The organism is Trueperella abortisuis (assembly GCF_030811095.1).
Classification (GTDB): domain Bacteria; phylum Actinomycetota; class Actinomycetes; order Actinomycetales; family Actinomycetaceae; genus Trueperella; species Trueperella abortisuis.
Map to the genome: position 1 here is coordinate 2004165 of NZ_JAUSQL010000001.1, position 57082 is coordinate 2061246.

53 protein-coding genes (1 of these 53 running past the window's edge) are annotated in these 57082 nt (G+C 67.5%); 22 read left to right on the forward strand and 31 right to left on the reverse strand.

Annotated elements, in window-relative coordinates; translation table 11 throughout:
• Positions 1–486: the 5' portion of a CPBP family intramembrane glutamic endopeptidase gene (locus J2S45_RS09045; RefSeq protein WP_307635177.1), read on the reverse strand. Its footprint begins 390 nt before the window's first position; only the first 486 of its 876 coding nucleotides appear in the window; the start codon lies at positions 484–486; its stop codon lies off the left edge, out of view.
• A gap of 384 nt (positions 487–870) precedes the next feature.
• Here J2S45_RS09045 and J2S45_RS09050 point away from each other — a divergent pair, with 384 nt between their 5' ends.
• The 4 genes from J2S45_RS09050 to J2S45_RS09065 all read left to right on the forward strand — a co-directional run bounded on the left by J2S45_RS09050 (position 871) and on the right by J2S45_RS09065 (position 4219).
• The gene (locus J2S45_RS09050; RefSeq protein WP_307635178.1) at positions 871–1500 is read left to right on the forward strand and encodes an SLAC1 family transporter; all 630 of its coding nucleotides are present in this window, start codon (positions 871–873) and stop codon (positions 1498–1500) included.
• 90 nt (positions 1501–1590) lie between these two features.
• Entirely contained in the window at positions 1591–2850 is a 1260-nt protein-coding gene (locus J2S45_RS09055; RefSeq protein WP_307635179.1) for an AMP-binding protein, read from the forward strand.
• A gap of 28 nt (positions 2851–2878) precedes the next feature.
• The gene (locus J2S45_RS09060; protein WP_307635180.1) at positions 2879–3751 is read left to right on the forward strand and encodes a 1,4-dihydroxy-2-naphthoate polyprenyltransferase; all 873 of its coding nucleotides are present in this window, start codon (positions 2879–2881) and stop codon (positions 3749–3751) included.
• A 39-nt stretch (positions 3752–3790) separates the two neighbouring features.
• Positions 3791–4219, forward strand: coding sequence for a PLD nuclease N-terminal domain-containing protein (locus J2S45_RS09065; RefSeq protein ID WP_270975570.1), 429 nt, complete (start codon positions 3791–3793; stop codon positions 4217–4219).
• A 49-nt stretch (positions 4220–4268) separates the two neighbouring features.
• Here J2S45_RS09065 and J2S45_RS09070 read toward each other — a convergent pair whose 3' ends face one another.
• From J2S45_RS09070 to J2S45_RS09085, 4 genes are all read right to left on the reverse strand, one after another.
• Positions 4269–4931: a histidine phosphatase family protein gene (locus tag J2S45_RS09070; protein WP_270975572.1), complete on the reverse strand. Its 663-nt coding sequence runs from the start codon at positions 4929–4931 to the stop codon at positions 4269–4271.
• Positions 4932–4936: 5 nt separating this feature from the next.
• Positions 4937–5395, reverse strand: coding sequence for a MarR family winged helix-turn-helix transcriptional regulator (locus J2S45_RS09075; RefSeq protein ID WP_296929170.1), 459 nt, complete (start codon positions 5393–5395; stop codon positions 4937–4939).
• Positions 5396–5641: 246 nt separating this feature from the next.
• Complete coding sequence (locus tag J2S45_RS09080; RefSeq protein ID WP_005504750.1) at positions 5642–5740, reverse strand: 30S ribosomal protein bS22; 99 nt, start codon at positions 5738–5740, stop codon at positions 5642–5644.
• 75 nt (positions 5741–5815) lie between these two features.
• Entirely contained in the window at positions 5816–6025 is a 210-nt protein-coding gene (locus J2S45_RS09085; protein ID WP_270975596.1) for a helix-turn-helix domain-containing protein, read from the reverse strand.
• 212 nt (positions 6026–6237) lie between these two features.
• Between J2S45_RS09085 and J2S45_RS09090 the strand changes: the two genes are divergently transcribed.
• Genes J2S45_RS09090 through radA form a run of 3 tightly spaced genes read left to right on the forward strand, consistent with a single transcriptional unit; the run spans position 6238 to position 9691 of the window.
• Positions 6238–7617 carry a TrkH family potassium uptake protein gene (locus tag J2S45_RS09090; protein WP_307635181.1) on the forward strand — a complete coding sequence of 460 codons (1380 nt, stop codon included), beginning with the start codon at positions 6238–6240 and terminating at the stop codon, positions 7615–7617.
• 19 nt (positions 7618–7636) lie between these two features.
• Positions 7637–8311 carry a potassium channel family protein gene (locus J2S45_RS09095; RefSeq protein WP_296929165.1) on the forward strand — a complete coding sequence of 225 codons (675 nt, stop codon included), beginning with the start codon at positions 7637–7639 and terminating at the stop codon, positions 8309–8311.
• Positions 8312–8320: 9 nt separating this feature from the next.
• A complete protein-coding gene (gene radA, locus J2S45_RS09100) occupies positions 8321–9691 on the forward strand; it encodes a DNA repair protein RadA (protein WP_307635182.1) in 1371 nt (456 codons plus the stop codon).
• A gap of 188 nt (positions 9692–9879) precedes the next feature.
• Here the strand turns inward: radA and J2S45_RS09105 are convergent, their stop codons facing one another.
• On the reverse strand, positions 9880–10977 hold the full coding sequence (locus J2S45_RS09105; RefSeq protein WP_307635183.1) for a hypothetical protein: 1098 nt from the start codon (positions 10975–10977) through the stop codon (positions 9880–9882).
• A gap of 68 nt (positions 10978–11045) precedes the next feature.
• Here J2S45_RS09105 and J2S45_RS09110 point away from each other — a divergent pair, with 68 nt between their 5' ends.
• Both J2S45_RS09110 and J2S45_RS09115 read left to right on the forward strand, forming a co-directional pair.
• Complete coding sequence (locus J2S45_RS09110; RefSeq protein WP_307635184.1) at positions 11046–11921, forward strand: HhH-GPD family protein; 876 nt, start codon at positions 11046–11048, stop codon at positions 11919–11921.
• Positions 11918–12301 (forward strand): hypothetical protein, encoded by a 384-nt coding sequence (locus J2S45_RS09115; RefSeq protein ID WP_296931304.1) that lies wholly within the window; start codon positions 11918–11920, stop codon positions 12299–12301. Before J2S45_RS09110 ends, J2S45_RS09115 begins: the two co-directional genes overlap by 4 nt.
• A gap of 58 nt (positions 12302–12359) precedes the next feature.
• Here the strand turns inward: J2S45_RS09115 and J2S45_RS09120 are convergent, their stop codons facing one another.
• Both J2S45_RS09120 and J2S45_RS09125 read right to left on the reverse strand, forming a co-directional pair.
• The gene (locus J2S45_RS09120; protein ID WP_296931303.1) at positions 12360–12848 is read right to left on the reverse strand and encodes an amino-acid N-acetyltransferase; all 489 of its coding nucleotides are present in this window, start codon (positions 12846–12848) and stop codon (positions 12360–12362) included.
• The gene (locus tag J2S45_RS09125; protein ID WP_307635185.1) at positions 12845–13828 is read right to left on the reverse strand and encodes a sugar-binding transcriptional regulator; all 984 of its coding nucleotides are present in this window, start codon (positions 13826–13828) and stop codon (positions 12845–12847) included. The genes J2S45_RS09120 and J2S45_RS09125 overlap by 4 nt, the downstream gene beginning before the upstream one ends.
• Positions 13829–14009: 181 nt before the next feature.
• Between J2S45_RS09125 and glpA the strand changes: the two genes are divergently transcribed.
• The 7 genes from glpA (at position 14010) to glpK (ending at position 22629) form a co-directional block, all read left to right on the forward strand.
• Positions 14010–15665: an anaerobic glycerol-3-phosphate dehydrogenase subunit GlpA gene (glpA, locus tag J2S45_RS09130; RefSeq protein ID WP_270975609.1), complete on the forward strand. Its 1656-nt coding sequence runs from the start codon at positions 14010–14012 to the stop codon at positions 15663–15665.
• Entirely contained in the window at positions 15665–16927 is a 1263-nt protein-coding gene (gene glpB / locus J2S45_RS09135) for a glycerol-3-phosphate dehydrogenase subunit GlpB (RefSeq protein ID WP_307635186.1), read from the forward strand. The genes glpA and glpB overlap by 1 nt, the downstream gene beginning before the upstream one ends.
• 2 nt (positions 16928–16929) lie before the next feature.
• Positions 16930–18174: an anaerobic glycerol-3-phosphate dehydrogenase subunit C gene (locus J2S45_RS09140; protein ID WP_270975612.1), complete on the forward strand. Its 1245-nt coding sequence runs from the start codon at positions 16930–16932 to the stop codon at positions 18172–18174.
• A gap of 176 nt (positions 18175–18350) precedes the next feature.
• Positions 18351–19190: an SMP-30/gluconolactonase/LRE family protein gene (locus J2S45_RS09145; RefSeq protein ID WP_307635187.1), complete on the forward strand. Its 840-nt coding sequence runs from the start codon at positions 18351–18353 to the stop codon at positions 19188–19190.
• An 83-nt stretch (positions 19191–19273) separates the two neighbouring features.
• Complete coding sequence (locus tag J2S45_RS09150) at positions 19274–19930, forward strand: uridine kinase family protein (protein ID WP_296931259.1); 657 nt, start codon at positions 19274–19276, stop codon at positions 19928–19930.
• 256 nt (positions 19931–20186) lie between these two features.
• The gene (locus J2S45_RS09155) at positions 20187–20933 is read left to right on the forward strand and encodes an MIP/aquaporin family protein (protein ID WP_307635188.1); all 747 of its coding nucleotides are present in this window, start codon (positions 20187–20189) and stop codon (positions 20931–20933) included.
• 169 nt (positions 20934–21102) lie between these two features.
• The gene (gene glpK / locus J2S45_RS09160) at positions 21103–22629 is read left to right on the forward strand and encodes a glycerol kinase GlpK (RefSeq protein WP_296931263.1); all 1527 of its coding nucleotides are present in this window, start codon (positions 21103–21105) and stop codon (positions 22627–22629) included.
• 88 nt (positions 22630–22717) lie between these two features.
• On the opposite strand, the gene lysS is transcribed toward glpK, so the two are convergent.
• From lysS to J2S45_RS09185, 5 genes are read right to left on the reverse strand one after another with little or no spacing between them, the layout of a single operon-like run.
• Positions 22718–24310: a lysine--tRNA ligase gene (gene lysS / locus J2S45_RS09165; RefSeq protein WP_307635189.1), complete on the reverse strand. Its 1593-nt coding sequence runs from the start codon at positions 24308–24310 to the stop codon at positions 22718–22720.
• A 56-nt stretch (positions 24311–24366) separates the two neighbouring features.
• On the reverse strand, positions 24367–25365 hold the full coding sequence (locus J2S45_RS09170) for an HAD-IIA family hydrolase (RefSeq protein WP_296931267.1): 999 nt from the start codon (positions 25363–25365) through the stop codon (positions 24367–24369).
• Between the two features lie 9 nt (positions 25366–25374).
• Positions 25375–25803, reverse strand: coding sequence for an aspartate 1-decarboxylase (gene panD / locus J2S45_RS09175; protein WP_270975622.1), 429 nt, complete (start codon positions 25801–25803; stop codon positions 25375–25377).
• A complete protein-coding gene (panC, locus tag J2S45_RS09180) occupies positions 25800–26639 on the reverse strand; it encodes a pantoate--beta-alanine ligase (protein WP_307635190.1) in 840 nt (279 codons plus the stop codon). The genes panD and panC overlap by 4 nt, the downstream gene beginning before the upstream one ends.
• Positions 26640–26649: 10 nt before the next feature.
• Positions 26650–27657, reverse strand: a complete 1008-nt coding sequence (locus J2S45_RS09185; protein WP_296931271.1) for an NAD(P)-binding domain-containing protein — start codon at positions 27655–27657, stop codon at positions 26650–26652.
• Between the two features lie 239 nt (positions 27658–27896).
• On the opposite strand from J2S45_RS09185, the gene dhaK reads away from it, so the two are divergent.
• The 3 genes from dhaK to dhaM are packed head-to-tail and all read left to right on the forward strand — an operon-like array spanning position 27897 to position 31853.
• Positions 27897–28892, forward strand: a complete 996-nt coding sequence (dhaK, locus tag J2S45_RS09190; protein WP_300048600.1) for a dihydroxyacetone kinase subunit DhaK — start codon at positions 27897–27899, stop codon at positions 28890–28892.
• The gene (dhaL, locus tag J2S45_RS09195; RefSeq protein WP_296931275.1) at positions 28892–29506 is read left to right on the forward strand and encodes a dihydroxyacetone kinase subunit DhaL; all 615 of its coding nucleotides are present in this window, start codon (positions 28892–28894) and stop codon (positions 29504–29506) included. Before dhaK ends, dhaL begins: the two co-directional genes overlap by 1 nt.
• The gene (gene dhaM / locus J2S45_RS09200; RefSeq protein ID WP_307635191.1) at positions 29499–31853 is read left to right on the forward strand and encodes a dihydroxyacetone kinase phosphoryl donor subunit DhaM; all 2355 of its coding nucleotides are present in this window, start codon (positions 29499–29501) and stop codon (positions 31851–31853) included. The genes dhaL and dhaM overlap by 8 nt, the downstream gene beginning before the upstream one ends.
• 163 nt (positions 31854–32016) lie before the next feature.
• Here dhaM and J2S45_RS09205 read toward each other — a convergent pair whose 3' ends face one another.
• The 11 genes from J2S45_RS09205 to dacB all read right to left on the reverse strand — a co-directional run bounded on the left by J2S45_RS09205 (position 32017) and on the right by dacB (position 43039).
• On the reverse strand, positions 32017–33669 hold the full coding sequence (locus J2S45_RS09205) for a PH domain-containing protein (protein WP_307635192.1): 1653 nt from the start codon (positions 33667–33669) through the stop codon (positions 32017–32019).
• A complete protein-coding gene (locus tag J2S45_RS09210; RefSeq protein ID WP_296931281.1) occupies positions 33666–34163 on the reverse strand; it encodes a PH domain-containing protein in 498 nt (165 codons plus the stop codon). Before J2S45_RS09210 ends, J2S45_RS09205 begins: the two co-directional genes overlap by 4 nt.
• Positions 34164–34278: 115 nt before the next feature.
• Positions 34279–34764 carry a DUF3180 domain-containing protein gene (locus J2S45_RS09215; RefSeq protein ID WP_296931283.1) on the reverse strand — a complete coding sequence of 162 codons (486 nt, stop codon included), beginning with the start codon at positions 34762–34764 and terminating at the stop codon, positions 34279–34281.
• Between the two features lie 2 nt (positions 34765–34766).
• Positions 34767–35645, reverse strand: coding sequence for a 2-amino-4-hydroxy-6-hydroxymethyldihydropteridine diphosphokinase (gene folK / locus J2S45_RS09220; protein ID WP_296931285.1), 879 nt, complete (start codon positions 35643–35645; stop codon positions 34767–34769).
• Positions 35645–36418: a dihydropteroate synthase gene (gene folP / locus J2S45_RS09225; RefSeq protein ID WP_296931287.1), complete on the reverse strand. Its 774-nt coding sequence runs from the start codon at positions 36416–36418 to the stop codon at positions 35645–35647. Before folP ends, folK begins: the two co-directional genes overlap by 1 nt.
• Before the next feature lie 2 nt (positions 36419–36420).
• Positions 36421–36981, reverse strand: coding sequence for a GTP cyclohydrolase I FolE (folE, locus tag J2S45_RS09230; protein ID WP_296931289.1), 561 nt, complete (start codon positions 36979–36981; stop codon positions 36421–36423).
• The gene (ftsH, locus tag J2S45_RS09235; RefSeq protein ID WP_307635193.1) at positions 36978–39077 is read right to left on the reverse strand and encodes an ATP-dependent zinc metalloprotease FtsH; all 2100 of its coding nucleotides are present in this window, start codon (positions 39075–39077) and stop codon (positions 36978–36980) included. Before ftsH ends, folE begins: the two co-directional genes overlap by 4 nt.
• Positions 39078–39635 (reverse strand): hypoxanthine phosphoribosyltransferase, encoded by a 558-nt coding sequence (gene hpt / locus J2S45_RS09240; RefSeq protein WP_296931292.1) that lies wholly within the window; start codon positions 39633–39635, stop codon positions 39078–39080.
• The gene (gene tilS, locus J2S45_RS09245) at positions 39632–40672 is read right to left on the reverse strand and encodes a tRNA lysidine(34) synthetase TilS (RefSeq protein ID WP_307635194.1); all 1041 of its coding nucleotides are present in this window, start codon (positions 40670–40672) and stop codon (positions 39632–39634) included. The genes hpt and tilS overlap by 4 nt, the downstream gene beginning before the upstream one ends.
• On the reverse strand, positions 40672–41550 hold the full coding sequence (locus J2S45_RS09250) for a zinc-dependent metalloprotease (protein ID WP_307635195.1): 879 nt from the start codon (positions 41548–41550) through the stop codon (positions 40672–40674). The genes tilS and J2S45_RS09250 overlap by 1 nt, the downstream gene beginning before the upstream one ends.
• 130 nt (positions 41551–41680) lie before the next feature.
• Positions 41681–43039 carry a D-alanyl-D-alanine carboxypeptidase/D-alanyl-D-alanine endopeptidase gene (dacB, locus tag J2S45_RS09255; RefSeq protein ID WP_307635196.1) on the reverse strand — a complete coding sequence of 453 codons (1359 nt, stop codon included), beginning with the start codon at positions 43037–43039 and terminating at the stop codon, positions 41681–41683.
• Positions 43040–43165: 126 nt separating this feature from the next.
• Between dacB and J2S45_RS09260 the strand changes: the two genes are divergently transcribed.
• Positions 43166–43693 (forward strand): inorganic diphosphatase, encoded by a 528-nt coding sequence (locus J2S45_RS09260; protein ID WP_270975639.1) that lies wholly within the window; start codon positions 43166–43168, stop codon positions 43691–43693.
• A gap of 75 nt (positions 43694–43768) precedes the next feature.
• On the opposite strand, the gene J2S45_RS09265 is transcribed toward J2S45_RS09260, so the two are convergent.
• Complete coding sequence (locus J2S45_RS09265; RefSeq protein WP_307635197.1) at positions 43769–45373, reverse strand: C40 family peptidase; 1605 nt, start codon at positions 45371–45373, stop codon at positions 43769–43771.
• Positions 45374–45771: 398 nt separating this feature from the next.
• Here J2S45_RS09265 and metX point away from each other — a divergent pair, with 398 nt between their 5' ends.
• Together metX and J2S45_RS09275 are read left to right on the forward strand one after the other, a co-directional pair.
• Complete coding sequence (metX, locus tag J2S45_RS09270) at positions 45772–47037, forward strand: homoserine O-acetyltransferase MetX (protein WP_296931297.1); 1266 nt, start codon at positions 45772–45774, stop codon at positions 47035–47037.
• Positions 47038–47045: 8 nt separating this feature from the next.
• Positions 47046–48050 carry an alpha/beta hydrolase gene (locus J2S45_RS09275; RefSeq protein WP_307635198.1) on the forward strand — a complete coding sequence of 335 codons (1005 nt, stop codon included), beginning with the start codon at positions 47046–47048 and terminating at the stop codon, positions 48048–48050.
• 113 nt (positions 48051–48163) lie between these two features.
• Here the strand turns inward: J2S45_RS09275 and J2S45_RS09280 are convergent, their stop codons facing one another.
• From J2S45_RS09280 to J2S45_RS09305, 6 genes are all read right to left on the reverse strand, one after another.
• Positions 48164–49606, reverse strand: coding sequence for a hypothetical protein (locus J2S45_RS09280; RefSeq protein WP_307635199.1), 1443 nt, complete (start codon positions 49604–49606; stop codon positions 48164–48166).
• A 113-nt stretch (positions 49607–49719) separates the two neighbouring features.
• A complete protein-coding gene (locus J2S45_RS09285; RefSeq protein ID WP_307635200.1) occupies positions 49720–52659 on the reverse strand; it encodes an FAD-binding and (Fe-S)-binding domain-containing protein in 2940 nt (979 codons plus the stop codon).
• A 30-nt stretch (positions 52660–52689) separates the two neighbouring features.
• Entirely contained in the window at positions 52690–52980 is a 291-nt protein-coding gene (locus J2S45_RS09290) for a hypothetical protein (protein WP_307635201.1), read from the reverse strand.
• Complete coding sequence (feoB, locus tag J2S45_RS09295) at positions 52977–55307, reverse strand: ferrous iron transporter B (RefSeq protein ID WP_307635202.1); 2331 nt, start codon at positions 55305–55307, stop codon at positions 52977–52979. Before feoB ends, J2S45_RS09290 begins: the two co-directional genes overlap by 4 nt.
• On the reverse strand, positions 55304–55528 hold the full coding sequence (locus J2S45_RS09300; RefSeq protein ID WP_270975647.1) for a FeoA family protein: 225 nt from the start codon (positions 55526–55528) through the stop codon (positions 55304–55306). The genes feoB and J2S45_RS09300 overlap by 4 nt, the downstream gene beginning before the upstream one ends.
• 156 nt (positions 55529–55684) lie before the next feature.
• Entirely contained in the window at positions 55685–57025 is a 1341-nt protein-coding gene (locus J2S45_RS09305) for an ROK family protein (RefSeq protein ID WP_307635203.1), read from the reverse strand.
• Between the last annotated feature and the right edge of the window lie 57 nt (positions 57026–57082).

A 57082-nucleotide genomic window follows, 5' to 3' on the forward strand; every position in this document is an offset into this window, starting at 1 on the left:
CGCGCCGCCCACGATGATTGGGCTAAGGAAAGCGAGCGTGGGGTTATAGCCTGCATAGTTCCCAACGCTCGAGCCCTCGCCCGTTTGCTCGCCATTGATCAGCGCGTCGATCCCCAGGCGTTGGAAGAGCGGGGCAAGGTCCCGCTCCAAGATACTGTAGGCGGCCAGCAGGGTGAAGGCCGCGAGCGCGCCGACCAGCCACAAGTAGGCACGACGACGCGCGGGTGCCTGATTCGCCCTGCTCTCGAATCCCCAGCCCTCCCGGCGCATCGCGAGGTAGACTGCCGCTCCGACGAGGAACCAGAGGACGTGAGCAACGATCGCGACCGGCGTGCCGGTCACCAGAGCGTTTGATATGAGCCACGGCGTCTCATTGCCGGCCCGCGGCGAGACGTAATAGACGACATTGTCAACGGCGAGTGCCAACGTGGGAAGAAGCACGACCACCGCGGCAGCCAGCACACTTCGGGAGCTATCTGATGCCATTATTTCAAAGCTTTCAAAGCCAAAAGACTGGCCAATCCGGACGTGGGCTGTTAACAACGCTGGGAATTGCAACTGCCTGGCCAGCGGAAGACAATCCGCTCATTCTAACTAAGCTCACGGATTCGCTCATTCGCAAACGTGCACACCCATGTGGTGCCCACGGGAATGCACGGGTAACAAATGTATTTCACGCCACCTTTCCACTTGATTATGCCCCCATGCTTCGTGGGGTAGCCGATATCCGCATAACGGACGCAACGTGATGGATTTGCATTACTCTTGTTGGCGTCGGCAGGCGTCCCTTGGCGGGACGATTTGAGCCGTATCTTCACATATACCAAGATACGGCCGAAATCGTCCCGCCAAGGGGCCGCGTCCCGCGTTGTGAGCACCCCGACCACGGTGTGGGGCCTGGCTGTCGTCGGGCCGATGGTGACGGCGACGACGGGCTCCGGCCTCGTCCCCCACGTTTCGGAGGTCTCCCAATTCTGGCTGTTGACGATGTCGGCGGCCTCCTTCTTCCTCTCCCTCTTCCTTGGCGTGGCCGTGTTCGCCTCCGCTTATCACCACCACTGGCGGGTCGAGCCGTTGCCGCTGGCCGCGAGCGCGAGCGCCTGGATCCCGCTTGGCATGGTGGGCCAGTCGACGGCGGCGGCACAGGCGATTGGCGCGCAAGCGAAATACATGCTGCTGCCCGATTACGCGGACAGCGCGCAGGGGGTGGCCAACGCCTACGGCTGGTTCATGCTGGTGGCCGGAATCCCGCTGGTGGGGTGGGCCACGGCGATGACGTTGCGCGGCTTTATTCGGCGCATGCCGTTCGCGCCGGGCTGGTGGGCGTTGACGTTCCCCATCGGCACACTCGCCCTCGGCGCGACGCTGCTCGCCAACGGAACCGGGATCGGCGCCCTCCTGGGGCTGGGTGCTTTTGGCACGCTCGTGCTCGTGGGCACCGTGACGCTGTGCCTGGTCGCATCCGTCCTGTCGATCGCCCGACGCGGCATGGCCTGGTGAACGCGGTGGCCGGCCGCTCTCAGCCCGCGCCTCGGCCTGTCCGGGCGCGCGCAATTTGAAGTGGGGCGCCCGCAAAGCGACGATAGAGGGATGAAGATTATCGACGGTGGGCGCGGCAGGCCGGCGCTGGAGCGCGTCCACGACGCCGTCATGGCCGCCCTTCGCACGTGGCTGGCCGGGGGCGACCCCGAACCGCTGTTCGTGGTCGCCCCCGGAACCGACCGGCGGGCCGTGGCCGATGAGATCGCCGGTTTTCAGGCGGAAGGCTTTCCCGTCCCCGCGGGCACGGGCCTGCTCATGCGCACCTCCGGCTCAACCACCGGGCAGGGCAAGATCGTTGCCCTGTCATGGCAGTCCCTCACAGCCTCCGCCCACGCGACCCACGCCGCCTTCGGCGGGCCTGGCCGCTGGGTGTGCCAGCTTCCCCTCGACCACATCGCCGGATTCCAGACCGTCGCCCGCGCTTGCCTCGCCGAGCTCGAAGCTCTCGCCGCCGGGGCCACCCCGCAGCGCGCGGCGGCGCTGCGCCCGGCCTACATCAACCTCGCCGAGCCGGCTGCCATTCGCGGCGCGTTGCGCCCGGCCGGCTCCGCCCCGGATGGCGCCGAGCCAGTGCCTACCTACCTCTCCGTGGTCCCCACCCAGTTGCGCCGCATCCTCGCTAACCCTGAATTGACGGGGGCCCTTCGTGGGGCGACCGTGCTGGTCGGGGGCGCGGCGGCGGACACGGTTGTGCTGGACGCCGCCCGCGCCGCCGGCCTGACGGTCCACACTTCCTACGGCATGACCGAGACCTGCGGGGGTTGCGTCTACGACGGGCGCCCCATCGGCGACACCGAGATCCTAATCGACGACGGGCGGATCGCCCTGCGCGGCACCGTCGTCGCCACCTGCTATCTCGGCACTGATGAGGGGTTCGACCCGCCGGCGCGCCTGCGCGCTCCCGGCTCCCCCGCCACACACCTCACCCGCGACGCCGGCCGCATCAGCGGCGGCGCGCTCGAGGTCCTAGGCCGGATCGACGACGCCATCACCACCGGCGGGCTCACCGTCATGCCCAGCCTCATCGAGGAGTCCCTGGCGAAGACCGGCCACCGCGCCGTCGTCGTCGGAGTCCCGCACCCGGAATGGGGGGAGGCGGTGGTCGCCGTCGTCGACGACGCGGTCAACGCCGCACAGAGTTGCGACATCACGGTGATGCGCAGCTGGGTCAAGCTCGAGCTGGGCGAGGGCTGGGCGCCCACCTACGTCGTCGGCGTGAGCGACATTGGGGGCCTGCCGATGACGGACTCCGGCAAGGTCAACCGGCGGGCGCTCGCCGAGACCGTCGAAGGCTACCTCGGGTTGTAGAATAGCGAAGGCTGAAAGGCAGGAACACATGGCGACCCTCAACGACTGGCTCGAAGGCGCGCGGATCCGCACGCTCCCCGCGGCGGTTTCCCCGGTCGTGGCGGGATGTGCCGTAGCCGTCTACGAGGGCGGCTTCTCTCTGCCCCGCACCCTGCTCGCCGCGGCGGTCGCACTCTTTTTCCAGATCGGGGTCAACTTCGCCAACGACTACTCCGACGGGGTGCGCGGCACCGACGACGTCCGCAGTGGCCCGCCCCGCCTCACCGGCGGCGGCAAGGCCTCCCCGCAGGTGGTTAAGGCCGCCGCCTTCGTCTGCTTCGCGTTCGGCGCCGCGGCCGGCCTCACTCTCGTGGCACTGTCCGGCCAATGGTGGCTCATCGCCGCAGGCGGGTTGGCGATCCTCGCCGCCTGGTACTACACGGGAGGCAAGCACCCCTACGGTTATATGGGCCTGGGCGAGGTGTTCGTCATGATCTTCTTCGGCTACATGGCAACCGTCGCCACCACCTACACGCAGACTGGCACCGCGCCCTGGATGTCCTGGGTCGCGGGCACGGGCGTGGGGCTGATCGCCTGCGCGCTGCTCATGGTCAACAACATCCGTGACATCCCCACCGACGCCGTCACCGGCAAGCGCACGCTCGCCGTCCGCCTCGGCGACGCACGCGCTCGCTGGGCCTACGTGGCCATGCTCGTCGGCGCGCTAGCCAGCGCCGTCGTGATCGGGATCGGCCACTGGCAGGCCCTCATGGGTTCGATTGCTATCGCCCTCGGCCCGCTCCTCCTGATCCCACCCGTACTCAAAGGCGCCACGGGCCGCGACCTCATTGCCGTGCTTCGCAACACCGGGCTGTTCGAACTGTACTACGCCGTCATCTTGCTCATCTCGCTGTCGGCGTGAGCGCTACAGTTCCGCGAGAAAGTGAACTAGGGTGAAACCGTGCTCAGAGTATTGCCTATCATTTTCGCGGTCGCGCTGATCATCTACACGTTCATCGACTGTGCGCGCACCGACTCCTCCGCCATGCCCGCGAAGATCTCGAAGCCGCTGTGGCTCATCCTCATCGCGCTGGTGCCCGTACTCGGCGCCCTGATCTGGCTCTACTTTAAGTACCAGCACATCTTCACCTCCGACTACCCCTCCCCCTCCTTCGGTGGGCAGAACCCGTTCTCGCGGCCCCAGCCGCCCAAGGGGCCCGTCGCTCCCGACGACGACCCGGAGTTCCTCGCCCGGCTTGAAGCGCGCAACCGGCGTCGGGCCTACGAGGAGCGCATGCGCGAAGAGGGCCGCCTACCCGAGGAGGACGAGCGCCTCGACGACAAGCACGACGAGGATCGCGACGAGGGTGGCCTGTACGGCAACCGCTGAGCGCGGCTAGGAGCTTCTAAGAGTTTGACGCAGGTTGGACTGCCGGAAGCTAGGCGAGCTCCGTAGCCTCGGACGTGCCCGGGACCATGTCGGCTGCGCCGCGCAAGAGGTGCCCCACCGGCTCCCAGTAGTCCAGGGACAGCAGCTGCTTGCCGGCAAACGTGAGCGAGGTGACCGAGCACAGCGAACACTCCCGCTTGCGCGGATCGGAGGCGATGGTCTTGCGCTCCACAAAGCGGCGCATCGTCCAGATCGGCAGCTGATGGGACACGAGCACAGCCTCCCCGCCGCGGGCCTCGTCGATGCCGCGGGCGATCGCCTGCGACATGCGCTCAATCACCTCCGGGTAGGGTTCCCCCCAAGAGGGCTCAAAGGGGTTGACGTACCACGACCAGTAGCGCGGGTGGGCCAGGATCCAGCGATTCTTGTTGACGGCAACGCCCTCGAACTTGTTGTCTGCCTCGATCAGGCGCCGGTCCGTCTCCACGGTCAGGTCAAACAACTCGGCCGTCGGCGTCGCCGTCTCCACCGCACGCTCGAGCGGGGATGCGATGACGGCGCGCACATCGTGTCCAACGAAGGCGAGGGCAAGTTCGTCCGCCATTTCCCGGCCTAGCTCGGACAGGTGGTAGCCGGGGCGACGGCCGTAGAGAACGGCCTCGGGGTTATGAACTTCGCCGTGGCGAACCAGGTGAACCGTCGTAATATCCATGGGCACTATTGTGCCACGGGCTCCTCGGTGCAGCCGACCTTGGCAAAGAGCTTGCCAAGCTCTAGGAACTCCTCAGTGGTGAAATGATCCACGAGGTGCTTGCGTACCGAGTCAACGTGCATCGGGGCCGCGTGTTCGAGCTTGGAAAAGCCCTCCTCCGTCAGGCAACAGATGATGCCACGCCGATCCTCCGGACATCGCGTGCGGCACACGTATCCCACCTCTTCTAGACGCTTGACCGTGTGGGTCAGACGTGAACGAGAGTGGACGAGGTTCTCCGCGAGGTTCGACATGCGCAGCCGGTGATCCGGGGACTCCGAGAGACGCACTAGCACCTCGTATTCGTTAAGAGTGAGGCCGGAATCGTTGACCATATCCTGATTAATCGCCTCCAGCACCCGCGCCTGGCCGGTGAGAAATGCTCGCCACGCCTTCTGCTCCGACTGGTTGAGCCAGTTAGCCATCGTCCTCCACCTCTCGTTGAATCTTAAACGATCCTAACACGGTTGGCGCACTTCCTCCAGAATGCGCATCCTACCCGGGTCGTAAGATATGCACCAACCGGTCCGTTATCCAGGAGTGTCACACCAACAGGGCCCGCGTAGCCCGGCGGGCGTGCTCGGCGGGATCCGGCGCCAAGCGCGGGCGTAGACGCAGTAGATACAAGAGAACCGGCCCTGAGGCCGGCTCACGTCATCGGGAAACCCGACTCACTTCTTGTTACGACGCTGGTGACGCGTCTTGCGAAGCAGCTTGCGATGCTTCTTCTTCGACATGCGCTTACGACGCTTCTTAATAACGGAACCCATAGGTTACCTCCGATCGTTGGCCCGCCAGATACAACTTTGAAAGTCTACAACAGACGGGCAGAACACAAAAATGGCTTAAGCGCCGCGGGACTGTGCTTGATCCATGCCACCCGAAAGGAGCGCGTCAACCGCGGACTTCGGAACCCGGTAGGAGCCCCCAACCCGGACAGCCGGAAGCTCACCGGAATGAATCATCCGGTAGACCGTCATGCGCGAAACCCGCGCCAGATCGGCAACTTCGGCCACAGTCACAAACTGCGGCTCCGAGGGCGGAAATTGCGCCATCCTAGACCGTCCTTGCATCGCCCGAAGGCTCTTATCGAGTGTGTGTATGGGCACGTTGACCCCAGAACTTCGATTTACACCATACCCGATTTTTTCCCAACGAACACCTTCAATCCGCAATTTGAAGGGAAATACTCGCGCTGCGTGCGGCAATTTGATCACACGCCGGCGTAGTGTGGCACGATTGTCGCAGGGATGAAAGAGGAGGTGACATGAGCGCGATCCAAACCGCGACGAGGCGACACCTTGCCTCACGCTTCCGCGAGCGCGCCGATCACCTTGCCCGCCACTCGCCGGCCCGCCTGGCCATGCTCGTCTTCGCCTTCATCATCCTTTTCATCACCTCCCTGCTCCTCCTGCCGTTCGCTACGGCCAACCCCGGCACGGCCACCTTCATTGAGGCGCTTTTCACAGCCACGTCCGCAGTATGCGTGACGGGCCTGACCGTCGTCGACATGGCTTCCCACTGGACGGTCTTCGGGCAGATCGTCGTCGTCATCGGCGTCCAGATCGGCGGCTGGGGCGTCATGACGCTCGCCTCCATCCTCGCCCGCGCGGTTTCCCGTCACATCGGCCTCACCCAGCGCATCCTTGCGGCCTCGGAGCGAAAGTCCCGACTGGGCGACGTCGGCGCGCTGCTGCAGTCCGTCGTCATCACCTCCCTGACGGTGGAGGGCCTGCTCGTACTCGTCATGTTCCCCTCGATCATGGAGGTGGAGGGTACGTTCCTCGGGGCGCTGGGCCACTCGATCTTCATGGCGGTCTCTACGTTCAACAACGCCGGATTCGTCATCATCGGCCCGGACCTGACCCCGTTCGTCGGCAACTGGGCGATCAGCCTGCCCATCATTCTGGGCACGGTGGCCGGCGCGATCGGCTTCCCCGTCATCTACAACATTTCGAGTAACCTGCGCTCCCCCAAGCGCTGGTCGCTACACACGAAGATCACGGTTGTCACTTACGCGGTGCTGTGGCTGGCCGGCATCCTCATGGTCGCGGCGTTCGAATGGAACGGCGCTTTTGCTGACTTCACGACGAACGAGAAGGTGCTCGCGTCCTTCTTCCAGGGAACGACGCCGCGCTCGTCGGGGATGGCGACCGTGGACATCGGCTCGATGTCGGAGGCGACGTGGTTCGTCATGGACGTACTCATGTTCATAGGTGCGGGCTCGGCCTCCACGGGCGGCGGCATCAAGGTCACGACCTTCGCCGTCTTGCTCCTCGCGATTATCGCCGAGGCCCGCGGCGATCGCGACACGGAGGCATTCGGCAAACGCATCCCGCCCGACGTCATTCGACTCGCCATTTCGGCAACCTTCCTCGGCGCCTTCCTCGTCGGGACCTCCACGCTCATCATTCTGCACGAATCCAACTTCCCGCTCTCGCGTGTCCTGTTCGACGTGATCTCGGCGTTCGCCACCTGCGGCCTATCCACCGGGATCACGGCCGACCTGCCCGACTCGGCCAAGCTCATCCTCATCCTTCTCATGTACCTGGGGCGTCTGGGAACGATGACTTTCGCAGCGGCGCTCGCGCTTCGCACACGCCGTCGCGTCATCCGACTCCCCGAAGACCGCCCCATCATCGGCTAAGCGGTAGAAAGAGAACACCATGCCAAACACTTACGCGGACAACGCCACGCTCGTCATCGGGCTGGGCCGCTTCGGCTCGGCCATCGCCGTCACGCTCGACAAGCTGGACAAGGAGATCCTCGCCGTCGAGACGAATCCCGACTTGGCTCAGCAGTGGAGCCACCGTTTCAACGTCGTCGAGGCGGACGCACGCTCGGCGGAGGCCCTCCACCAGCTGGGCGCTGAGGACTTCGACGTCGCCGTCGTTGGGGTCGGCGCCCTGGAGGCCTCGGTTCTCATCACCGCGAACCTGGTCGACATGGGGATCCCGGACATCTGGGCGAAGGCCACCTCGCGTGAACACGGCACCATCCTCAAGCGTATCGGCGCCCATCACGTCGTCTACCCCGAGTACGACGCCGGTCAGCGCGTGGCCCACATGCTCTCCGGGCGCATGCTGGACTACATCGAGATGGAGGATCAGTTCACGATCGTGAAGATGATCCCGCCGCGGGATTTGGTGGGCTTTTCGCTAGCGGAGTCAAACGTGCGCCAGCGCTTCGGCGTGACGGTGATCGGTGTCAAGTCCCCCGGCCAGCCCTTCGAGTACGCCTCGCCGGAGACGACAATCGGCAACGGAGACGTCCTCATCGTCTCGGGCGAGCCCTCCCTGTTGGAGGCCTTCGCGAACAGATTTGTCGGACGGCGTCGATAGCCTTGGGGCATGGCAAAGAATCAGACGTTTAGATGTAGCGAGTGCGGGTGGACCACCGTCAAGTGGGTAGGCCGGTGCGCGCAGTGCCAGGCGTGGGGCACGATCGAGGAGGGCACACCTCCCGCAGGCGCGAAGATCTCCGCCCTTACACCGCGCTCTCCGGCGACGCCGATCACGGAGGTCTCTCAGCAGGCTTCGATCAAGGAGCCCACGGGCGTGCCCGAACTGGACCGGGTGCTCGGGGGTGGGATCGTACCCGGTGTCGTCATCCTGTTGGCGGGTGAGCCCGGAGTCGGCAAGTCTACGTTGCTGCTGGACGTGGCAGCGAAGGCGGCCGAACAGGCCGTGCAGGCGGGGCGCAACCCGGTGCTTTACGTGACGGGTGAGGAGTCGGCCTCGCAGGTGCGCTCGCGCGCCGAACGCATCGGCGCCCTGCACCCACATCTGTTGCTCACGGCGGAGGCGGATCTGGCGAAGATTTTGGGGCACATCGCCGATTCGCGTCCGTCGCTGCTCATCGTTGACTCGGTGCAAACGATCATGGATCCGCATGTGGAGGGTTCCGCGGGCGGGGTGGCGCAGGTGCGCTCGGTGACGTCCACGCTGGTCAACACGGCAAAGTCCTCCGACCTGCCGGTGTTGCTGGTCGGGCACGTGACGAAGGATGGCTCGATTGCCGGCCCGCGTGTGCTCGAGCACCTGGTGGATGTCGTGTGCCAGTTCGAGGGCGATCGCCACTCGCGGTTGCGGCTCGTGCGCGCGGTGAAGAACCGCTACGGTGCTACCGACGAGGTGGGGTGCTTCGAGCTGGTCGACTCGGGGATCGTAGGACTCGCCGATCCGTCGGGGCTCTTCCTCTCGGCCCGGAACCTCACCGTTGCGGGCACGTGCGTTACGGTCACACTCGAGGGGCGTCGGCCTATGCCGGTTGAAGTGCAGGCACTGTCGGTGCCTGCGGCCGGTCCGCCGCGGCGGACCACCTCCGGGGTGGATAGCTCGCGTGTGGCGATGATGCTGGCCGTGCTCCAGTCGCGCCTCGGGGTCCACTTCGAGCGCAACGACGTGTTCGTCTCCACCGTGGGCGGGGCCAAGGCGCTTGAGCCGAGCGTAGACGTGGCGATCGCGCTGGCACTGGCGTCCGCAGCTTCTAATCTTCCCCTGGCCCCGGGCGTGATCGCGGTGGGCGAAGTGTCGCTGACCGGTGAGCTACGTCCGGTGGTTGGGCTTCAGCGGCGCCTAAATGAGGCCGCTCGCCTGGGCTTCCACACGGCTATTCTGCCCCGGACCTCGGAGAAGATCACCGCGCCCGCGGGAATGCGCCTGCGGGCGGTGGACGACGTGGCCGCGGCTGCGCGGGCGGTACTGCCGCTGGACGCGTAGCGTGAAGCAACGGCTTCCGACATCGTGCATGTAAGCCGCCGACTCTCGCCGGGAGTACTATCCCACCGAGTCCAATATTTTGGCAGCACTATGTCTTCAGTGGTTGCGCCGGTCCGCGCTGCTTCCACAAGCGACAACGCCGTCGAGCTCGACTTCGAAGACGACGTGGTGGCCAACGCGAGCTGGGCTCACCTCGGGGCGTCTGAAGATTCGCCGGAATTACTGGATCGCTCGCCGTCGCCGGCAACGCCGTCCGTAGTGTCGGAGCCGTCCGTTGCGCCGGTCACCGCTTTCCCGTCGGTGGAGCCCGCCTCGGGGCCCGCACTGCCGGTCGAGTCGCCTGCGCTCTCGCCCTCATTCGTGACGCTACGCCCGCCCGTCGCCACGCCCGAGCCGCTCAGTTCGAAAACGTAGCCGGACTGAAGGAGCGGGTCGGAACCTAGCAAGATCCGGGCCACGTAGGTTCCAGCGCCCGCGATCGACTTCCCCTGGCAGTTCGCGCCCGCGTTGACGCCGTTCCAGGAAAGGGCCTGCGTGGTGGTCATGCCGGCGTCGAGAAGAAGGATCTTGCTCGCCGGCCCTGAGGAACACACCTGACTGTCATAGACGGTCTGGTCGCCCGAGGTGAGCTGAAGGCGGAGGTCGGCGGCGTCAAAGTAGCAGGGGGCCTCGCCCTTGTTCGTGATCGAAGCGCTCAGCGTGACCTGCTGGCCCGCAGCGCCGCCCGCGCTGTTGACCGCCGTGCTGAGCGAGCCCGAGCTACACGCCACGGGTTCAAACTGCTCGACCGGGTTGACCGGCACGGTGTGCTTCTCAATCTTCGACAGCGCGTACTTGACGGCCACGAACGTGGCTCCGACCGCGAGCAGGATGACGAGGAGGACGGTCAGCAGACGACGCCGGAACGCTGCCCGCGCCGGATCCTTCTGCTTGCGCGGTGACGGGCGGGCGGACACCGGTCGCTTCGCCGACTGCCTGCCGTGACCCGTTCGCCCCGGAGCCGGGCGGCCGCCGCGCACCCCACGCGCCGAAGTGGCCGCGCCACCTCGGGTACGGCGCTTGCCGTCTTCCCGAACCGGGCGCTCGCCGCGGGCCCGCCGCTCGCTACCGGGGACCGCGCGTTCTCCGCGCGCCGCACTCCCGCGCCTCGCGCGCTCGTCGCGGCCTGATCCTTCTCCGCGCGTCGGGCGATCGGCACCACGCCCGCGGCCTGCCTGGGCGCGCCCGCCCGCCGGGCGCGGTGCACCACGACCCGCCTGCTTGCCGCGCTTCGGAGTTTCGTTCACGTCCCTACCGTAGCGGCAATCCCGCGCCGCGGGAGCGATGCGCGCCGGGCGCCGCTATAGTGAGGCCCGTGGCACCCGAACCAGAACTCGCCTACGCGGCCCTGACCCGCTGGTACGCTCAGCATGCGCGCCCGCTACCGTGGCGCGAGACGACGGACCCGTGGGCGATCCTCGTATGTGAGGTGATGAGCCAGCAAACCCCGGTCGCCCGCGTGGAGCCGGTGTGGCGGGCGTGGCTGGAGCGCTGGCCCACCCCCGCCGACCTCGCGGCGGCCTCCCCCGCCGAGGTTCTCATCGCCTGGGATCGCATGGGCTACCCGCGCCGCGCGTTGCGCCTCCAGGAGGCCGCGATCGCCATCGTGGAGCGCGGCTCCTTCCCCACTACCTACGACGACCTTCTCGATTTGCCGGGGGTCGGCCCTTACACGGCGGCCGCCGTCGTTGCCTTCGCCTTCCGTGGCTACAGCATCGTGCTCGACACCAACATCCGCCGCGTGCTCGCCCGCTGGCACGGCCAGGCTCTGCCCGCACCTTCGCAGACGAAGGCCGAGCTCGCCCGCGCGCAAGCCTTCGTCCCCTCAGGCGAACGCGCCTGGCGCTGGAACGCCGCCATCATGGAGTTCGGCGCGCTAGCCTGCACCGCCCGCGCGCCCGCGTGTGAGGGGTGCCCGCTGGCCGCGCGCTGCGAGTGGAACCTCGCCGGTCACCCTGGCGACAGCCACGCCCACCGTCGCCGCACGCAGGCGTGGGAGGGGACGAACCGGCAGGCTCGCGGGAAAATCATGGCCGCCCTGCGCGCCGGCCCGCACGGCTACGAGGACCTCCTGACCGCGACCGCGCTGCCGCCCGAGCGCCTCGGCCCGGCCCTCGACGGCGTCCTCTGCGACGGCCTCGCCGAGCAGGTTTCGGGCCAATTCCGCCTTCCGCTAGCATCGAAGCCATGAACGAACTCAAGCTCGCCCGCGCAGGGGGCGTGCTCGGCGTGCTCGCGCTGAGCATCTTCGCCATCGGTCTGCTCATCCAGATCTCCGGCAAACACGACGCGCTCGTCGCCCTCACCCCGGCGGGCGCGGGCACGGTACTCGTGGTGGTGGGCGCCTACCTGATCGCGCTATCACGACGAGCGGACGCCGACGTCGTCGCCGCAGCTCGCCTCACCCGCACGGCGGCGCTCGTCGCCACCGCTGTCGTGGTTGTCGGCGTGGCAGCAACGGCCACAAGGACGGGAATCATGACGACGATTATCCTCACCCTCGTCGGCCTCCAAGCCCCAATCGGGCTACGGATGGCGGCGAACTTCCTCGCCGGATCCCAGAGCCGCTGAGCTAGGCCGGACCCGCTTCACGAGCCAGCCTGGCCCGCCAGTCGCGCCTCGTCGGGCCCTAAAGTTCCTTGAGCATGCGCGAGTTGCCAAGAGTGTTGGGTTTGACCCGGGCGAGGTCGAGGAACTCGGCGGTGCCGTCGTCGTGGGAGAGGAGTAGTTCGCGGAGGGCATCGGGGCTGACGGGCGCCTCGTCGATACCGCAGTAGCCGAGCCTCGCGAAGAAGTCGACCTCGAAGGTGAGGCAGAACAGGCGACTGATTCTCAGGGTGCGGGCGCGCCCCTCAAGCTCGTTGACGATCGCCTTGCCCACACCGCGCCCGCGAAACTCCTCACGAACGGCGAGCGTGCGGATCTCGGCGATGTCCTCCCAAAAGACGTGGAGGGCGCCGCAACCGACCACCTCGCCGTCGACCTCCGCCACCACGAACTCCTGTAGGTGCTCGAAGTAGTCGATGAGGTCTTTAGCCACGAGGATGCGCCGGTGCGCATAGGGGCTGACGATCTCGTAGATGGCCCGCACATCCCTGGCCGTTGCTGGCCGAATCACCGCTTCGCCCCCTGCGTGGAGCGAACCGCGTACTCGTAGAGGAGGTCGGCGGAGTCCTCGTCGATGATGAGATCCGTGATGAGGCCGGCACGCAGGGCCGCGACGGTGGCGACCACCTTGTCCGAGCCGGAGACGACGCCGATGCGCCGCGGGATTTTGCGCAGATCCGTCGGGGTGGGCCCCGAGGCGCGCGAGTTGATCTCCAGGTCCTCCCAGGAGCCGTCGGCGCGAAGTAGCACCGTGCAGATGTCGCCGACCACGCCCTCCCGGCGTAGCGCGTCAAGTTCCTCCTCGCTCAAGTAGCCACCCGAGTAGACCATGGAGAGGTTCTTCGAGGTGGGAGATCCGATGCCGAACAGGGCGATGTCGGCCCGTTGCTGGATCTCGCGAACCGCGGCGATCGAGCGCTCGCGCCAGAGTGCCTCTCGGGTGGCGGCGAAGTCAAAGAAGGCGGGGACCGCGAAGTAGTGGGCGGAGGCGCCGAAGGCCCGCCCGAAGGCCTCCATGAGTGAGCCGGCGTAGGGCACGCCGCTGGTGGATGCGTTGGCGGCGCCGTTGAGTTGGACCGCGATCGAGCCGCGTGCGGGGCGCGGAACCAGGTGGTCGACGACGGCGGCCACAGTGTTTCCCCACGCCACCCCGATGATGGTTTCGGGCTTCATGAGGTCGGAGACCATGATCCCGGCCACCTGGGCCACGGCGTTGAGTCGGCGCGCCTCGTTGACGCCGAAGGGGACGGGCACGACCTTGGCCCGCACCCCAAACATCTGCGACAGGCGCACCTGCATCTCGCTGGCGGCCTCCTGGGGCGGGTGGATCGTGATTTGGATGAGGCCCTCCTCCTTGGCCTCGGCGATGAGGCGGGAGACGGTGGAGCGTGATACGGACAGTCGGCGGGCGATTGACTCCATCGTCTCGCCCTGGATGAAGTGCATGACGGCCGCCTCATAGGCGGCTAGAGATCGATCTTCTCGGTTCATGTCAGGCCTTTCTTCGGCGTATGTCAGGCACATTCTACATGCGTAATGCAAGTGTTTTCAGATCTTATGCACGGTCGTGCACACTTGGCCAATTTCGCTCTCCAAATCAGTTTTCGCACCACAAGCTGGGAAAAAGGCCGTAGATTGGAAAATAAGTTTCCGCGTAGAAATCGGAAGAACCATGAAAACCATAAACACCGATGTTGTTGTTATAGGTGGTGGAGCAACAGGCGCTGGCGCCCTGCGCGACCTTGCCATGCGCGGCTTCGCTGCCGTCCTTGTCGAGCGTGCCGACCTGGCACAGGGAACCTCCGGGCGTTTCCACGGCCTCCTCCATTCCGGCGGCCGCTACGTCATCTCGGATCCCCACTCGGCCACGGAGTGCGCCGAGGAGAATGAGATTCTGCGTCGCATCCACCCCGATTCGGTGGAGGAGACCGGCGGCCTGTTCGTCGTCGGCCCGCATGACGACCCGGAGTTCTCCACCCGCTTCCTACCCGCCGCACGGGAGACCCACGTGCCGGCCGAGGAGCTCGACGTCGCTGAGGCGTTGCGTATCGAGCCGCGCCTCAACCCTGGCATCCAGCGCGCCTTCCGCGTCCGCGACGGCTCGATTGACGGTTGGGGCATGGTCTGGGGGGCGGTTGAGTCAGCCAAGGCCTACGGCGCCCAGTGCCTGACCTACCACCGGGTCACGAAGATCGAAAACGACGACGGCCAGGTTTCCCAGGTGATCTGCACGAACGAGAAGACCGGCGAAGAGGTGCGCATCAACTGCCGCGCCGCCATCAACTGCGGCGGCCCTTGGGCGGGTCAGATCGCGAAGATGGCCGGGTGCCACGGCGTCGACGTCGTACCCGGACGCGGCATCATGATCGCGATGAATCACCGCCTCGTTAACCACGTGGTCAACCGTTGCATCCACCCCGCCGACGGCGACATCATCGTCCCGGCACACACCGTCTCCATCATCGGCACCACCGACCAGAAGGAAGACAATCCTGACTTCCTCGTGATCCGCAACTCCGAGGTTCAGCAGATGCTCGACTCGGGTGAGGATCTGGTGCCGGGCTTCCGCAAGGCGCGCGCGGTTCACGCGTGGGCCGGCGCCCGCCCGCTGGTCAAGGACTCGCGCGTGGACGCCTCCGATACCCGCCACATGTCGCGCGGCATGTCGATCATCGACCATTCCACGCGCGACGGTGTCAAGGGCTTCTTCACCATCGCCGGCGGCAAACTCACCACCTACCGTCTCATGGCGAAGAACATCGTCGACGCCCTCTTGGAGCAGCTCGACGAGTTCGTCGAGTGTACCACTGACACCGAGGCGGTTCCCTCGAAAGCAGTCCAGACTCACAAGGTCACGGACCGGCTCAAGGAGGCCGAAGCCGACCGCTTCGAGGATCCGATCATTTGCGAGTGTGAGCTGTTGCCGCGCTCCACGATCGAAGAGGAGCTCGCCAAGCAGCCGGAGGCCAACCTCGATGACATCCGCCGCCGCACCCGCCTCGGTATGGGCCCGTGCCAGGGCACATTCTGCGGCATGCGTGCCGCGGGCATCATGCATGAGACCCTCGCCGGCCGGCTCGGCCGCGAGGAGAACGCGGACCGCACGTCGTCGATGCTTCGACTCTTCGTCAAGAACCGCTACTCGGGCCTTGAGTCCCTCATGTACGGCGAGCAGTTGCGCGAGGCCACGCTGAACAAGTGGATCCTCGCCGGCAACCTCGACATCGACCACCTGCCGGCACCGGCCGAGAAGGCCGTGCGTGCCACGGGCGATCTCGAACTCATCCATGGCCGTCCCGCTATGGCACAGGTGAAGGAGAACGAATAATGCGCATCATTGTTATTGGTTCGGGCCTTGCGGGCCTCACGGCGGCGCTCAGGCTTCGCGACGCCGGACATCACGTTGACATCGTCACCAAGGGGTGGGGCGGCCTGCTCCTGTCCTCCGGCACGCTCGATGTCTACGGCTGGGGCAAGGACGGGCACCCGGTCTTAGACCCGTACGCCGCCATCGGTGACCTCGTCGCCGAGGATCCGGGCCACCCGTACGCCGCCATCGGGGTCGACGCCGTGCGCGAGGGCATCGATTGGCTGTGCTCGACCACCGGCCTGTTCGCCAAGGCGGGCAACAACGTGCTCATCCCCACCGCGATCGGAGCGGTTCGCCCCACGGCCGCGGTGCAGAACACCATGGTTCCTTCCCTGATGGAAGACGGGAAGAAGTTCCTGGTGGTCGGCATCCGACAGTTCCGCGACTTCCCCGCGGCCTTCATCGCCGACAACCTCGCCCGCTCCCCGTTGGCGAAGGTCGAGACGCGGGCCGTGACGATCTCCCTCGCACCGCGCAAGCCCGAGGCCGACTCCACGGGCACCACCTTTGCCCGGGCCTTCGATGGCACCGCCGGGCTGGACGGCCCGTCCACCCGCGACGCGCTCATCCACGAGCTACGCGCCCACGTCCGCGACGGCGAGACGGTCCTGCTGCCCGCGATCCTCGGATTCGCTCCCGACGCCTACCAGGAGATCTCCGCCGAGCTAGGCGTGCCGGTGGGCGAAGTGCCGGTTCCGCCGCCCTCGATCCCCGGCCGTCGCATCAACGACGTGCTCATCCAGCTCTGTCGCGACAAGCGGATCGACATATCGCTCAACGCTGAGGTCATCGGCTTCGAGGCGAGCGGCGGTCACGTCACCGCACTTCAGGTTCAGCGTGCCGGCCGCGTCACGACCAACAAGGTCGACGCCGTCGTCTACGCCGGTGGCGGCCTCGAGTCGGGTAGCATTCAGCGCAACTCGTACGGAGAGATCCGCGAGCGAGTCTTCGACCTACCGCTGACGTTCCTCGACGCCGAGGATCCGGAGACGACGGGCGTGACCGGTTCCGTCGTCGTCAACGGCAAGGACATCTTCGGAACCGGGGTCTGCGTCAATGCGGACATGCTCGCGCTCGACGGTGACGCGCCGGCCTACGACAACCTCTACTGCGCGGGCTCGATCATCGGCGGCGCCCGCCCGTGGAGCGAGAAGTCCGGCGAGGGCATCGCGCTTGGCAGCGCCGTTGCCGCCACCCGTGCAATCCTCAGGAGGGACTAATCATGACCACCGTTGTTAACCCACTCGAGCATGCCAGGGCCTCCCTGGCCCGCGCTTCCCTCGACGCGTGCGTCAAGTGCACGATCTGCGAGTCGCAGTGCCCGGTTGTGCGCTCGACCCCGCTGTTCTCGGGTCCGAAGTTCGTGGGCCCGCAGGCCGAACGCTTCCGCAACGGGGCCAGCGTGGACAAGTCCCTCGACTACTGCTCCGGGTGCTCGATCTGCACTACGACCTGCCCGCAGGGCGTGAAGATCGCCGAGATCAACGCCCAGGCCCGGGCCGTCATGAAGGCCGACCACATGCCGCTACGCGACCGGATCATCCCCGAGACCGAGCTCGAGGGGAAGCTGATGACGCCGTTCGCCCCGATCGCGAACGCCGCGCTGGCCAACAGGCCGGTGCGTACGATCGTGGAGAAGGTCATCGGCATCCACCGCGATGCACCTGTCCCGAAGGCCCAGACGTCGACGTTCATGAGCTGGTTCAAGAAGCACGAAAAGGAGCGCACCGGTCCCTTCCCCAAGGGCCCGATCGTCTTCTTCCACGGCTGTGCGGGCGGCTACTTCGAGATTTCGACCTCGAAAGCCGCCGTGGAGGTGCTGGAGAAGCTCGGCTACGAGGTGCTCGTGCCCAAGCAGGGTTGCTGCGGGCTGGCCCACCAGTCCAACGGCCTGTTTGGGCGAGCCTCGAAGAAGGTTCGCCAGCTGTGCGACCAGCTCAACGCCGCGGGCAAGGACCTGACTATCGTCTCGGCGTCGGGATCGTGCGCCGGCATGTTGCGCCACGAAGCGCACGAGATCATGGGCCTCGACGATCCGACGCTGCTCGATGTCGGATCGCGCACCGTTGAAATCTCGGAGTTCATCCTTGAGCTCATCGACGAAGGGGAGTTCCCGGTCGAGGAGCTCAAGCGTTGGGATATCACGATCCCCTACCATCAGCCGTGCCAGGTCAAGAGCCAGGGCATCGGCAAGCCGGCCATCCGCATGATGGAGACCGTGCCGGGTGTGAAGGTGATCGAGTCTGGCGAAGCCTGCTGCGGCATCGCCGGCACGTACGGTCTGAAGAAAGAGAAGTACGAGATCGCCCAGGCGGTGGGCAAGCCGCTGTTCGACATGGTCAAGCGCACCAACCCCAAGCTCGCCGCGTGCGAGACGGAGACCTGCCGGTGGCAGATCCGCAAGGGCACTGGGGCGACGGTCATCCACCCGATCGAGGTGATCCACCGGGCGCTCGGGCTGGCGTAGCTGGCTCACTAGCTGGGTGAGCCCGGCGGGCTCGCTGGCGTAGCCGCGAGCCCGCCGAGCCCGAGACGCGGACGCTGACTGACTTGCCCGGCAGCCGCCACGGTCGGCGCAGTTCGCGCGGTCAGCCATGTATGTCCGCCGCACAGGTTGCGGGTGGGATCTGCGATACTTGGACTATGTTTGAACAGATCACCGCCCCCGTCGCCTACCACGGCGAGGGGCCGTGCTGGTCCGAAGAGTGGGGCGGCCTGCGCTGGGTGGACATGCTCGCCGGCGACCTCCTCACCCTTCTGCCCGACGGCTCAATCCACCGTCTGCACACCGGCTCGCCCGTGGCGGCCTTCGTGCGGCCGCGCGCGAACGGCGGGTTCGTGGTCGGGCTTGAGCGCGGGCTCGGCCTAGCCGACGATCCCTTCGGCGTCGTGCGCCCACTCCCACACCTATGGGACAACGCGGACCTGCGCATGAACGAAGGTGGCACCGACCCGTGGGGCAACCTCTACGCCGGCTCGATGTCCTATTCGCGCATTGCCGGCGCTGGCACGCTATACAAGATCACCCCGGACCTCGCAGCTTGCGTGGTGCTCCCCAGCGTCACCACCTCCAATGGCATCGCCTTCAGCCCCGACGGCACGCGGGCCTACTACCATGACACGGCGACCCGGCGCACCGACGTGTTCGACGTCGTGGACCGGGAGCTAACGGGCCGGCGCGAGTTCCACGAGGCTACGGGCACGAGCCCCGACGGCTTGGCCGTCGACAGCGCGGGCAACGTGTGGGTGGCGCTCAACCGCGTGGGCAAGGTCCGCCTGTACTCCCCCGACGCTCAGATCCTGGACGAGTGGGATCTGCCGGTTCGGCTGGTCACAGCGGTCACGCTCGGCGGGCAGGACGGTCGCGACGTGTTCGTGACCACATCGCGGGAGAATCTGGAGGACCCGGAGCCGGAGGCGGGCGCGGTCTTCCGGGCCCGCGCCGAGGTCCCCGGACTCCCCGTCACTCCCTTCGCCGGGTAGCTCGCCGCCGACCCCGCGGCACGTGAGGCGGTCAACGCCTCTCCGTCGCCGGGCCGGATGGTCCGCCGCGTTAGACTTGAGCCATGTCCACTCCCCTGTCGAATGATGGCCTGTTTGACCTGCCCGAATCCGCGCGCCAGCCCAACGCGCGCGTCATTTTGGTGATGGGCGCATCCGGCAGCGGCAAGACGCGTTTCACCACCCGCACGGGACTTCCGGTAGTCTCGCTCGACGACTTTTACTACGACGGCGACCGCCCGGGTATGCCCATGCGCCACGGCATGGTCGACTGGGATTCGCCCTCCACGTGGGACCGCCAGCGGGCGGTGGATGCGCTCGTGGATCTGTGTACCACCGGCTCGGCCACCGTGCCGGTCTACGACATCCCCACCTCCACGCGAGTGGGCGAACGCAGGCTGGACATGGAGGGCCGCCGCTACGTGCTGGCCGAAGGAATCTTCGCGCCCGAAATCATCGACGACCTCAAACGCGAGGGCATTCTCGCCGACGCGCTGTGCATCAAGCGACCCCGCCTGCAGACCTTCTGGTTCCGCCTCATGCGCGACCTCGACGAAGCCCGCAAGCCCCTGCCGAACCTGCTGCGCCGCGGCGTTGCCCACTTCCTGGCCGAACCCGCCATGTACCGCGAGGTCGAAGCGAAGGGCGCCCGGCCCGTGTCCTACACCGAGGCCCAGGAGACGCTCACCCAGATGCTCGCCGCCCTGCGCTGGAACGATTAGCCCGACGTCGGCGCCCGGCCCGACTCGGCCCCGATTTTTTCACACCGCAGCACACGGGCCGTATCCCCGGATCGGCGCGGAAAACCCAGCCGCGCACAATTTCCCAATACTGATCTACCTGACGTGCAATCTTTTTCAATTCAGGCTGTCACCAGCGCTTTTGCTCACAAAAGAGCAACAATAGGGACAGGCTTGCGTGAATTTGAGCCGTCCGGCAATGTCGCCGGAGAAAGTCGCACAACTGAAAGAGGCAGATATGTCGCTTGGAGAGATCTTTGTTTCCGAGTTCATCGGAACAATGTTGCTCATTGTCCTAGGTGTTGGCGTCGTTGCCAACAACCTCCTCACGAAGAATAAGGGCCGGGGAACCGGCTGGTTGATGATCAACTTCGGGTGGGGTCTTGCAGTCTTCGTCGGCGTTTACGCCGCATACAAGACGGGCGGTCACCTGAACCCGGCCGTGACCCTCGGCGTCCTCGCGTCGGGCGCTGAGGAGTACGTGCCCGGCGTCGCCGTCAACTTCGCGAACACCATGGCCTACATCGTCGCTCAGTTCCTCGGCGCCTTCGTCGGCGCTATCATCGCGTGGCTGGCTTACAAGCAGCATTACGACGAGCACGAGAACCAGGCCGAGATCCTGGGCACCTTCGCCACCGGCCCGGAGATCCGCAACCCGCTGTGGAACACCCTCACGGAGGTCATCGGCACCTTCGTCCTGGTCGCCTGGGTCCTGTTCAACGGCGGTAGCCCGACGACGGTCGGCCCGCTCGCCGTCGCCCTCGTGATCGTTGCCATCGGCGCCTCCCTTGGTGGCCCGACCGGTTACGCTATCAACCCGGCCCGTGACCTCGGCCCGCGTGTTGCTCACGCCGTGCTCCCGATCAAGGGCAAGGGCGGCAGCGACTGGGGCTACTCCTGGGTGCCGATCGTCGGCCCGATCATCGGTGGCGTGCTCGCGGGCCTCATCTTCGGTACCGGCGCGCTCAACGTCCTCGGAATGTGATTGGTGGCGCCGCCCGGTCGATAGCCCTGCGAGCAGGGCCGGGCGGCGTCAGGTTCGCAGGGATTTTTCTCAACTACATCCACGGTGTTGGCCATTCGTGAAAACTGTGATCAGCGCCCCAGAGCATCGATATCATTTCAATTAACCGTTCAACGACGAAGGGAACTCAATGACTGAGAAGAAGTACGTATTGGCAATCGATCAGGGCACAACCTCCTCCCGTGCGATTATCTTCGATCACTCCGGAAGCATCGTCTCCGTGGGCCAGAAGGAGCACGAGCAGATTCTGCCGAAGGCCGGTTGGGTCGAGCACAATCCGATCGAGATTCGCGACAACGTCCGTGAGGTCATCGGCCAGGCCCTGTCCAAGGCCAACATCAACCGGCACGAGATCGCGGCCGTGGGCGTGACCAACCAGCGAGAGACCGCGGTGGTGTGGGACAAGAACACCGGCGAGCCTGTTTACAACGCGATCGTCTGGCAGGACACCCGCACCGATAAGATCATCCGCGAGCTTGCTGGCGACGAGGGGCCGGACAAGTACAAGGAGATCTGCGGGCTTGGCTTGGCCACCTACTTTTCGGGCCCGAAGGTCAAGTGGATCCTCGACAACGTCGAGGGTGCGCGTGAGCGCGCCGAGGCGGGAGACCTCCTCTTCGGCAACACCGACAGCTGGGTGATCTGGAACCTGACGGGTGGCCCCAACGGCGGCGTCCACGTCACCGACGTGACCAACGCGTCGCGCACCATGCTGATGGATGTGCGTGAGCTGCGTTGGCGTGAGGACATCTGCGCAGACATGGGCATCCCGATGTCGATGCTCCCGGAGATCAAGTCCTCCTCCGAGGTCTACGGCTACGGCTCGAAGAACTCCCTCATCATCGACACCCCGATCGCGGGCGACCTCGGCGACCAGCAGGCCGCTACCTTCGGCCAGGCCTGTTTCGAGAAGGGCATGGCCAAGAACACCTACGGCACGGGTTGCTTCATGCTCATCAACACGGGCAACGAGGCCATCACGTCGAAGAACGGCCTGCTGACCACGGTGTGCTACAAGATCGGCGACCAGGCTCCGGTCTACGCGCTCGAGGGTTCGATCGCTGTGACGGGTTCGCTCGTGCAGTGGTTGCGCGACCAGATTGGCCTCATTTCCTCCGCCCCGGAGATCGAGGCCCTGGCTGACACCGTTGAGGACAACGGCGGCGTCTACATCGTCCCGGCGTTCTCTGGCCTGTTTGCCCCGTACTGGAAGGACGACGCCCGCGGAGCGATCGTCGGACTGACCCGCTACAACAACAAGGGCCATCTGGCTCGCGCGGTCCTCGAAGCCACCGCGTTCCAGACGGCTGAGGTTCTCGAGGCCATGAACGCCGACTCGGGCGTGGACCTCGGCGAGCTTCGTGTCGACGGCGGCATGACGGCGAACAACGCACTCATGCAGTTCCAGGCTGACATCCTCGGCGTGGAGGTCGTCAAGCCGGTCGTTGCGGAGACCACCGCGCTCGGTGCCGCCTACGCGGCTGGCATCGCGGTCGGCTTCTGGAACGGCGAGCAGGACGTCACTGACAACTGGCAGGAGGACAAGCGCTGGAAGCCGGCGATGGAGGCCGACGAGCGTGCCCGCCAGATGCGTCTGTGGAAGAAGGCCGTCACCCGCACGTTTGACTGGGTTGACGACGACGTTCGCGCTGAGTAAAGCTGGCCACGGCCTAGCACGAGGTGGGCGGATCCTCCCGGATCCGCCCACCTTCACGTCTGCGCTAGAGTGCTCCCGGTGCCCTGAGCTAACTCTCGGCACCGGCGTCGCGGCCGGCGTCGGCCTTCGTGCGGGCGGCCGGCTTGACGAACGGGAACAGGATGGTCTCACGGATGCCAAGGCCGGTGAGCACCATGAGCATGCGGTCGATGCCCATGCCCATGCCGCCCGACGGCGGGAATCCCTGCTCCATCGCCTCGATGAAGGATTCATCCAGCTGCATGGCTTCCGGGTCGCCCGCGGCGGCCTCGAGTGACTGTTGGGTGAGGCGCTCGCGCTGGATGACCGGGTCAGCGAGTTCGGTGTAGGCGGTGGCCACCTCCACGCCGCGCACGTACAGGTCCCACTTCTCGGTCAGCCCGGGCTTGGAGCGGTGGTTGCGGGTGAGTGGCGACGTGTCCTCCGGGAAGTCAAAGACGAAGGTCGGCTCCCACAGTTTCGAGCCGACGAGCTCCTCCCAGATGTCCTCGGCGATCTTGCCCGCCACGGCGTACTCTTTGACGCCGACGCCGAACTTCTCGGCGATCTGCACGAGGCGCTCGCGCGGGGTTTGGACGCTCACGTCCTCCCCCACGGCCTCGGACAACGAGGTGTACAGGTCCAGGCGGCTCCATTCGCCGCCGACGTCGTATTCGGTGCCGTCGGCAAGGGTGACGGTGGTGGTGCCGAAGAGGTCCCGCGCCGCGTTCTGGATCAGATCGCGGGTGAGGACGGCCATCTCCTCGTAGGTGGCAAAGGCCTGGTAGGCCTCCATCGCGGAGAATTCTGGCGAGTGCGTGGAGTCCGCGCCCTCGTTGCGGAAGTTCTTGCCGATCTCGAAGACGCGTTCGATGCCGCCGACCACTGCCTTCTTCAGGTACAGCTCGGTTGCGATGCGCAGGTAAAGATCCTGATCGTAGGCGTTGATGTGGGTCTCGAACGGGCGGGCCGCGGCGCCGCCGTGGAGCGGCTGCAGGATCGGGGTCTCCACCTCGATGTAGCCGCGCTCATCGAATGTCTTACGGATGGACTTCATCATGCCGGCGCGCAGGCGCACGGTCTTGCGGGCGGTGTCGCGCGTAATGAGGTCGAGGTGCCGGTTGCGCACGCGCGTCTCCTCGCTCAGCGCCATTTCGGTGCCGTCCTCCGCCGTGAACATCTTCGGCAGCGGGCGGATCGCCTTGGAGGCGAGCTGCCAGGATGTAGCGAAGATGGACAGCTCACCGCGCTTGGAGGCGCCAACGTAGCCGTCCACCCACACGAAGTCGCCCAGGTCGACGTCGGCCTTGAGCGCGTCCAACGCCTCCTTGCCCACGTTGGCCAGCGAGAAGATCACCTGGATGCGCTGCCCATCCCCCGCCTGCAGCTGAATGAAGGCGATCTTGCCCGACGGGCGGAACAGCATGACGCGCCCCGCGAGTTCCACGCGTTCCCCGGTCAGCTCGTCGCCCGGCTGAAGCACGACGTCGGCGCTCACCTTCTCACCTTCACGCTCGACGGCGTACTTGGCCCTCACATCGGCGATGGTGTGCGTGATCTCGAGCTGAGGCGGGTACGGGTCGCGTCCTGCGGCGAGCAGGCGAACCCGCTTCTCCTTGCGGACAGCGAGTTGATCGGAGGTGTCGTCGTAGTTTGGCTGCATGGGTGTCCTATTCTTCTCACTGAGCTCTTTCGCGATGTTGGCTAGAGCCCTGCCGCTTAGAGCTGGTCCTTGATGTAGCGCGGCAGGATGTCCGCGATCGTGGTTAGCACGTAGTTCGGCTGATCCTTGCGCTTGAGGCCGCGAGCGGCGTCAACCGTGGTGTCGCCGGTGAGCACGAGCGCGGTGGGCACGCCGAAACGCTTGGCCATGCGGATGTCGGCACCAAGGGAGTCGGTGACGAACAGCGCCTCCTCGGGGCGGACCTGAATCTCGTCGAAAATCAGTTCTAGCAGGTCGGTCTCGGGGCTACCGAGGTTCTTGGTCAGGCGCTTGCGGGTGGCGGTCTCCAGCGCGGTGACGATCGGCAACGTGCCAGGCTCACACGTGCCGTCGGGCATTCGGCGGATTCGACGCAGCGAGGTGCTCAGCAGATCGGCCCCGTTGTCCGCGATCGCGTGGTAGGCGGTGGAGAACATGCGCATATCGAAGTCGGATGTGAAGCTGACGATCACCAGGTTGGTCTCCGCGGCGTCCGAGGTGACCTCGATACCGTTGGCGGCAAGCTCGTCACGGAAGTGCGCCCCGCCAGCCACGAACACCTTCGCCCCCGGGTAGGAGTTCTTCAGGTAGCGCGAGGCAAGCGTGGCGGGGGTGATGACCTGGTCGGCGGTGATCTCGATCCCCTCCTCGCTCATCATCTCCACGAGCCGGGCCGGCGTGACGTCGGAGAGCCATGACATGAAGCGGACGGGCCGGTTCAGGTGAATGAGCGCGTCGACGACCGTCTTGAGCTGGGGCATGAGGTTCGTGCCCGCGTACAGACCCGCATCGATGTTGATGAGGTAGGCGTCGAACACGCGCCCGGGCGCCTCCTCCACCATCACCTCGAGGTTGGTGATGCGCGAGGAGATTTCATCCTCGCCGCTCGAGTACTCGGAGGCCGAGGTCACGGCCTCGGTGTTGGCGGGCTCCGGCTTTGCGATCATTGCGCGTAGCTTGTCGACGTCGGGGACGAGCGCCTTGGGATGAATCTTGGGGATCTTCGGCAAACGCATTCTGCTCTCCTATCGTGCGTGGTCGAAGGGGATGCCGGACGGGGAAAGGCCGTGGCCGGCGGGCACCTGACCCGGATCGGTTCCGGCCTCACGGATGCGGTTTTCGGAGTCGACGTAGATAACCTTCGGCTGGTAGGTGTGCGCCGAAGCGTCGTCCATCTGGCTGTAGCACATGATGATGACGAGGTCGCCCACGTCGACGAGGCGGGCGGCAGCACCGTTGAGCTTGACCTCGCCGGCGCCGCGCTCGCCCGGGATGGCGTAGGTAGTCAGGCGGGCACCGTTGGTCACGTCCACGATGTCGACCTGTTGGCCCGGCAGGATGTCCGCCGCCTCGAGCAGGTCCAGGTCTACCGTGATGGAGCCGACGTAGTGCAGATCCGCCCCGGTCACGGTGGCGCGGTGGATCTTGCCGGTCAGCATTGTGCGCAGTCTCATGCGAGATCTACCTCCATGTTGTCGATGAGGCGGGTGGGGCCCACGTAGGCGGCGGCGACGAGAAGGCCGGGGCCGTGCGCGTCGTCCTCAAGAAAAGCGAAGGTGGACGGATCCACGAGGTGAAGGTAGTCCACGCGGATGCTCGGCGCAGCGTGTAGCTCGGCGCGCACGCTGTCTCGTACCTCGCCCGCGCTGACGCCGGATGCCGCCAGCTGAACGCCGTGGCGCAGCGCGGCGGATAGGGCCAGGGCTTGGGTGCGCTCGGTGTCCGACAGATAGGAGTTGCGCGAGGACAGCGCCAAGCCGGACTGATCGCGCTTGATCGGCACCGCGCGCACGTCGACGCCCATGTTGAGATCCGCCACCATCGTGCGCACGAGCGCCAACTGCTGGGCATCCTTCTGACCGAAGAAGGACATGTCCGGGCGGACCAGGTTGAACACCTTGTGCACGATCTGGAGCACGCCGGCGAAGTGGGTGGGGCGGGTGGCGCCCTCCAGCACGCGGGCCATCGGCCCCGGGTCGATTCGCACGAGCGGCTCGCGCGGGTAGATGTCCTCATCCGTGGGCAAAAATGCGATATCCACGCCCTCCCGCTCGAGGAGGGCAAGATCCGCGGTCTCGGTGCGCGGGTAGGCGGCGAAGTCCTCGTTCGGACCGAACTGGAGCGGGTTGACGTACACGGATGCCACCACCGTCTGCGCGGCCGCGCGAGCCGCCTTCAACAGCTGGGCGTGCCCGTCGTGGAGGGCACCCATCGTCATGACGAGCGCGCGCGTGCCATCGGCCTTCGCCAAGGCGGCCGCGAGCTCGCTTCGAGTCCTACAAATCTCCATATTCCCCATTCTATCTGCCCCCACCAGGACAGCGAGCTGCGGCGACGATGGTATGCAACTCACTTGCCCGTTCTTCGCCGATGACACCGGCCTTGGCGGCTCGCTGAACGAGGCAGGCAAGCAGCTGCAGGTCGCTTTCGGCGACGTCGGCCAGTTCCGGGGACTCCTTGGCCAACGTTCCGAGCGCGGCGACGCGTTCGGCGGCCTCCTCTGGGCCGGGTACGGGCGGGTTCGGCCATGATCGCTCAGTTGCGTGCGTGCCAACGACGCCACTTCCAGGCCCACCCCCGAGCACGCCAGCCCCGCCGGCGCCTTCCGCGACCCCGGCGCCCGCCATGTTGCCGGCCGCGAGCCCCCGCTCGAGGCCGGCCTGGGCCCACTGCGCGATCAGATCGCCCGGCTCCTCCACCCCGATCTGCGCCAGCACCCGCCCGGCCTGGGAGGTAGCCAGCTCCACACCCTCGCGCACGTGGGCGAGCGCGGCGGCATAGATCGCCCGATCCGCCGAATTGACCACCACGCCCTGGGCACCCATCTCCGCCGCGAGCGCCAAACCGATCGGCTGGATCGCGTTCGCCGCCGAGACGACGACGTGGGCGCCTTGGAGCCGCGCCACGTCCATCGACGTGCCAGAAAACTCCATGACCGGGTGCAGCGCGAGGGCGAGCGCGCCAGCCGCCTGCGCCGGCGCCAGCGCCTCCACTCCCCGCCGCGCCGAGGTGTGGACCACGATCTGCCCCGCCTGCCAGGCCCCAAGCTTCGCCAGACCCGCCACGAGGGGTTCGAGCTCCGGGTCGGGTAACGCGAGAATAACCAGCTCGGAGCGCTCCACGATCGTGGGCACGTCGAGTGCCGGGACGCCCGGCAACATGACCTCCAGCCGCTCGCGCGAGGCGGGCGAGGGCGCGTGCGCACCCACGATGCCATGCCCGGCCGCCCGAAGCGCGCTACCGAACGCCGCGCCTACCCGGCCTGCGGAGATGATGCCGATCCCCATGCGTCCCGTCGAATTCTCCATGCCTCCCATCCTAGCCGCCCCCTCCGACAAATCTGTTCCGCCCTGCCCCACGCACGCGCCACGCCCAGCCCGCTACACCCAGCCAGTAGATCGGCCACGTCCGGCACCAATCCGCACCCCGGCGTCGTGCGAAAAGCGCGGCACAAGCGGAAGAAAACTGCCGGCTACCAGTGAGAACAAAAGACCAGAAGTTCCCCGCTCTATTGCACGGCTTCGGTAAGGATGGGACAATGAGAGCCATGAAGAAAATAATCAATAACCCCAATGACGTGGTCACTGATTCCCTCCTCGGAGTGGCCGCAGCGCATCTGGACCTTGACGTCGACATCCCCCAGCACATCGTCTACCGAGCCAATAAGAAGGCCGGCAAGGTCGCCCTCGTCTCCGGCGGCGGATCCGGCCACGAGCCGCTCCACTCCGGCTTCGTCGGGGAAGGCATGCTCGACGCGGCGTGCTGCGGCGAGGTCTTCACCTCCCCTGTCCCCGACCAGATCATGGAGGCCACCCACAAGGTCGACTCCGGCAAGGGCGTGCTCCACATCGTCAAGAACTACACCGGCGACGTCATGAACTTCGAGATGGCCGCCGAGATGGCCGCCGACATGGAGGGCACCGAGGTCAAAGCCGTCATCGTCGAGGACGACGTCGCGGTCCAGGACTCCCTCTACACCGCGGGCCGCCGTGGCGTGGGCGGCACCCTATTCGTGGAGAAGATCGCCGGGGCGCTGGCGGAGGAGGGCGCCGATCTCGACGCCGTGGCCGCCGTCGCCCAGAAGGTCGCCGACTCCACGCGCAGCTTCGGCATGGCACTGACCTCCTGCACGGTCCCCGCGGCCGGCAAGCCCACCTTTGACCTGGGCGAGGACGAGATCGAGCTCGGCATCGGCATCCACGGCGAGCCGGGCCGCGAACGCCGCCCGCTCCAGCCGGCACACGAGCTGGCCAAGGAGCTGGTCGAGCCGATCCTGGCGGACATGGACTTCACCGGCGCGCCCGTCATCGCGATGTTGGGCGGAATGGGCGCCACCCCGCTGTCCGAGCTGTACCTCATGTACGGCGAGGTCGCCAAGCTCCTCCAGGAGGCCGGCGTCGAGGTTGCCCGCGTGCTCGTTGGCAACTATGTCACCTCCCTCGACATGGCCGGCTGCGCGCTGTCGCTGCTCAAGGCCGACGACGAACTCCTGCGGCTGTGGGACGCCCCGGTTGTCACCAGCGGACTGAGGTGGGGTAAGTAATGCCCGAGCTTCAGCCTTTCGCGGCCTGGATGGCCGCCTTCAAGGCCAAGATTGACGAACAGGCCGACTACCTGACGGATCTGGACCGCCAGATCGGCGACGCGGATCACGGGGCCAACATGGCCCGTGGCGTCCAGGCGATCGCAGAGCTCGACCTGGACGCGATCCCGGACGCCGGCACCTACCTCAAGAAGGCCGGCATGGCACTCGTGTCGAAGGTGGGCGGCGCCTCCGGCCCGCTCTACGGCACGCTGCTGATGCGGATGGGCGGGGCGCTGCCGGAAGGCGAGCTCACGCGCGAGGGCTTCCTCGCCGCCCTACGCACGGGCGTGGAAGGCCTGCAGGCGCGCGGCAAGGCGGAGGTGGGCGACAAGACGATGCTTGACGTCTGGTTCCCCGCCCTCGCAGCCGCCGACGCCGCGGAAGGCACCCTTGCCGACGCCCTCGGCGCAGCCGCCGACGCCGCGCGCGCGGGTGCCGAGGCCACCATCCCGATGATTGCCCGCAAGGGTCGGGCCTCATACCTCGGCGAACGTTCGATGGGCGTGAAGGATCCGGGTTCGGCCTCCTCCGTCCTCCTCATCGAGGCGGCGCTGGAGGCATTTGGTGACTAACGTCGGCCTCGTTGCCGTCTCGCATTCGGCGCCACTGGCGGCCGCAGCGCGCGACCTCGCCCTCGACATGGGCCGGGATGCGACGATTGTGGCCGCCGGCGGCGTCGACGGCGGTTTCGGCACCTCCGCAGAACTTATCTCCGCCGCGATCGAGGAGGCGGACGCCGGGGCCGGCGTCGTCGTGCTCGTCGACCTCGGCTCGGCCGTCATGTCCACGGAGATGGCCCTCGAGTTCATCGACCCTGACCTCGCCGAGCGCACCACGGTGGTGCCCGCTCCCCTCGTAGAAGGCCTGGTGGTGGCCGCGGTGGCGGCCGGTGCCGGCGCGAGCCGCGAGGACGTGGCGCGCGAGGCCATGGGCGCGCTCGCCGCCAAGCAGTCCGACATCCCCTACGATTTGGACGACGCGGCTGGGGCTGGCAGGACCGCGGCTGGCAACGCGGCCGGCGCCGATCCTGGGCCGGACACGCGCGAGTGGATCTCACGCACCTACACCGTGGACGACCCGGCGGGCCTGCACGCCCGCCCCGCCGGCGCACTCGTTGCCGCCGTCGCGCCCTTCGACGCCGAGGTGCGCGTCTCCTACGCGGGCACCGGCCGCGGACCCGTCGTGGCCCGCTCAATGACGTCGTTGATCTCGCTCGGCGTCGTGGGAGGAGGCGAGATCCTCGTCCAGGCCACCGGGCCCGAGGCGGAGGCCGCGCTCGACGCCGTCGGGCAGCTCGCCGAGCGAGGCTGGCTCGCCGACGGCGAGGTCAAGCCCGAAACCACCATCCCCGCCCACAAGCGCCAGACCGGCTCCGGCCTGGAGATCGCCGTCGGGCCCGCGCTCGTGTGGCACGCAGATCCGCGCCCCGAGGTCTGCAAGGAGCCGAAGAACCAGGCTGAGGCATACGCGGAGGCGCGCGAGGCCGTGCGCACCTACCTCTCTTCCCTCGGCGACGACCCGATTCTCACCCTGCAAATCGGCCTCCTCGACGATCCGGTCTACACCGGCCGCATCACCTCCGCGATCGCCGCCGGCAAACCCACCCAGATCGCGATCCAACGGGCCACCACCGACACGGTGGCCGATTACCTGGAACTGCCCACCGAGTATTTGCGCGAGCGCTCCGAAGACGTCAAGGCTCTCGGCGACCTCCTCATCCAGGCGCTGCAGGGCCGTCCGCTTGGCGGGCTCGCCGCCGCCATCGCCGACTTCGGCCGCGACCCCGTGGTGGTGCTCGACTCGCTCACCCCGGCCCTCGCCTCCGAGATCGATCCCGGATCAGTGATCGGCATCCTCGCCGCCACCGGATCCTCCACCGGTCACGGCGCGCTCATTGCCTCCGCCAAGGGCATCCCCGTCATCGCGGGCAAGGAGATAGCGCGGGACGTGAAGCAGGGGCAGGAGATCGCGCTTGAGCCGCGCTCAGGCATGGTCTACGTGGATCCGACCCGCGCCCAGCTCCACGAACTGTTGCGCGCCTCCAAAGAGCAGGCGCGCCTCGCGAAGACGGCCCGCGAACATGCCCACGAGCCCGCGCTCTACGACGGGCGGCAAATCTACGTGCGCGCCAACGTTGCCGTGGCCAGCGACGCCGAACTCGGCGCTAATAACGGGGCCGACGGTTCGGGGCTGGTACGCACCGAGGTGCTCTTCGCGGACTGGAAGCACCTTCCCACGGTGGAGGAGCAGGCGGAGGTTTTCACCCAGATCGCCGAGGCGCTCGGGAAAGACCAGCCCATCACGATTCGCACCTGGGACGTGGGGGCCGACAAGCCCGTGCCCTTCTTCGACGCGCCGGCCGAGGACAACCCGTTCCTCGGCGTACGTGGGATCCGGCTCATGCGCCGCTTCCCCGATGCCCTCATCGACCAGTTCCGCGCCGTCATCCGCGTGGCCCAGTGCGCCAACATCAAGGTGATGATCCCGATGGTCACCAACCTCTCCGAGGTCGCGTGGGCGCGCAAGATGTTCAACGCCGCGGTGGAGGCCGAAGGCCGACCCGATGAACTACCCGAGTTTGGCATGATGCTCGAGACGCCGGCCGCCCTGCTCAACGTCGCAGCCTTCGACGAAGTGGTCGACTTCTTCTCCGTGGGCACGAACGATCTCATCCAGTACGTGGCGGCCGCCGACCGCGGCAACTCCAGCCTCTCCCGCGTCGCCGACGAGGTGATCCCGCTGGTGGTGGACTTGATCGCGGACACCGTCCGTAAGCTCGCCTCCCCGCTGGGCATTTGCGGCGACCTCGCATCCTCCGAGGAGCACGTGCCGCAGCTGGTGCGCGCCGGGGTGGCCTCCCTTTCCGTCCGGCCAGCGCTGGTGCCTCAGATCAAGGCGGCGATCCGGGCGATCGAGTAGGCCGCGCGGCACTCCACTCATGTGTGGGCCGTATCTGCAGGTAGGCAGATACGGCCCACGCCGGACTCTCGCCCGCGCCAGCCGACACAACTCAGGAATCTGAGATCCGCCGGGCCCATATGGCGACCGGCAGCCGAAATACTCAAGTGAACTGTCGGACGGGCTAGACGCCTACGCGCTCCCGCCAGGCCTCGATCGACTCGCTCACGCCCGCGTGTCGCGCCCGCGAGGCCAGGTCGTTCTCGATCCACACCATCCGTTCCACCTCGGCCACATCCATGTTCTTGTGGGTGGCCGAGGCGGCCGATACCAGATCCAGCTTGATGGCTCCCAAACCGAGGCGGCGCTGGATCGGGCCCTGGCTCATCGACATCGACTGCGTGTGATCCTGCCACACGAACATGACCCGCCTCCCGAAGCGCCCACGCCGGAACACCGCCACCTTCGGGGTCAGGCAGATGCCGCGCGAACGATACGTGATCGGATCGAACCACTTGGCCCGGTCCGGGGAGGATAGGAAGAAGCGGCCCGTACCAAATCCGTCGAGGGCGTCGCGGATCAGGGCGGCGTCGTCGTCGGTGCCGGCGTCGGGAAGCATGGTCCACAGCACCCGCAACGCCTCCTCGCGCGAGCCGGCGGGGATGATGAGTTCGGAACTCGGGCTGTCGCCGGAGGAGTCAAGACCTGAGGCCCCCGCCAACGTGGCCTCGACGCTCCACCAGTCCTTCCAACGCCACAGGATTGGCCGGCGTAGCTCGATGGCGTGCAGGCGAGTCGGGGGCATGGAGCGGGTGGTGAGCGTGGTCAGGCCGGAGCGCACGCGCAGGCCGTTAGCCGAGATATAGACCTTCGTGCCGTAGCGCTCGAGCGAGTCCGAAACAAAGGTGAACAGCGCGCCACCGATGATGAAGATGGCGGCGATGATCGTGTGTTCCAGCCACATCGACGTCACCAGTGTCAACGCGGTCGCCGCAACCGTGGCGATGAAAGTCGGGCCGAGGAACTGGGAGGCGACGAGGCGCGCGGTGGGCATCTCGAAGATGAGCTGGTCATTCTCCGTGTCGTCAGGGTCGAAGACGGGGATCACCGGCTCGACGCCGGGGGCGCCATGCTCGGCACCCGCCTCTCCCGGAGCTGCGGAGAATCCGGGCTCGTGATGGGCTCCGGCCCCGGCGGGCTCGCCTACGCCGGGCGCGGCGGCGGGCTCGCCGGAAGAGTCGCGGGGCGCGACCTCAGCGGGTGCGATGTCAGCGGGTGCGACGGCGTCGTTGGAGAGGCCGATCGGCCTGCCGGCGCGAGCGTTAGCCAGGCCCCGCAGGATCTCCTTGCGCAAGGCAGCACAGTCCGCCATGGTGAGCAGGCCAAGCTCGATGCCCGGTTCGGATCCCGCGGCCTCGACCTTGACCGAGCCGAAGCCAAAGATACGCCCGAACAGCCTCTGCTCCACCTCCACAGTCTGCACGCGATCCCAGCGCATGTGAGTATGACTCTTCAGGATAATGCCGGAACGCTTGTGGATGCCGGAATCGACCACCGCAAAAGACTGGAAACGCCAGACCACCCAGGCCACGAGGACGACAAACACCACGAGGGCCAGCAGGGCTCCGACCGCGATCAGGACCACCACCACGGTGATGTGAGAGGCGACCTCGCGCAGGTCGGCCAGCCCGTCCTTCAGGACCGACTGCAAGATGTTGTAGACGAGCACCACGAGGATGATCCCCAGGGCGCCGCCGCTTGCCAGCGGGGTCACCTTGTGGAACCGACGCCACGCGTCCTCCGGGACGGATTCGCCGAGTGCGCGCTTGTCGCTCACAGGCCCTCCATCCTCGCCTCGCCCAGCGCCGTCAGCTTCTCGCGCAGGCGTTCCGCCTCCGCAAGCGCGAGGCCAGGAATCGACGCGTTCGAACCCGCCGACGCCGTGACCAGCTCGATCTTGGCCAAACCGTAGCGCTTGAGGAGCGGGCCGGTGCCCACCTCCACCTGCTGCATGCGGCCGTAGGGCACCACCGTCACGCCGTGAAACATGATGCCGGAGCGGATGAGGAGTTCGTCCTCGAGTTCGGCGTAGCCGAAGGCACGGGCGCGGCGCAGGGCGAAGGGGATCTGGATGATCCACACCAGCGCCCACACCGCGAAGCTAGCCCACCACAGCACGGCCGGGAAGCTGGCATTTCCGAGCGTGAACGCGGGGATCGCTCCGACTGCCACGGCGGCTAGTACGCCGGTCGACCACCGGATCGCCTGAACCTTGATATAGCCGGGGTCTAAGGGTGTGAATTCGACATCCTTGGCAAGAGGGTTTCTCATAATCCCAGTATACAGAGGGTGTAGCTCGCACCCATCCGCCCTCCGGCGGAGCCGGAAACGACGGTTGCCGCGCTCGCGCCGAAGCAAAGCCAGCCGCGGAGCGGGACTAACCGGGCTATTGGACGCCATTGGCGCTGGCGGCAGCGTCGGGGCCCGGGTCGTCGTAGGTGCACCAGCGCTCTCCCACCAGGGCTTCGATCGTCATGACGATCGAAGCTAACCCGGCCAACAGGGCGTTGTGCCCGTTGTCGGTGAGGAAGGTGGCCGAGCCGGCATAGTAGGCGACCGCGATCCCCAGCGCGCCGCCCGCCATGAGCGTGCCGCCGCGCGAGGTGGCCTGCGTGAGCACCCAGATCCGGGCCGCGTACAGCTGATCCACCGGACGCCTGCCCTTGCGGTACTGGCGCACCAGCCACGCCTGGCCGATCACCACAGCGCCGATGACGAGCGGCACGAGGAACAGCCAGAACGGGATCGGGACCGGGTTCGCCCCGGAGCGGATAAAAACGGAGGTGAGCGAGAAGACCGTCACGCCGGCAACCAGCCCCGCCCCGAGCAGCATCGAGATCGAGGTGGGGCGCAGCTTGCGGTTCCGGCTCATCCTCACCCTCCGAGCGGCTCGACCCGCTGGTCGGCGACGTCGAGGAGCAGGTCGGCGACGCGCCGTCCCGCAAGCGTGGCGCCCGGGTCGAGCGAGGCCCAAGGCTCGAGCACGAAGCGCCGCTCGGCGGCGCGCGGATGCGGCAGTGTCAGGCGCGCGGTGTCCAGCTCGAGGTCGGCATAGGTGATGATGTCGAGGTCGAGGGTGCGCGCACCCCAGCGCTCGGAGCGCACCCGCCCATGCTTGGCCTCGATCGACTGGAGCCGGTCGAGCAGTTCGAGGGGCTGCAGGTGCGTGTCTAGCAGCGCGACGGCGTTGACGTAGTCCGGCTGTTCGGCCTGCTCCTGCGCCAGCCGCGGCGCCGTGCGATACAGGCTGGAGGCGACGACGACGCCGAGCCCGCCCAGCTCCCGGATCGCGGAACGCACGTGGCCGGCCGGGTCATCCAGGTTGGAGCCGATGCCGACGACGGCACGCTGAGCGCCGAAGGTGCGCCCGCCCGCCAGGCCGCCGATCTGATCTCCCGTCCACCGTTCGAACGTGACGGCCACGTCCGCGAACTCGTGCGGGATCGGGGCCTGCGGCTTGTGGACGGTGACCTCCACTCCCGCGGCGCCGAAATCCAGCACCCGGGCGGCGATGCGGCCGGCGAGGGTCTCGATGAGGTCGGCGTGCTCGCCCTCGATCACGGCCACCACGGCGTCGGCCACCTCGGCGTAGTTGATCGTGTGGGCCACGTCGTCGGTGGCAATGGCCCGCGTGATGTCGAGGCGTAGCGCGACGTCGACCACGAAGTCCTGCGGTGCGGTGTGTTCGAAGTCGAGCACACCGTGGGTGCCGCGGGCGCGCAGGCCGGAGAGCCGGATCGTGGACAGGGACATCAGTTGCCCTTCAGCATGTGGGCGACGTTGATCGCCGTGGCGGTGGCGGCGACGTTGTGGACGCGCACCGCCCACACCGAATCCGCGATGAAGGCCGAGATGGTCGCGGTGGCGACGTCGCGCTCGTCGTCCACGGCGACGTTTGCGAGGAAGCGCTTGCGCGAGTGTCCCACCAGCACGCGGTGACCCTCCCCCAGGAAGGCGCCGAGCCCGCGCAAGACCTCCCAATCCTGCTCGCCAACCTTCGCGAAGCCCAGGCCCGGGTCGAGGATGATCGACTCGGCCGTGATCCCGGCGGCGACGGCCGCGTCGCGCGAGGCGAGCAGCTCGGAGCGAACCTCGCCCACGATGTCGCCGTAGGAGGCCAGGCCGTTCATCGTGCGGGCGTTGCCGCGCCCGTGCTGGAGCACGTAATCGCAGCCTAGCTCCGCAACGGTGGCGAACATGTCCGGGTCGCCCTGCCCGCCGGTCACGTCGTTGACGATCGCGGCGCCCGCCTCGACAGCCCGGCGCGCGGTACTGGCGTGGTAGGTGTCCACCGAGACCGGCACCTCGCCCGACAGCTGCGCGACGACGTCCGCGATCCTGCCCCATTCTTCCTGCGCGGCGACGGGTTCGGCGCCCGGGCGGGTGGATTCGCCGCCGATATCGAGGATGGTGGCGCCGGCGGCGATCAGTTGCCGACCGTGGTCGATGGCGGCGCGCGGGTCGAGGAACTTGCCCCCATCCGAGAACGAGTTCGGCGTCACGTTGACGATTCCCATGATATTCATGCTTACCTCATCAGACTCATAGCTTCGGCGCGGGTGGCCGGGTCGTGCATCGTGCCGCGCACCGCAGAGGTCACCGTTCGCGCGCCGGGCTTGCGCACCCCGCGCATCGACATGCACAGGTGCTCCGCCTCGACGACGACGATCACGCCCGTTGCGCCCAACCTCTCGTAGATCGTGTCCGCCACCTGGGTGGTCAGGCGCTCCTGGACCTGGGGGCGGTGGGCGAATCCCTCCACGAGGCGGGCCAGCTTGGACAGCCCGGTCACCCGGCCGTCGGGGCCCGGAATATAGCCCACGTGGGCCACGCCGTGGAAGGGCAACAGGTGGTGCTCGCACATGGAGTAGACCGGGATATCGCGCACGAGCACCATCTCCTGGTGCCCGACGTCGAACACCTTCTCCAGGTGTTCACCCGGATCCTCATCCAGGCCGGAGAAAATCTCCGCGTAGGAGCGGGCCACCCGGCCCGGGGTCTCCCGAAGGCCATCGCGGTCCGGGTTCTCCCCGATGGCGAAGAGGAGTTCGCGCACGGCGGCCTGCGCGCGCTCGAGGTCGACGCTCATCGCCCCTCCCCTCGCGGCTCGTCGGGCTGGTCGCCCGACGCCGAGTGCTCGCCGGAGTCAGCCGTGCCCTCCGGCAGTGGGACCGGGGGCAGGTCGGAGACGGGCCGCTCTGGCGAGGACAGCCACAGCTGGCGATCCGGCGCCTTGACGACGTCGGCGAAGATCTCCTTGAGCTCGCCCTCCAGCACGGTCTCTTTCTCCAGCAACACGGAGGTGAGGCGGTCGAGCACGTGGCGGTTATCCATCATGATCTGCCATGCCTCTTGGGCGGCGCGGTCGAGCAGGGCGCGCACCTCCTCGTCCACGATCCTGGCCAGGTCGTCCGAGTGCTCGCGTGTCTGGCCCCCGCCCATCCTGGTCATCGGATCCGAGTCGTCTGCCGTGAGGCGGACGGCGCCCACCCGCTGCGACATGCCGTACTCGGTGACCATCTTTCGGGCCACGTCGGTGGCCTTCTGGATGTCGTTGGAGGCGCCGGTGGTCGGGTCGTGGAAGACGACCTCCTCCGCGGCGCGCCCGCCGAGCGAGTAGACCAGCTGGTCGAGTAGCTCGTGGCGGGAGGTCGAGTACCGATCTTCCGTGGGCATCACCATCGTGTAGCCCAGCGCCCGCCCGCGCGGCAGGATGGTCACCTTCGTGACCGGGTCGGTGTGGTTGAGCGCGGCGGCGGCTACGGCGTGGCCGGCTTCGTGGTAGGCGGTCATCCGCTTCTCCTTCGGGTTCATCACCCGGGTGCGGCGCTGCGGGCCGGCGATGACGCGGTCGATCGCCTCGTCGATGTCGTCCTCGTCGACCTTGGGGTGCCCGCGGCGGGCGGCGAGCAGGGCGGCCTCGTTGAGAAGGTTGGCCAGGTCCGCGCCGGAGAAGCCGGGCGTGCGCCGGGCGATCGACTCGAGCGAGACGCTATCAACCAGCGGCTTGCCGTCCGCATGGACCTTGAGGATCTGCTCGCGCCCGGGCAGGTCCGGGGCTTCCACACCGATCTGCCGATCGAAGCGGCCGGGGCGAAGCAATGCCGGGTCGAGCACGTCGGGGCGGTTGGTCGCGGCGATCACGATGACGTTGGTGCGCTCGTCGAAGCCGTCCATCTCCACCAGCAACTGATTGAGGGTCTGCTCGCGTTCGTCGTTACCTCCGCCGATGCCCGCGCCGCGATTGCGCCCCACGGCGTCGATCTCGTCGACGAAGATGATCGCCGGTGCGACCTTCTTGGCCTTCGTGAACAGGTCGCGCACGCGCGATGCGCCCACGCCCACGAACATCTCCACGAACTCGGATGCCGAGATGTGGAAGAAGGGCACCCCGGCCTCGCCCGCCACGGCCTTCGCCAGCAGCGTCTTGCCTGTTCCCGGGGGGCCGTACAGCAGCACGCCGCGCGGGATCTTTGCCCCCATCTTGTAAAACTTCTCCGGCGTCGCGATGAACTCCTTAATCTCAGCCAGTTCCTCGACCGCCTCGTCCACGCCGGCGACGTCGGCAAACGTCACGTCCGGCAGATCCGATTCCACGCCGTCGCGCTTGACCTTGCCGAACTCGTTCATCCGCCCCTGCATCTTGGGGATCATCCAGAAGAACAGGCCTACGATGAGCAGCATGGGCAGCATCAGGGACAAGAGCGAGAACAGAATCGACTGCTGGGGGACGAGCGAGTTGTAGCCGTTTTTCGAGTCCGCCTTCTGCACGAGGGCGAGCACCGCGTCACCCTCCGGATCCGTGTACTGGAACTGGACCTTCTTGGTGGGGTCCTCTTCCTTGCCCTCCAGATCCGTGGGCGTGTAGTTATTCTTGAGCCAGATCTGGACGAGCTGGCTGCCATCCGTGACCTGGATGCGTTCGATTGACTGCGACTGCAGGATCTGGCGGCCCTCGCTCGTCTTAATCTGCGTGAACCCGCCGGGGTTGAAGAGGAAGAAGATGAGGACCGCGCCCAGTGTGAGGGCGCCCAAGATCCCCCAGAAGATCCGCCGCTGTCTGCGCTCGCGTTCCTCCTGCTCCTTGCGCTCGCGCTTCGAGAGAGGGTCAGGCTTACCCTTCGGCTTGGCCTTGCGGCCCCGCCGGTTGAAATCCTCCAGGCTGCGTCGCTGTCGATCGGACATTTAACCTCCGTACACGTGGGGAGCGAGGACGCCCACGAAAGGCAGATGGCGGTAGTCCTCGGCGTAGTCAAGCCCGTAGCCGACCACGAATTCATTGGGGATGTCGAAGCCGACGTACTCCACGTCCACGTCGACCTTCGCCGCCTCCGGCTTGCGCAACAGGGTGGCGATCTTGACGGACTTCGCGCCGCGCGTCTTCAGGTTCTGCTGCAGCCAGTCCAGGGTCAGACCCGAGTCGATGATGTCCTCCACGATGAGGACGTTAAGGCCCTCAAGTTCGGTGTCCAAATCCTTGAGGATACGCACCACACCGGAGGTCTTCGTGGAGGCGCCATAGGAGGAGACGGCCATCCAGTCCATGTGGAGGGGCACGGAGATCTGGCGCGACAGGTCCGCCATCACCATGATCGCCCCGCGCAGCACACCCACGAGCAGCAGCGAATCCTCATCCTTGTAGTCCGCACTGATTTGTGCGCCCATCTGGGCTAGGCGCTCCTTGATTTGTTCCTCGGTGACGACGACGTTGACGATGTCGTCTTTGCAATCCTCAAGGTTCATGACTTCTCCGCTCTCTTCAGAGTTAAAAGGTTGTCCCGCCGGTAGGCGTATGCGCCAGGTAGGTGGAGCTCACGATTATTGTCCGCCCCGCACACGAGCCTATCAAGTGCGTCGATATGCCAGTAAACAATGTCACCGGCCCTGCCCACACGCCCCACCGCTTCGCGCAGCACCCGGGTTCGAATGGCCCTCGGCTGGGTGGCGAGCGCCCGCACGTCGATCCCCTCCGATCCGGCGACGTCCCCGCCCACCCGATCCGCGGCCGCGGACAGCGCCTCGTCATCCTCGCGGGCCATCGCCGCCGTGCGGCACAGGGCGTCGACGACGCCGGGACCCAGCGCCTCTTGAAGCGCGGGCATGACTCGGTGGCGGATGTCGGAGCGCCGCAGCGGCCCGCCGGAGGCGCTACGCCAGGGGCCGTCGAGGGCGTTGGTCGGGTCCTCCACCCACGGCAGGTCGAGGTGCCGGCAAACCGCGCGTAGGTCTCCGCGGCGAAGGTGCAGGTAGGGGCGAACCATAGGCACGTCCGGGTGGCCGGGGAGGTGGCCGCGCCGGGCCATCCCCGAAATCGAGCGGGCCCCCGACCCGCGGCCGAGCCCCATCAGCACAGTTTCGGCCTGGTCATCCGCCGTGTGGCCGAGCAGCACGGTGAGCGGGGCGGCGTTCTTCAGCTTCCCGCCGGCGCGCGCGATCTGGGCCAGCCGCGCGTAGCGGGCGGCGCGCGCGTTGCCCTCCGGCCCGTCCCCACCCGAGCTCGCCACCTCCACCCGCGTGGCGATCGGGGTGTCAACCACCCGGCGAAGATACCGTTCCACCGCGAGCGCCTCACGCCCCGACTCCGGGCGCAACCCGTGGTCGATCGTCGCGGAGAGGACCTCGAGCCGGCCGCCGCTCGCCCACATCGCCACCTTCGTCAGCGCCATCGAATCCGACCCGCCGGACACGGCGAGCAGAACCGAGCCCCCGTCGGGGATCGGGGCGAGCGCCTCGCTCATGGCGTGGCGTGCGGCGGTGAGGGCGGGATGCGGGAAGGACATCACATGCGCTCAATCCACGCCGCGGGATCCGACAGTTCGGCCAGGGTGGGCAGGTTCTGCGGCGCGAGCCACACCCGGTTGAAGAACTCCATGCCGCGTTCGCTCACCACGTGCGCCACGAACGCCTCTCCTGCCTTGTACTGCGCAGTCTTGGCATCAAGGCCAAGATGGCGGACGAGGAAGGCGACGATCGGGTTGCCGCCCGCGCGCTTGGCGGCCATCGCGGAGATGATGCGGCGGCGGGAGGGGATGCGCATGGTGGGCACGTTGTTCATCGCGTATTCGGCGTGCCCCTCGAGCAGGGACATGACGGCGGTGACCTCTCCGAACGCGGGTTCGGAATCGGCCCCGGAATCGAAGGCCTGCAGGAGGGACGCCGCGCGCGCAGCCAGCACTTCCTTCAGCCAGGGTGCGGCGGCAAACTGGGTGGCGTGGGTGATTTCGTGGACGGCCACCCACAGGCACAGATCCCGCCGGTCGAGATCGAAGCTCATGCGGAAGGACGCCACGTTCGGCGCCACGAGGTAGAGACGTTCGGGCTGGGAGAACGGGTCGAACTGGCCGAGCACCTTGGCGGCCACCGCCGAGAAGACGATCGAACCCTCCACGGTGCTGACCACGTCACGGCCCTGAAGCAGGTTCTCGACCGAGACGGCGCCGGCGCTGGCCCACGTGGCCCGGTCCACCACTTTTACCTCCACCGAGGCGGCCTGCTCGGCCGCCTCCGCCAAGCCGGTGACGGAGGCGACGATGCCGGGGGCGCGCCGCGCCTGCGCGCGCAGATCAGTGACGAGCGCGCGCGCCTCGGCCGGGCTGACATCCGGACCGCCGCCCGCAAGCACGCGAGCGGTCCGGTAAACCTTGCTGTGATCGATCATGTCTCAAGGTTAATCTGCCCCTCCGACACTCGCGAGAAAAGTCGCTCACGGCGCACACCCTGCCCCGGCGTCGTGAAGCATCGCCGCCTCGCCAGCCCGCGGTTAACCGCACTGGTCTTGGCCGGACCGCCTACAGCTTCGTGAGGCCCGACACGAACGTGTCGATGAGCGCGCGAGACACGGTCGCGGTGCCTTCCTCGAGGTGGTCAAGAAGGATGGAGAAGATAAGCGGATAGCCTGACTCCGTGCGAAGATAGCCCGACAGCGAGATCGCGGTCACGAGCGTGCCCGTCTTGGCCCGCACCTGCCCCTCCGCCTCGGAACCGGCGAAGCGTTCGGCGAGCGTGCCGTCCAGCGCCGCAACCGGCAGGCCCGCGGGCAGGCCGGCGAGCGAGCACTCCTGGCACTTCCACACGTCAAGCAGAATCGCGCTCAGCAGGTCGGCGGTGACCCTGTTCGACACCGACAACCCCGAGGAGTCCGCGAGCACGACGCCACCCATGGGGTAGCCCGCCTCCGTCAGCACCTCGGAAATCGCCTGAGAGGACCCGGCAAACGTGGCCGGCTTGCCCTTCGCGATCGCCACGAGGTGCCCCATCACCTCCGCCACGGAGTTGTCCGACTCGGTCAGCAGCAGATCCACCAGGTCGCGCACCGGCGCGCTCTCGACGCGTCCCAGCTCCGCGGCGTCGTCGGGGGCGCTACCGCGCCTCGCCTCTCCGACCTCAACCCCGGCCCCGCGAAGCTGGGCGGCGAAGGCCTCCCCCGCCAGCAGATCCGGGTCGGCCAGGTAGCCCCGCCCCTGGACGCGACCACGGTCGACGGCGATCGGGCGCAGCTCCATGACGTATCCCCGGTCCGCGCCCTCGATGTCGTCATAGTAGAGCGGGCCCTCGAACAGGGTGGAATCGACGACGAGCTCGAGGGGCTGCGTCACGTCCGTGCGGCTCGCCAGCGCATCGGCGACGTCGGCGGCGAGCTCGCCCAGGCCCGCCCGCCCGCGGATCGCGGTGGGATCGCCCGCCCCCTCAGCGAGTAGCACATCGCCCCCGCCGATCAGGTAGAGCGTGTTGCCCGACAGCGTGGCGCGTGTGGGCAGCGTCGCCTCCGGGCCGAGGGCGTCAAGCGCGGCCCGCGCAGTCACCAGCTTCATGTTCGACGCCGGCGTGGCAGCGCGCGAGGAATCACGGGAGGCGATCACCTTGCCCGTCTTCGGATCCATGACGACCACCGACGTCTGGCCCGTATTCGTCTCCGCGTTCGCGAGGGCGGAGATGAGCCCGTTGACGGCGTCCGCGGTGGGTGCGGACGCGTCCGGCTCGACGACGTCGGGCGGCTGCGCACTGACCTGCGCGAGCGTCGGATACGGCAACGGCTCGGCCGGCTCCGGCTTCGTGGTCAGCGGCCCGGGGACAAGATCCCAGGCGTCAGCGAAGACATAGGCCCCTGCAAGGACGACGATCAGCGCCGCAACGATTCTCTTCCACACCTCGTCATCTTCCCACACCGGCGCCGGCCGCGTGGAAACATGTGCGAAGAAATGCGTCTATCGCGCGCAAAATAGGTCAAGCGCCGGGCTAGAATAGTGGTCAGCTCAACAGCGAAGGAGAGACCAATGGACTTCGACGTCACCATCGAGATCCCGAAGGGGAACCGCAACAAGTACGAGGTGGATCACGAGACCGGGCGGATCCGGCTCGACCGCATGCTCTTCACCTCGACCCGCTACCCCGATGATTATGGCTTCATTGACGGCACCCTCGGTGAGGACGGCGATCCGCTCGACGCGCTCGTGCTCCTCGACGAGCCCACCTTCCCCGGTTGCGTCATCAGGTGCCGCGCCCTGGGCATGTTCCGCATGAAAGACGAGGCCGGCGGCGACGACAAGGTGGTCTGCGTCCCCACCGGCGACCAGCGCGCCTCCTGGCGCACCGAGCTGGAGGACATCTCGGAGTTTCACCGCCTCGAGATCCAGCACTTCTTCGAGGTCTACAAGGACCTCGAGCCCGGCAAGTCCGTGGAGGGCGCCCACTGGGTCGGCCGCGAGGAAACCGAGAAAGAGATCCGCGCCTCCTTCCAGCGCGCCATCGACACCGGCTACTACGACCACAACCCCAACATCCATCCCGACAACATGAAGTAGTCGGCGCGGGCCGGGTACGTGGCAATGAGGAGGCCGCCCCACACCGGGGCGGCCTCCTCACGTGTTGCGTGATTCTTAGCGAACGCGCAGGTAGATCGGGTTACCCCACACCGCGTCCTCCTGGGTGCCCATCGACGGGTTCCAGGCGGCAATGTGCATGCCGTTTCCGGTGTAGATGCCGACGTGGCCGGGCCACCACATCACGTCACCGGGCCGCGCCTGCGACGCCGGAACCTGCCTGTAGGCGCCCCAGAACTGCGTCACGGACTGGCCGGTGCGCCGCGGCGTGGTCACGCCGAAGTGCTGGTGGACGTACCACACAAAGCCCACGCAGTCCCAGCCGCTGGTCGGCGAGACGCCTCCCCACACGTAGGGCGAGCCGACGAACTGGCGGGCGTAGTTGACCAGATCCTGGCCACTGCCCGACGACGGCGCGCTCTGCGCCGCCTTCTGCGCGGCCCTCTCCTGGGCCTCCCGCTCGGCCTTGGCGGCGGCGTCCTTGGCGGCCTTGGCGGCAGCGGCCTTCGCGGCGGCGTCCTTGGCAGCCTTGTCGCGGGCCGCCTTGTCTGCGGCCTCCTTGACCGCCTTATCAGCCGCGGCCTTCTCGGCAGCGGCCCTCGCGGCTGCCTCCCTGTCGGCGGCGATCTTTCGGGCCTGCTCGGCGGCGGTCTTCTGAGCAGCCGCCCGGTCCGCCGCAGCGCGCTGGGCGGCGGCGAAATCAGCGGCTTCCTTGGCCGCCTTCTCCGTGTTGGCCTTGCTCGCACCAGTGGAGTTCTCGGCCTCCTTCGCCAGACGCGCGGCCTCCTTCTCGGCGGCCGCAGCGGCAGCGTCGGCGGCAGCGGCGTTGGCCGTCAGCTGGTCAACGTTGGCCTGCGCGGCGGACGAAAAACGCTCTTGGCTGGACTGCTGCGCCTGCGCGAGCACGAGGGCCGCGGCGGCATCCGCCTTCTCCTTGCGATCCCGCTCGAGCTGGTCGAGGCGCTCCCTCTCGAGCTCCTCGGTGGTGCCACGCTGAGCGGCGAGCTCTGCGGCGAGCCCATCGCGCTGGGCCTGCGCGGAGGCGAGGGTCTGCTGCTGGGCATCGGCGGCCGCCTTGGCGGCGTCGGCCTTCGCCGTGACCGCGTCCGCAGCCTTGGCCTGGGCCTCAGCGGCAGCGTCGGCCTCTTCCTGCATCACGCGGGCGACTTCCTCGAGAGCCTGGAAGCGCTGCACCTTCGAGTCCACCGAGTTCGCGAGCGTGCCATAGACCTGCGAGCGGCGGTTCGCGTCCTCGACCGAGTCCGCGCCGAAGAGGTAATAGGACTGGGTGACCTCTCCCGCCTGATTCTTGTACATCGCCTGCGAGACGGATCCGAGTTCACGACGCGCGACGTCCAGATCGTCCTTCGCGGCGTTCGCCTTCTCCTGGGCGGTCACGGCGGCCGAGATCGAATCTGACAGATCCGACTGGGCGACGATGGAGGCTGCCTCAGCCTCGGCGGCCGCGGCCGTGGCGGCGTCGGATTCCTGGGCCAGGCGGGTCAACTCGAGCTCGAGATCCGCCAGCGTGCGAGCCGTCTGCTCCTGCGCGGCGTACGAGTCATCAATGTCGCTATCCGAAATCGGGGCCGCCTGAGCGGGTAGGGTGATGGACCATGCCAGCCCGAGGGCTGAGATCATTACCAGTGACTTCCGGGCCACTAGCCACCTCCATGTGTGGTATCTACGGGCGTGTCGGCTTGACATCGCTTGTTCACCCATAACCGTATACCCATTCGTTACAAAAGAAAACAAGATAAACAGAATTCACTTGAATTACTTTGATCTCACCGTTCACAATTGTCACACGTTTGCGACCTCGCGTGCGAGCCGGCCGAACGCGCCCCCATGCCCACCGCCGACACGACGACGACCGGCGGTTCACAGGCCAACTGCGCTTCCCCGGTGGTCCGGCCCGGGACCATCTCACACCTTGTCCGCCCGTTGCACCCCCTCGAAACACACCTTATGGTGGTGGACATGAAGCGAATGTAGAGCGGGCACCGGCCCTTGCCTTGGCGGGTGCCCTTGCCATGCCCGTGATCTACGATGAGGACTCCATGACACCCGACGCTTCCTTTCCCCCGTTCCTGGTGGGCTACCCGCCGCTCACCCCGGTCACCGACGCCGCGCCCGTGGCGGACTTCGACACCGGCTACCACCCGCCACTGTCCCGCAAGCCCCTGCCCGCCACCGGCGCCTGGCGCGAGGGCGACGACCCTGGCGAGCGCCAGTTCGCTGATCTCGGCCCCCTCCCGCTTGAGCTCGGCGGCACCATCCCCGTCACCCTCGCCTTCGAAACCTGGGGAACCCTCGCCCCCGACGGCTCGAACGCGATCCTGCTCTGCCACGCCCTCACCGGCGACTCCCACGCCACCTCGAGGGACGGCACCGACGGCTGGTGGCACGACATCGTCGGCCCGGGAAAGGCGATCGACACCGAGCGCTGGTTCGTGGTGTGCCCGAACGTGCTGGGCGGATGCCAGGGTTCGACGGGTCCGGCCTCGACCGCCCCGGACGGCAAGCCGTGGGGCTCGCGCTTCCCGGAGATCACGATCCGGGACATGTGCGCCGCAGAGAAGCTACTCGCCGACCGCCTCGGCGTCCGGTGCTGGGCCCTCATCGCCGGCGCCTCTTTCGGAGGCTGCCGCGTCATGGAGTGGGCCGCCTCCTACCCGGACATGTGCGCCGCGATCGCGGTGCTCGTGGCGGGCCCGGCAACCACCGCCGAACAGATCGCCTACCAGAAGACACAGAACCAGGCCATCGCCCTCGACCCCGCCTTTAACGGCGGCGACTACTACCATCTTCCCGACGGCGCCGGCCCCCACCGCGGCCTGGGGCTGGCTCGCGAGCTTGCCCACATCACCTATCGCAGCCCGCTCGAGCTGCACCAGCGCTTCGGGCGCACCCCGCAGGCGGGCGAGGACCCGTTGGCGGGCGGGCGCTACGCCGTCTCCTCTTACCTCGATCACCACGCCTACAAGCTTGCCGCCCGCTTCGACGCGAATTCCTATCTGACTATCTCGCAGTCGATGATCACCCACGACATCGGGCGCGGTCGCGGCGGGACCCGCGCCGTCGTCGCCGCCCTCACCATGCCGGCACTGGTGGTCGCCGTGGATTCGGACCGGCTGTTCTATCCGAGTGATATGGCGCAGCTCGCCGCCGCCCTGCCCGGCGCGCGCCCGTTGCGCACGGTGGTCTCCGAGTACGGCCACGACGGCTTCCTCATCGAAAACGACCAGGTCACGGCGATCTTGGGCGAGTTCCTCGACGACCTCGGCCTTCGCGCCTTGCCCGCCCCCACGCGCCAGATGCAATAATGTGGGGTATGTCGTGGATACCTGATTTCCTTGGGGACGGCTTCTACCAGCGTGTCCTGCCCCTGCACGACGACGACTACGGCCCCAACCGCGCCACCGTCGTCACCTACCGGCCGGGCGAGAGCGATCCTGCCTTCGCGGTTCTGGCGCTCCACGGCTGGAACGACTACTTCTATCAGTACGAGTTCGCCTTCGAGGTGGAGCGCATGGGCGGCCGCTTTTACGCCCTTGACCTGCGCAAGTACGGCCGATCCCACATTGAGGGGCAGATGTGGGGGTACATCGAGGATCTGTCCACGTATGACGAGGAGATCCACGAGGCGCTTGACGTCATCTACTCGGAACTGGGCGAGACGGTCCCGGTTTTCCTCTACGGCCACTCCACCGGCGGCCTGACCGCGACCCTGTGGGCGGACCGCCACCCGGACGCGCTCGCCGGCCTCATCCTCAACTCCCCGTGGCTCGAGTTCCAGGGCCAGACCGCGTTGCGCCTGGCGAGCCAGCCCCTGCTTGACACGATCCACCGCCTCTCGCCGACCACCGTCATCCCGACGCCGGATAACGGCTTTTACCAGCGGCTTCTTACCGGCTACATGACCGACGACGAGCGGGCCGCCGCCGGAGCCTCCGACGATCCGTTCATGTCCGAGGGCGGCTGGCATCCCGACCCGCGGTACCGCCACATGCCCAGCTTCCCCGTCCGGGCGGGCTGGCTGCGCGCGATCGCGAACGGCCATGAGCGCGTAGCCCAAGGGCTCGACATCCAGTGCCCGATCCTGGTGCTGACCAGCGCACAGACCTTCTACTCCGACACGTGGGACGATCGCATGCGCCGCGCCGACACCGTGCTTAACGTCGAGCAGATCTGGAAGCGGGTGCCGTGGCTGGGGCGGGTGACCACGCTGGTCAAGGTGCCGGATGCCATCCACGACGTGCTACTTTCCCGCCGCTGCGCGCGCACGATCGCCTACGCCTACATTGAGGGTTTCGTCCGCGGCGCGGCCCACTTCTAGCCGCCGGACGAGGGGCCGGGGCGGGGTGAGTGGTCGGCGCGGGCGGGCATCCTGCCCGGAGCCCTTCACCTCTCTACCGTCTCTACCGTCCACAAACTCCCTGGGAAGCAAGGCTAGGCGATGTCGCCGAGGGAACGGCCGTCCGGGGCGAGCCACATTCGCCACCCGTCCGCGCCGATCATTCCCGACGCCGCCACCGCCGCCTCGGACGGATCGGCAAAGATGCCCACGCCCTCCACCACGAGCAGGCCGGCCTCGGTCAGGCGCGCATCGATGTGGCGCCGCCGGCGCCGCGAACGCCATGTCACGACGACGGCGCCCACCTCGGCCACGACGCGGCGCATCCGCGGGAGCGGCTCGGGGTGGGAGTCGGCGGGGCCAGGCACGGCCACGGGCGCAGCGGCGGGGGCCGCCGCGGGTTTAGGAGCGGGAGCCGGGGCTTGCCACGGGTGCATCGCCGCGCGGGTGACTGCCTCCTGGGAGGCCGCCGAGGATACGTGTTCGGAGAAAATGGTGGCGCCGTGCTCCTTCGGGGCGCTCATGTCCCACAGGCGTTGCTCGGGGCGCTTGGATTCGGACAGAAGCTGGTCGTACATGGTGGGGCCCACGTCCCGACGATTCTTCTCCAGCAGTGACAGGGCGTCTTCGCTCAGCGCTCGGCGCGACTCGCGCGAGCTACGGAGGGATTCGGCGGTGGACAAAACCTCCGAGGCCGACCTCTTCGCCGGCCGCTCCTTCTCGTAGCGCCAGCCGCTGATGTCCCAGGCGTCGTCGTAGCGGTGGGCCCGGTCAACGAGGGCCTCCGCCGCGAGCGGGGGCTCGGCGGGTGCCGGGGCGGGGGAATCCGCGGGCGCCGGGGCGGTGGGCTCGTCGGCCGGCGACTCCGCTTCGGCGGCGGTGGGTTCGGGCACCTCCGAGGGCTCGGGGCCGGCTACGCGAGCCTCGCACTCGACCTGATCCGCCTCGCCTTCAGACGCCTTGCCCTCAGACGCCTCGACCTCGACCACCGGAGTCTCGCCCGACCACGGCAGTTCCACCGGCAGGTCCGCCAGCTCGGCGATCTCCACCAGCAGACCCTGCGCGCTCTGGTAGCCCACCACCCGGTGGGCCTCCACCCCGCCCCCACGCAGGGCGTGAATGGGGCGCAACACGTCGGCGTCGTAGGAAAGGGAAAAGATGTGCAGGCGCGAGCCGGGCGACGTGCGCGGCGGAGCGGAGTCGATGAAGGCACGGAAGTCGGCGTCGAAGGAGTCGAGCCCACCGGGGTACATCTGACCGAGCGCCGCGCGGCTCATTTGGGCGTGGCTGCCGGCGCGGGCGAGCGCGGCACTGAAATCGCGCACGGAGAGCCGCTCAACGACGTCGATGCTCACCACCTGCCCGGTGATGTCGAGCGCGAGGAAGGTCTGATCCGCCCAGCCGACGCCGAACAGTGGCTGGCCGATGAACTCGAGGACTTGGGAGCGCACGGCGTCGAGAAGCCCGGCGCTGACCTCGCTGGGCACGGTCTGCGCGGCCGCGACCAAGCGGCCCTGATGCAATGCGAAAACCCCCACGCGTTCTCCTTCCCCCGCCCCTGTTGTTCTCAGCTTACCGGCCACGGAAGTCCGCCGCGTCATCCGCGAAGTGGACTTGCCGACAGGCCACGCCCGGCGGAGTTCCCGCCGCCTTACCGGCCCGCACCCTTGCGCCGCACGTGAACCCCGTCACGCAGCAGCTCGGCAAGGTGAACGCCCTGATCGCCGGCGAGTTGGGCGGCCTGTGTGCGGCAGGAAAAGCCGTCGGCGAGGTAGACGGCGTCGTCGGGGGCGGCGGCGAGCTTGGGCAGCAGATCGTTGCCCGCAACCTTGACCGACACCTCGTAATGCCCCCTCTCCATGCCGAAGTTCCCGGCCAGTCCGCAACACCCGGAGACCGTGGTGAGCTTGGCGCCGGCGCGGCGCAGTAGCTCCGCGTCGGCGCGCCAGCCCATCACCGAATAATGATGGCAGTGCGGTTGAGCCACGATCGTCAGACCGCTGAGGTCCGGCGGCGTCCACCCCTCGGGCCCGATCGGCGCAGGCGCGGTCAGCAGCTCGGCGAGCGTGTACGTCATGTGGGACACCAGGCTGGCGCGCGGGTCGTCCAGAAGGTCAGGCATGTCCTCGCGCAGCACCGCTGTGCACGAGGGCTCCACGCCCACGATCGGGATGCCCGACGCCGCGAACGGCGCCAGCACACCGAGCAGGTGGTCCAGCTCCTTCTTGGCGTGGTCGAGCTGCCCGGTGGTGATCCAGGTCAGCCCGCAACACGTGTCCGAGGGCGGGATGAGCACGGTGTAGCCGGCCCGCTGCAGCACGCCCACCATCGCCTGCGCCCCCGCGGTGTCCAGCGTCTCGGAGAACGAGTCGGCCCACAGCATCACGTACTTCTTAGCGCACTGGCCACTCGCGGCCTCACCGACGACGCCGGGCCTCGCCCCACGCTCGGCGCCCCCGGGCACCCCAACGCCCTCGGCGAGTTCTCCCCCGACGCGGCGCATCGCTTCCTGCTGGCTCTTCGTCAGCGCCGAGAATCGCGTGGTCGCAAATCCTGGCATCTGTCGGCGCGGGTCCAGCCCGGCGACGGCGAAGACCACCTTGCGCAGCGGCGTGACCTTCAGCGCGGCGTTCGCGAGCGCCGCCAACCCCGGCACCGCCGTGACCCAGCGTGCCAGCAGCGGCAGGTTACCGAGCAGGTAGTGGGTGCGCGGGCGGAGCTTGCCCGCATACCCGCGGTAGAGCGCCTCGGACTTGAACTTGGCTAGGTTCACGCCCGTCGGGCAGTCGGCCGAGCACGCCTTGCACGCCAGGCACAGGTCGAGCGACTCGCGCAGGGCGGCGTCGGCGAAACCCTTGATCAGTTTCCCGCTCGTGACCTCCTGCAGCACCCGGGCCCGCCCACGGGTGGCGTCCTTCTCCTCCTTCGTGGCCTGATAGGAGGGGCACATGAAGAATCCCGCGGCGGTGCGATTTGCCCGGCAGTTGCCCACCCCGGTGCAGCGGTGGACGGCGCGGGTGAGGTCGCCGTCGTCCTCACGGAAATGGAAGCCGCCAGCATACGTACTGGGGGCGGCATGAGGGCGGCGCAGGTCGGCGTCGAGGGGCCGCGGGCGCACGAGCACGCCCGGGTTGAGCACATCCTCGGGGTCGAAGAGGGCCTTGACCGCGCCGAACAGCTCGATAACCTCGGGCGGGTACATGCGGGTGAGCAACTCGGAGCGGGCGCGCCCGTCACCGTGCTCGCCGGACAGCGACCCGCCGTAGCGCACCGCCACATCCGCGGCCTCCTCCATGAAGGCTCGCATGATCGCCACCCCGTCCGGGGTTTCGATGGGGAAGTCGATGCGCACGTGCACGCACCCGTCGCCGAAGTGGCCGTACATGAGCCCGTCTAGGCCCTTGGCATCCATCAGCGCGCGAAGATCTCGCAGGTAGGGGCCAAGCTTTTCTGGCGGAACGGCCGAATCCTCCCACCCTGGCCACGCCGCGTTGCCCTTCGGGGTTCGCCCACCGAGCCCCGCGCCGTCTGCCCGGATCCGCCACAGCTCGCTCGCCTCCGGGCCGGGCGGGCAGACCCGGGTAGCGTTCGTGCCGGCGTCGCGAAGGATCGCATCCACGCGCTGCCCTACCACCGACACGTCCTCCCCCTCCTGGGCTCCGACCTCGATAAACAGCCAGCCCCCGCCCTCCGGTAGCTCCGGCACCGAGCCCTTCTTGCGCCGCACCACGTCCACGAGCTGGGCGTCGATGCCCTCCACCGCCAGTGGCGAGTGCGCGAGCAGCGCGGGCACGGCGTCGGCGGCCGCGGGCATGTCGGGGTAGCCGAGCACCACGAGCGTAGGTGCCTGCGCCAGCGGCACCAAGCGCACGACGGCCCGCGTGATAACGACGAGCGTGCCCTCCGATCCGACCAGCATCTTCGCCACGTCGCGCCCAGCCTCCGGGAGTAGATGCTCAAGCGAGTAGCCCGAAACCTGGCGGGAGAACCGGCCAAAGTTACGGCGGATGTCGGCCAGGTGCGAATCCACGAGCCGGGCCAGCCCCGGCACGTCGATCTGACCCGCACCCGCCGTAAAGCGCCGGCCCGTCCCGTCCAGGCACTCGAGGGACACGACGTTGTCTGCCGTGCGCCCCCAGGCCACCGCGTGCGGGCCGCAGGCGTTGTTGCCGATCATCCCGCCCAGCGTGGCGCGGTTTTGGGTGGAGGGGTCTGGGCCAAAGCGCAGGCCGTGCGGGGCGGCGGCCGCCTGCAGATCGCTCATGACGACGCCCGGCTGAACCCGCGCCGTGCGCGCCACCGGGTCAATCTCGATCGCATTCATGTACCTGGAAAAGTCGAGGATCACTCCCTCGCCCACCGCGTTACCCGCCACCGACGTTCCCCCGCCGCGCGCCGTCAGCGGCACCGAGTGCTCCCGGCAGATGCGCAGGACGGCCGCGACGTCGTCGTCGTTCTTGGGGCAGACCACCAGCTGCGGCGGGACCCGGTAGTTCGACGCGTCCGTCGCGTATTCGGCACGGGCGCGATCCGAGGAGTCGACGTCGCCGGCGATGCACGCCGCGATCGTCTTGGCCAAAGTAGGTTTCATGATGCCTCCCTAGAGGCCATTGTCCCCTTTTCAGCGCGCGAACGCGCACCCTGCACAGCTAATGAGAGCCTCCTCCGTCTGCGCGCCGTTCGGCCCGCACGCCCCCTGGCCGGACGAACACAACGACGCCGCCGAGGCGCCCAGCCCCGCCCGCGCGAGGTGATCGACAAGGACCTGGACGAAGACAACGCTGGTGCCCGTCTTTTTCGCGACGGCGGGGATCGTGCCACCCGCCCGGATTTCGGCCAGGACACGGTCGGCCACCGAGTAGGCCGGGGATCGGGTCGCGCCGCGTGGCGCGCGGGCAGTCATGGCGTTCACAGGAACAGCTTCCCGATCTGGAAGATGCCCACGGCCAGCGCCCAGGCGATGACGAGCTGGGCGATCACGGCGGCCGTCGTACGCTTGCCACCGATGAGGCGCGCCTGCTCGGCCACCGTGGCCAAGCACGGGGTGTAGGCGAGGACGAAGACGAGGAACGCGATCGCCGCCAGACCCTGATAGCCCTCGCCCGCGGTCTCCGTGAAAGTAGCCGAGAGGAGGTCGGGGAGCTCGCCGAGGTCGTCGCCGTTGTCTTCGGCGTCGCCGGCGGCCTCCGGGTCCATGTTGTAGGAGGCCACGATCGAGGAGACCACGGTTTCCTTCGCAACAAAGCCGGTCATGAGGGCGCCGGCCATGTGCCAGTCACCGAAACCGGCCGGCTCGAAAGCGGGCTCAAGCACCTTAGCCACCTGGCCGTAGGCCGAATCCTCCATGGGCAGTTCGGGGTCGGCGAAGGACTTACCGGAGGCGCCCGAACCCATCGGGATCGCGCCAAGGAGCCAGACCACCATCGTCATCACCACGATGATCTTGCCCGCGCCCTTGACGAAGATCCACGAACGCGAAAGCGCCTGGCGCAGTAGCACAAGGGCGCGCGGCACCTGGTAGGCCGGCAGGATCAGCATGAGCGGGGACTGGGCGTCGTTCTTCGTGAAGAAGAACTTCAAGACCCACGCGCCCAACACCACGAGCGTGATCGAGACAAGGTAGAGGGAGAAAACCACGGTTCCCGCAGTGTCGGGGAAGAAGATCTTGGCGATCATGAGGTAGATCGTCAGGCGCGCGGCACACGACGTGTACGGCGTGATGAGCACCGTGACAAGGCGCTGCGCCGGGGAGGGAAGCGTGCGTGCCGCGGCGAGGGAGGGCAGATTACAGCCGAATCCCATGATGAGCGGCAACACCACGCGCCCGTCGAGGCCGATGCGGCGCATGAGGCGATCGGCGAGGAAGGCGGCGCGGGCCATGTAGCCGGAGTCCTCAAGAATCGACAGCGCGGCGAAGATCGTGAACATGAGCGGCACGAAGGAGGCCACCACCCCTAGGCCGGTACACAGGCCTCCCACCAGGAGCGAATCGACCCAGGTTCCGCCCAAGCCGACGACGCTGAGAAGCCAGCTCACGCCGTTTGCCAGCGAGATCGCGCCCTCGTCCGTGCTGGAGAATAGGCCGTCGAAGTAGTCCTGAACCGGGCCGACCCACTCGCCGGCCAGCTTGAACAGTAGCCACATGACGGCAAGGAACACGATCGGGCCGACGACGGGGTTAAGCAGCACCTTGTCCACGCGGTCCGAGCGGGAGGGCCCGTGGATCTCCGTGTGCTCGGTGTGCTCATTGATGGCGGACTCGACCCGATCCACCCAGCCGAACAGGCGGGTGGCGCGCTCAAGCTCGGCGTCCGAGCTGGAGTGGTGGTCGGCCGTGTGGGTGGGGTCAAGGTCGAGGGACGACGCCCGGTCGTGCCCGCACCCGCAGGCCGGACCGGAATCAAGCTGTTCGAGGTCCAGGCTGGAGGCGCGATCGTGCCCGCACCCGCAAGCCGGGCCGCCACCGCAGGAGGTTTGGGCGAGCAGGTCACGTTCATCGGCGTCGGAAAGCCGGCAGATCGCTAGCGGGTTTGAAGCCGCTCGGGCGTTGTAGCCGGGGGCGCCCGGATCGGCGTCAATCCCGGCCACGCGGCGCGGCTCGAGGATCGCCTGCTCGACGAAGCGGTCGAGCTGTGCGTACTGGGCGCGCTTGCGCGGGTCGAAGACCATCACGGGGATGCCAAGCGCGCGCGAGACCACCGACGGGTTGATCTTGATGCCGTTGTCCGCCGCGACGTCGGCCATGTGGATGACCGCCGCGACCGGGTAGCCCGTCTGGGCCAGTTGGCCCACGAGGTAGAGGGAGCGGGTGAGCGCGCCGCCGTCGAGGATCGCCAGCACGAGGTCGACGTGCTGGTCTGCCTGGCCGCGCCGGCCGCCGTGCTCGGGCGTCGGGGCGTAGGCCGGGGCGTCGTCGTGCGCCCCGAGGGCATCGGCGCGGGAGTATGCGCCCACGTGGGCGGGGGCGGGTGCGCCGGCGAGCGTGTCGGCCACGACCTTCTCGTCCGGGCTGTTGGGGATGAGGGAGTAGGCGCCGGGCAAGTCGAGCACGCGGGCACCCAGGTTGCGCCAGGTACCGGCCTTGACCTCCACCGTGGTGCCCGGGGCGTTGATGACCGCCTGACGGGCGCCCGTCACGCCGTTGAAGAGCGTCGACTTGCCGACGTTCGGATTTCCCACCAGAGCGATGGTGACCCCTGCGTAGCGCTTCTTTTCCTTGACTTTTTCCTGGGTGGTCATGCGACGAGCTCCGCCTCGATATTCTTTGCTGAACGATGGTCGATCGCGACGCGCGATCCTGCAATGTTAAGAACGAGTCCCCCAAATCCTGCGTGTTGGATAATCGTGGCCTCGGCACCAATCCTCACGCCGATTTCCTGCATGCGTAGCAGGGAGTGTTCGGGGAGCTTGAGGTTGGTCAATCGAAGTGAGACCCGGGTGGGACATTCGCTGAGCTTCATGTTTCCTCCAGAAAAACCTTGACGGCTAGGAGTAAGGATAACCTTGCCTTGCCTATTTAAGAAAGCTAAAAGTCCCATAAAGCCCAGATTGGACCCATTCCATGTACGTAAGCCCGGTTAACCCCGGTTCGCCCTGGCTGGTTGCCGGGGCCAGCCTCAGCCGGCTATGTCCAGCGCTCGCGAGCGCGCCATCTCCACCGCCGCGGCCACCGCGCCGACGACGACGGCCTCCGCACCCAACTCCGAGCCCACCAGCTCGGGAACGATCGACTCGAACGCGTGCGGCATGGCGGCCCGGGCCGCTTCGATCACGCGCAACATCGCCGGCCCAACCGCGCCCGAGACCACGATCCGTTCCGGATCGTAGAACGATTCGAGTACCGTGACTATCCGCGCGAGCCTCTCGCCGACGTGGGTGGCGATCACTAGGGCATCGGGGTCGCCGACTTCGATAGCCTCGAAGACGAGCCGGCCGGTCACCTCTTCGGGCGACAGGCCGTCGAACGCACTCCCGGGTGTGGGCCCCACGGCATCTCCGGCGACTGGCTCTCCGCCGCTAGCGGCCTCTCCCGCGGCGGCGAGCTTCGCCCCGAGCAATCCGGCGTACTCCGCAAATCCGCGCGAGTCCCCCACCCCCACGACGTGCTCGAAAGCGTTCATCTCGCCCACGGCTCCGTGGGCTCCCCGCAGCAGCTTCCCGTCGATGACGACGCCCGCCCCCATGCGCGCGCCGCCCAGCACGGCGACGTAGCTCGCGCAACCCCGAGCGGCGCCTACCGCGCCCCCGGCGACAGCCGCAAGCAGGGCGTCGTTCTCGATGCGGACGATGGGGGCAAGATCCGAGAGCGCGTCCAGCAGGCCGGGGTTGACTCTCTCCCAGAAGCCGGCGTGGTGACTTGGAGAGTCGCCGGACTCGTTCACCGGAGCTGGCACGCCGACGCACACAGCGAAAAGCTCGCGCTCGGTGCGCCCGGCGGCCCGGAGCGCCTTTGCGATGAGCGAGCGCACGGCCTGCCTGCGCTTTTCCGCCTCACCTTCTGCCAAAGCCTCCACCGGCCGCGCCCTCGTTTCGGGCTCCCAGCCGGACAACTCGTTCACGCTCGCCAGCGTGGTACCGGCTAGGTCGGCGGCGATCGCCGACAGGTGGGTATAGCCGGCATCCACACCGACGACGACGCCCGCCTGCGGCCTGAACGCGAAGCGTCGCGCTGGACGCCCCTTGCGATACACCAGGGCCCCACCCGGCCTCGTGGCGTCGCCGCCCTTCTCTTCGCCGGCCTCACGCACGTTGGCCAGTTCGAGCACGAGTCCGGCGTCGGCGAGCCGACCGAGCGCGTCGATCGCGGTGGCGCGCGTCAGCCCCGTGCCCTCCATGACATCGGTTGCCGTGAACTCCTCGCGCCCCCACACGTAATCCAGAACCGCGAGCTGACTGGCCGGCCGGCCGGACTCGGTGTGCCCGAACCACTCGGAAGGTGTTGACCAACGATTCTTCATGGGGTCATAATATCAACATGTCTTAAATTTACTTGCTAAATTTATTTCACCAATCAA

Bases quoted from the DNA above. Each gene is read 5' to 3' on its own strand.
- J2S45_RS09055 (WP_307635179.1), top strand. From the start codon at position 1,591: ATGAAGATTATCGACGGTGGGCGCGGCAGGCCGGCGCTGGAGCGCGTC.
- J2S45_RS09060 (WP_307635180.1), top strand. From the start codon at position 2,879: ATGGCGACCCTCAACGACTGGCTCGAAGGCGCGCGGATCCGCACGCTC.
- J2S45_RS09070 (WP_270975572.1), bottom strand. From the start codon at position 4,931: ATGGATATTACGACGGTTCACCTGGTTCGCCACGGCGAAGTTCATAAC.
- J2S45_RS09075 (WP_296929170.1), bottom strand. From the start codon at position 5,395: ATGGCTAACTGGCTCAACCAGTCGGAGCAGAAGGCGTGGCGAGCATTT.
- J2S45_RS09080 (WP_005504750.1), bottom strand. From the start codon at position 5,740: ATGGGTTCCGTTATTAAGAAGCGTCGTAAGCGCATGTCGAAGAAGAAG.
- J2S45_RS09085 (WP_270975596.1), bottom strand. From the start codon at position 6,025: ATGGCGCAATTTCCGCCCTCGGAGCCGCAGTTTGTGACTGTGGCCGAA.
- J2S45_RS09090 (WP_307635181.1), top strand. From the start codon at position 6,238: ATGAGCGCGATCCAAACCGCGACGAGGCGACACCTTGCCTCACGCTTC.
- J2S45_RS09095 (WP_296929165.1), top strand. From the start codon at position 7,637: ATGCCAAACACTTACGCGGACAACGCCACGCTCGTCATCGGGCTGGGC.
- radA (WP_307635182.1), top strand. From the start codon at position 8,321: ATGGCAAAGAATCAGACGTTTAGATGTAGCGAGTGCGGGTGGACCACC.
- J2S45_RS09115 (WP_296931304.1), top strand. From the start codon at position 11,918: ATGAACGAACTCAAGCTCGCCCGCGCAGGGGGCGTGCTCGGCGTGCTC.
- J2S45_RS09125 (WP_307635185.1), bottom strand. From the start codon at position 13,828: ATGAACCGAGAAGATCGATCTCTAGCCGCCTATGAGGCGGCCGTCATG.
- glpA (WP_270975609.1), top strand. From the start codon at position 14,010: ATGAAAACCATAAACACCGATGTTGTTGTTATAGGTGGTGGAGCAACA.
- glpB (WP_307635186.1), top strand. From the start codon at position 15,665: ATGCGCATCATTGTTATTGGTTCGGGCCTTGCGGGCCTCACGGCGGCG.
- J2S45_RS09140 (WP_270975612.1), top strand. From the start codon at position 16,930: ATGACCACCGTTGTTAACCCACTCGAGCATGCCAGGGCCTCCCTGGCC.
- J2S45_RS09145 (WP_307635187.1), top strand. From the start codon at position 18,351: ATGTTTGAACAGATCACCGCCCCCGTCGCCTACCACGGCGAGGGGCCG.
- J2S45_RS09150 (WP_296931259.1), top strand. From the start codon at position 19,274: ATGTCCACTCCCCTGTCGAATGATGGCCTGTTTGACCTGCCCGAATCC.
- J2S45_RS09155 (WP_307635188.1), top strand. From the start codon at position 20,187: ATGTCGCTTGGAGAGATCTTTGTTTCCGAGTTCATCGGAACAATGTTG.
- glpK (WP_296931263.1), top strand. From the start codon at position 21,103: ATGACTGAGAAGAAGTACGTATTGGCAATCGATCAGGGCACAACCTCC.
- lysS (WP_307635189.1), bottom strand. From the start codon at position 24,310: ATGCAGCCAAACTACGACGACACCTCCGATCAACTCGCTGTCCGCAAG.
- J2S45_RS09170 (WP_296931267.1), bottom strand. From the start codon at position 25,365: ATGCGTTTGCCGAAGATCCCCAAGATTCATCCCAAGGCGCTCGTCCCC.
- panD (WP_270975622.1), bottom strand. From the start codon at position 25,803: ATGAGACTGCGCACAATGCTGACCGGCAAGATCCACCGCGCCACCGTG.
- panC (WP_307635190.1), bottom strand. From the start codon at position 26,639: ATGGAGATTTGTAGGACTCGAAGCGAGCTCGCGGCCGCCTTGGCGAAG.
- J2S45_RS09185 (WP_296931271.1), bottom strand. From the start codon at position 27,657: ATGGAGAATTCGACGGGACGCATGGGGATCGGCATCATCTCCGCAGGC.
- dhaK (WP_300048600.1), top strand. From the start codon at position 27,897: ATGAAGAAAATAATCAATAACCCCAATGACGTGGTCACTGATTCCCTC.
- dhaL (WP_296931275.1), top strand. From the start codon at position 28,892: ATGCCCGAGCTTCAGCCTTTCGCGGCCTGGATGGCCGCCTTCAAGGCC.
- J2S45_RS09210 (WP_296931281.1), bottom strand. From the start codon at position 34,163: ATGAGAAACCCTCTTGCCAAGGATGTCGAATTCACACCCTTAGACCCC.
- J2S45_RS09215 (WP_296931283.1), bottom strand. From the start codon at position 34,764: ATGAGCCGGAACCGCAAGCTGCGCCCCACCTCGATCTCGATGCTGCTC.
- folK (WP_296931285.1), bottom strand. From the start codon at position 35,645: ATGTCCCTGTCCACGATCCGGCTCTCCGGCCTGCGCGCCCGCGGCACC.
- folP (WP_296931287.1), bottom strand. From the start codon at position 36,418: ATGAATATCATGGGAATCGTCAACGTGACGCCGAACTCGTTCTCGGAT.
- folE (WP_296931289.1), bottom strand. From the start codon at position 36,981: ATGAGCGTCGACCTCGAGCGCGCGCAGGCCGCCGTGCGCGAACTCCTC.
- ftsH (WP_307635193.1), bottom strand. From the start codon at position 39,077: ATGTCCGATCGACAGCGACGCAGCCTGGAGGATTTCAACCGGCGGGGC.
- hpt (WP_296931292.1), bottom strand. From the start codon at position 39,635: ATGAACCTTGAGGATTGCAAAGACGACATCGTCAACGTCGTCGTCACC.
- tilS (WP_307635194.1), bottom strand. From the start codon at position 40,672: ATGTCCTTCCCGCATCCCGCCCTCACCGCCGCACGCCACGCCATGAGC.
- J2S45_RS09250 (WP_307635195.1), bottom strand. From the start codon at position 41,550: ATGATCGATCACAGCAAGGTTTACCGGACCGCTCGCGTGCTTGCGGGC.
- J2S45_RS09260 (WP_270975639.1), top strand. From the start codon at position 43,166: ATGGACTTCGACGTCACCATCGAGATCCCGAAGGGGAACCGCAACAAG.
- metX (WP_296931297.1), top strand. From the start codon at position 45,772: ATGACACCCGACGCTTCCTTTCCCCCGTTCCTGGTGGGCTACCCGCCG.
- J2S45_RS09275 (WP_307635198.1), top strand. From the start codon at position 47,046: ATGTCGTGGATACCTGATTTCCTTGGGGACGGCTTCTACCAGCGTGTC.
- J2S45_RS09285 (WP_307635200.1), bottom strand. From the start codon at position 52,659: ATGAAACCTACTTTGGCCAAGACGATCGCGGCGTGCATCGCCGGCGAC.
- feoB (WP_307635202.1), bottom strand. From the start codon at position 55,307: ATGACCACCCAGGAAAAAGTCAAGGAAAAGAAGCGCTACGCAGGGGTC.
- J2S45_RS09300 (WP_270975647.1), bottom strand. From the start codon at position 55,528: ATGAAGCTCAGCGAATGTCCCACCCGGGTCTCACTTCGATTGACCAAC.
- J2S45_RS09305 (WP_307635203.1), bottom strand. From the start codon at position 57,025: ATGAAGAATCGTTGGTCAACACCTTCCGAGTGGTTCGGGCACACCGAG.